Here is a 46842-nt window from a genome sequence, read left to right as displayed (position 1 = left end):
CAAAATCTTGCCGGTGGCAACAGTGCGGTATCAAGCGGCGTAGCTCAAAATCTTGCCGGTGGCAACAGTGCGGTATCGAGCGGCGTAGCTCCAAATACCGGCGAAGAGGCTTCTGACGTTTCCGACAACGACTCCGCCTCGCGCGTTGATATCGTTCCGGCCTTGTACGAGGAACCGAAAGTCATGGGTTCCGTCGAGCTGGCCGTTGATGACCTGGATGATGATCGGTTGGTGGACGCCAAAGCCGGAAATTCCGAAGCCAAGGAGAAGCAGATTGCGGCGCAAACTGATGCAGCCGCACAGCTTCCGAATGAAGTGAAGGATGCCGATGCCTTCGAAGTTTCTGCTGATTCTGGCAACAACGCTGTCAACGCTGTTGAATCCGATGACGAGGAAACGCCTGCCGTCACTTCCTCGGCGCAAAAGGTGACGGTCAGCGGACGCAAGATCCTTGATGACGTTACCTGGCTGATTGGGCCCGGCGACCGGTTCGGCATTGTCGGGGCAAACGGTGCGGGCAAGTCGACGTTGCTGAAGATCATCGACGGCACATTGACACCGACGGCCGGGCATGTGAAAATCGGCAAAACCGTGAAGTTTGCAGTGCTTTCACAGCGGCTTGACGAGCTGGAGAAGCTCAACAAGTACAAGATCAAGGAAGTGCTCAGCCGTTACAAGCCGACCTACGTCGTCGACGGCAAAGAGGTTTCCACCAGCCAATTGATGGAACGACTCGGATTTTCTGCCGCGCAGCTGATGACGCCGATCGCCGATCTTTCCGGTGGTCAGAAGCGCCGCATGCAGCTCTTGCTGATTTTGCTGGACGAGCCGAATGTCTTGATTTTGGACGAGCCCGGCAATGATCTCGATACTGATATGCTCGCCGTAATGGAGGATTTGCTTGACTCCTGGCCCGGCACGCTGATTGTCGTTTCCCATGACCGCTACTTGCTGGAACGTGTGACCGATGAACAGTTTGCGCTAATTGGCGGTAAAGTCCGTCACCTTCCTGGCGGCGTGGATGACTATCTCAATATGGTGCAGAAGATTGAAAACGGTGAAACACTGGATGAGATTATTGGCGACGGCCGCGGCGGCAAGTCGGCAGGCAAAGGCTCTTCTTCGAGCGGCAGTGCTTCTGGGGCTCAATCGTCAAACGCAAATGATGATGGTGATAATGGGAATTCCGATCCACAATCCGATGACCAGAAACTGACTGGAAAAGCGTTCCACGACGCCACCCGTCGTCTCTCGGCCATCGAACGCAAACTTGCCAAACTCGAAACCGAGAAGACAAAGATCGAGCGGACAATGGCCTCTCACGACCCCGCCGACTACGTAGGCTTAGGCAAACTCAACGAGCAACTTTCGGCCAATTCAGACGAGTCTGAGTCCTTAGAAGCCGAGTGGATGGAACTCTCCGAGCAGGTCGAATAATTTTTGGCCTAATCGTTTATTGATGAAGGTTTCCATGGTTTTGACAGTCCGCTTACTCGGACCAGTTTTCCGTTTGCGTAATCCTCAACCAGCGAACGGGCTTCCTCTTCAGCGGTTTTACCGTCAGCATGGGGCGATGTTCGTGAATTTGGCCAAGATGTCGTCATCGATATCAAGCGGCAAATCATTCGGGTCAGGTTGTTGATTGTTAGGAAGTGTCTCGGGCATGAGAGTCTCCTCTAGCTTTTTAATTTTGGTGTTCCCAAGGATTAATGATTCTTACTCCTGTGTTTTCAAAATCCTTTATGTTTTGAGTGACTACAGCCATATCGTTGGCCATGGCGATGGCTGCAATCATGGCGTCATTTGGTCCAATAGGTTGGCCCAATTTTTTCCTTTGGGCAGCGATAAATGCATAATATGGTGCTGCTTGTTCGTCGAAAGGTAGCGGACGGAACTGAAAGTCAGAAAGTGTGGATACCACACTGTCGCGTATCTCGTCTTTGCGTCGGCCTTCTGGTAAAAGTTCAATGCCATATATAAGTTCAGCCAAAGTGATGCTTGATATATATAGTGTGTCTGGCGATTGGGCGAAAAACCATGCAAGGACTTTTTCATCAGGAATTGCGCGGCTGGAAATTTCACTAACCACATTGGTGTCAAGTAGAAACATCAGTTACCTAATTTCACATGGCGAATCTCACCACTACGCGGAGGAATCAACTGTTCGTCACCTGTAAGTCCGGAATCTTTTAGCAGTCGATGTGCTTTTGCGAAGATTTCAGCTGTAGTTGCTGGTTTTTCCGTCGATCCTTTTTGTGTGACTGACCCATTCTTTTTTTTCGTAAGATGAGAGACATCGTCGTCTTTGATGGGTGTTTGTTGAGGGAGAAGATAAGTTTGCAGTTCTTTGGAAAAATCTGTGGAGCCCATTTCTTTATGCGCCATCCATGCCGCTGTCCACTCTTCCACATGAGAACGCATTTCAGCTTCCATTGAACGATTGTGTGCTTTCGCCGCCTCTTTTACAATGTCAATTTGTTCGTCGGGAACATTACGAATCGTCATTGTGCCCATCGATACCTCCACGTTTAACCTATTGATAATTAGTATGCTAGCAAAATGCTAGCATATTGTCAAAGGGTATAAGAGAAGGATCCGGAAACAAAAAGCGGATATGACCGTAAGGCCATATCCGCCCTTGATTATTGGCGATGGGAGCTATCCCATTACCTTCCGGTGATTTCGCTGCCGACCACCTTTTCGCTCAACGCATGCGGGCCGCGGGTCACCGCGACGGCACCGGAGCGGACCAGCTCGATGACGCCGTAGTCGTCCAGCAGACCAAGCAGCGCATCGATCTTGCCTTCGTCGCCGGTGGCCTCGATGGTCAGGGATTCGGGGTGCACGTCGACCACACGTACGCGGAAGAGGCGCACAATCTCCAGCACGTCTGAGCGATTCGTCTCGTTGGCTGCGACCTTGATGAGTACCAGCTCACGTTCGACGGCGTCGGTATCGTCAAGATCGACGATTTTCAGCACGTGAAGCAGTTTGTTGAGCTGCTTGATGATCTGCTCAAGCGGCACTTCCTCGACGTCAGCGGTCACGGTGACGCGCGAGATGTCGGGGCGCTCGGTGGGGGAGACGGAAAGCGAGTTGATGTTGAACGCACGGCGGGCGAAAAGGCCAGCTATACGGGCCAGTACGCCAGGGCGGTTTTCGACCAGGACGGACAGGGTGTGACGCTCGCTGTGCGGAGTGGATGCAGGATAATTTGCCATGATGTTCCTTTCGCCTTGTCCTTACTTTTCCGATTTTTCCGAAGTTCCGGCATCGGCTGTGTCGGTTTGATTGTCGTCGTCATCCGCGGCGTCGTCGGTGCCCGCTTCTGCCGTGCCATGATGCAGCAGCGGCTGTATGCCGGGCATGTAAGTAACGGTGTCGTTGGATTGCCCCGCGGCGACCATCGGCCAGACCATCGCGTCCTTGTAGACGCGGAAGTCGATCAGCACCGGCCGGTCGTTGATCTCGTTGGCGCGCTTGATCGCGGCCTTTGCCTCGTCTTTCGTAGTTGCGCGAATGCCGATGCAACCGTAGGCTTCGGCGAGCTTGACGAAATCGGGAACGTTGAGGATATCCTCGGTATTCTCGCCGTCGCGGATGCTGGTCTGCGAATAATGTTTGTCGTAGAAAAGCGTCTGCCACTGGCGGACCATGCCGTACACGGAATTGTTGAGGATTGCGATTTTGACCGGCGCATTGTCGATGAACGCGGCTGCGAGCTCCTCGGAGGTCATCTGGAAGCTGCCGTCGCCGTCAATCAACCAAACTGGCTTCTTGCCGCCGAAATCGCGGGCCGAACCCACGCGTGCGCCAATGGCCGCAGGCAGGCCGAAGCCCATGGTTCCCAGGCCTCCTGAGGAGATCCAGGAGTGCGGGTTTTCGAAATCGATGAGCTGCGAAGCCCACATCTGGTGCTGGCCCACGCCGGAAACCCAGATGGTGGAGGGTGCAGCCTGGCGTGAAAGCTCCTCCACGACCCATTGTGGGGAGAGTGTGCCGTCCGGCGTCGTTTCATCATATTTCATCGGATACTTTTCGCGCCAGGAATTGATGAGATTCCACCAAGGCTCGAGGTTCGGCTTGCCGTGGATGGCCTGCCCGCGCTTGATTTCGGCATTCAGCGCGTCGAGCACTTCCGCCACATCGCCGACGATGGGCACGTCGGGCTGGCGGCGCTTGCCGATTTCGGCGGGATCGATGTCGATGTGGATGACGCGGGCCGCAGGGGCGAAAGCCTCCATTTTGCCTGTCACGCGGTCGTCGAAACGTGCGCCGATGGCGACCAGCAGATCGCACCTCTGCGTCGCCGCCGTGGCTGCCAACGTACCGTGCATACCGAGCATTCCCAGCACTTTCGGGTCGGAATCCGGCACGATGCCGCGCGCTGGAAGCGTGGTGACGATGGGGGAGTCGGTCAGATCGGCCAGTTCCTTGACCTGCTCTCCGGCGTTGGAACGCACCGCGCCGCCGCCGACGTAGAGCACGGGGCGATACGACTGTTCAAAGAGTTTTGTGGCCTCGCGCAGGACGTGGCCGTGCGGTTTGGTCGTCGGGTTGTAGCCTGGGAGCAGCAGTTTCTGCGGCCATGAGTAATACATGTCGCCGACCTGCGCGGTTTTGGTGATGTCGACCACGACGGGGCCTGGGCGGCCGGTACGCGCGATATAGTGCGCTTCGGCGAGCACACGCGGAATGTCCTGCGCGTCGGTGACGAGGTAGGAATGTTTGACCACCGGGTATGTAATACCTACGGTATCGGCTTCCTGGAAGGCGTCGGTACCGATTGCGTCCACACCGACCTGACCGGAAATGACGACCAGCGGCACCGAATCCATATTCGCATCGGCGATCGGCGTGACCATGTTCGTCGCCCCCGGCCCGGAGGTGACGATGCAAACGCCCACGCGCCCGGTGGCCACGGCGTACCCCTCGGCCGCATGCCCTGCGCCCTGCTCATGGCGCATCAGCACGAAACGGAACTTGGTATCATCGTGAATCTGATGATAAACCGGCAGGATCGCGCCACCCGGAATACCGAAAACGTCCTGCACGCCCAGATCTTCCAGCGTGCGGATCAGCGCCTGTGCGCCGGTCATCTTCTCGCCGTTGACGAGAGTCTGCTTGTTTGTCTTTGATATTTTCGGCACCCCGCTGAATGCCTGTAAAGGCGTTGGTGACACCATCATTCCTCTATCTCTCTGTGGGTTTATAAGGATTGTCTTCTTCACCTGCGACGTATGGTGTACGTCCGCATGGTTATGACGTTCGGCGTTCGCCGGGCCGTTCGTGGCAGTCCGTGAAGCTGTACCGATGTTGTAGATATCATAGTGCATTGCGGATGTGAAAATCACTTTTGCCCAAATACTGGCGGTATTTCGGGGAATGTGTGTGCTGAGCCGGTGCTTGATGAATGAGAATCGGGTACCGGACTGTAACTTAGCCGTATAGCAATAAGGAGAAATACCGTAGGCTACGACCTCATTCAATAAAGCCTTGTTCCGCCTTCGTGTCTGGCTTGCCAGCAGCGGCTGTGGCCTCGCATCATCAATATGCGGTTTTAAGCGCTGATATTAGGATTTGTTACTTTTGTTGTGCTTTGGCGTCGCTGGGGTGATGGTGCTTTTTGGCCGGATGTTTGCTTGGATTGCTGTCTAGTTCCGTCCAGGCGGCTTTCGCGGCGGCAAGCTGGGCCTTGCGTTTGCTGGAACCGGTGCCGACACCAAGCACTTCGTCATCGTCGCCGACAACGGCGCGGGCAGTAAAGACCTGTGCGTATTCCGGGCCGGACACGGCCATGCGGTAGCGCGGATCCTCAAGTCCCATGCCGTGCGCCTTGACGGTCAACGAGGTCTTCCAATCCAGCGCAGGGCCTTCGGTGGCGACCTTCTTCAGTTCGTCATCGACCAGATGGTGCACCACTTTGCGGGCTTCGTCGATGCCATGCTCCACGAATGTCGCGCCGATCAGCGATTCCACGATGTCGCAGAGGATCGAGCTTTTTTCGGCGCCGCCGGATTCAGCCTCACCGTGTCCGAGCAGGATATACGGCCCCACTTGAAGCTTTTCGCGTGCGATCTGTGAAAGCGCCTTTTCCGAGACGGCCATCGCCCGCATCTTCGCGAGCTGGCCTTCGTTCATGTCGGGATGGACGCGATACAGCGTTTCGGTGGAAACGAACTCAAGCACCGCGTCGCCCAGGAATTCCAAGCGTTCGTAGTTCGGCGCGCCCTCGTGCTCGTGCGAGAACGAACGGTGGGTGAGTGCCTGCACCAAGAGGTCCGGCGAAAGCGTGGTGCCGAGCCGGTCAAGCAGTTCCTGCTGCGGGGTCGAAGTTTCTGAAGTGGTATCAGTATCGGTATCTTGAGGCATGTTTCCTGATTTCAGAGATGCAAAAGCCCCGCCACCCGTCGATGGCAGGGCTTTTATTTGCTAGCGTTTCACTTGCTCAGCGACTTGCTGATAGCCTCGCGATAAACGCGGCCGCGGAACGAACCGCAGCTCGGGCAAGCCATGTGCGGCAGGGTCGGCGCACCACAATTGGGGCAGGCGACGGTCTTGGCCGCGCTGGCCTTCCAGTTGGAGCGGCGCGAATGCGTGTTGGCTCGCGAAGTCTTGTACTTTGGCAGTGCCATGGTATTCCTCTATTTCGTTCGAACAGATTGAGCTTAAGCATAGACAAGTCTAACGCCATCTCGGTACAAGTGCTACTTGCCTTGTTCTTCTTCCTTTTCCAGCTCGGCCTTGAGACCGGCCAGAGCGGCGAAACGGTTGTCGACCACGTCGTGATGGTGGTCGGGATTGTCGTTCAGATTGATGCCGCACTGCGGGCACAGACCCTTGCAATCCGGCTTGCATAGTGGCTGCAGCGGAAGGTTTTCGACCAACGTGTCGCGCAGAAGTGCCTCAAGGTCGGCGAAATTGCAGTCCGCGCTCAACGGATAGGTGTCTTCCGACTCGTCCTCGCCGGCGATGATGTCGATGTCCTCGTCGTGATTGTCGTGCCCGTTGTTCGCGTTGACGGACGCCTTCGCGGAATCGTAGGGGAAGAACGCGGTGACATCCATGCCCCAATCGCGTTTGATTTCTTTGAGGCAGCGCACGCACTCGGCATGGACCGGCGCATCGAAGCGTCCGGTGAAAATCAGCCCGTCAACGATGGAGTCGAAGGAGCCGGTCACTTTGACAGGTGCCCCCTCCTTGACACCGATGACATTGTCGCCGATGCCGCTTGGCGCGGGAAACTCGGCATCAACGGTTTTGCTTTGGCCGGGACGCGAGATGATCTGCCCCACGCTGACGGCCCATTGCGAATCTTCAGGTCTACTCATTTATTCGTTTTGTTCTTTCGAATTTGTTTTGTCTAGTGGTGTTATTCGGCTTTGTCGGCTGGATTTTGCGCGTGCGCAACGGCATCCGCCTGCGACTGCGCAAGTTGCTGCGCGGCCGTGTGCTGACGCTTATCGATGACGTCGATGCCGTTTTTGATATCGCGGTCATAGGCGGCAACCTGCTCCTCAAGCGCCTTCATCACTTCGGCGCAATAGGCGTTGGCGCCTTGCACAAGCTTGGTCGACTTGATTTGGGCGTCATCCATGATCACGCGGGCTTTTTGCTGCGCCAGATCCACAACGCGTTCCTGTCCGGAAAGGATCTGCGCCTGTTCTTCGGCGTTCTGTCTGATTTGCGCGGCCTGGCTTTGCGCCTTGGTGACAATGGCTTGGGCTTGGCTCTGCGCGTTCTGCAACCGGCGTTCGGCCTCACGCATCAGCGACGAGGCGCGCTCAAGCTGTACGGGGAGCATGGTTTTGAGTTGGTTGAGCTGATCAAGGAACTCGTCGCGGTCGAGGCGCACCATACCGGGGGCGAAGAAACTGGATTTGGTGTCCTCCACGGCGGAGCTCATCTGATCGATGATGTCATAAACCGTCGTGAATTCGGCACGGCTTTTGCTCACGGCTTCGTCGCTGACGTCTGTGTGGGCATCGGGGGATTGGCCGTTCGACGCCTGATTATCGTGGGTGTCGTGTTTTTCCTGCAGGTCGGGAAGGTCTGCGGGGGAAGTGAACAGCGGTTTGGCGGCCTTTGGCGAAACCGAATCATAGGTATCGTCATCAACGTCATCGTTGGTTTCCGGGCTTTCCGTGGAATCACCCGAATTGTCGGAATCCGCATCGCCCTCGTCGTGGTTCGGCGAAAGGTCATCAATGGGAATGACCTTGGAAAGGGTGTCGTCTTCCTCGTCGCTGAGGTTTGTTTCGTTCGCCATCATTAGCTCTTTTCTTTCTGAAGTTTTTCGGCGAGCATGCCGACTACGCAATCGGGCACCATGCCGGTGACATCGCCGCCGTGACGTGCCACGTCCTTGACTACAGTGCTGGAAATATGCTCAAGTATCGGGTTCGCAGGCAGGAACATGGTCTCGACGCCGGAAAGTTTGCGATTGACCAGGGCCATCCCGAGCTCGGCCTCGTAGTCGCCGTTCTGCCGTAGGCCCTTGACGATGACCGACGCGCCGACCTTGGTGCAGTAATCGGTGATCAGCCCGTCGGTGGAAGCGACGGTCACGTTCGGATAGCCGTCCTTTACCAGGGCCCGCTTGATTACGTCCACGCGGGTTTTCTCCGAAAACATCGGGGTCTTCGAGCTGTTGACGGCCACGACGACATGTACCGTCTCGAAAATACGTGCACTGCGTTCGATAACGTCCAAATGCCCTGCTGTGACTGGATCATACGAGCCGGGGCACACTGCTATAGTCATATCCCAAGGATAACGCCTGACGCTGATTTTCAGCCGATACGCTTAACACGTCTCTGTGCAGGAATTTGAAAGCGGAATACATGCAACCACACCTAAATGTCATATATATAAGTTTGTCGATTAATAATGTATTTGTGTGGTTAAATCCAATCGTTGGCACAGAACCGGTTTGGTAATTGACTTTTGGGTAGGACGTAATGCCGAGAGATGAATGGGGAGTCAATCGTGGTTTGAGGTAAACGGCCGACGTTATGATATATGCAGTATTGGGAATGAATGACGAGTGGCCGGATTGCCGCTTAAGGAGACGATATGACTGACTTTTTTGAGAGGTTGGATGTTGCCGGAAAACAGGTCGGTGATTGGCATGACGCAGCCGGATTCGAGAATCCTTCACAGGACCCGGATTCCGGTGCGGGGACGGCGGTACTCGATCGGCCGGAAGCCGAAGAGGAGACCAAGCGCAGCGATGATGGCGATGCGGATCGCTTCGCGCACTATGTTTCGCGTGATCGCATGCGTGAGTCCCAGCTTACCGGACGACCGGTGGTGGCGCTGTGTGGCAAGATCTGGGTGCCGAAGCACGATCCCTCGCAATATCCGGTTTGCCCGGATTGCAAGCGCATCTACGAGGAAATGACCGGCAAGTAAAGTCGGGGTTTACGGCGGCGATAGTTGTTTTACCGTTTACATCATAAAGGCTGTGCATACCAGGAATCGATGGTATGCACAGCCTTTTGCTTTATTCCGTACCTCTTGGCGCGCCAAGAGAGCGTTTATTTAAAGAATTGCGTGATATTTATGGAATTTGAGGGGTCTTGGCGCGCCAAGTACCCCTCTTTTCTTAAGAATTCAGCGTAATGTGCCATTTTTGGGGATACTTGGCGCGCCAAGAGTCCTATTTTCTTAAGAATTCAACACGATTTACTGTATTTTGGGGTACTTGGCGCGCCAAGAACCCCAAAAAATGAGGGATTGTCAGCAAGGCTGCAGCTGATAAGGCTTGGACTGTTTTTTACAGCACGTCGATCTGGGTGAGGATTGACGGATCACCCTTCATCAGCGATTGCGCGGTGATCGGCAGCTCGGCCAAGGCCTGTGCATGGTATTGATGAGCGTTGGCGATGGCATCGTGGCCCTGGTACTGTGTGTTGGCCTCGCCGTGATCCATGTAACTGACCATCAAATCTTTCCAGCCGTCTTTGGGCTGGAACTTGGCGAGTTTCTCCTCGGAGCCGGAGATGATGTGTTCGCCGCTGGCAAGGCCGTATTCGTAGGAACGGAACGCCAGCTTGCGGCCAGGGACGGTGGCCTTGTTCTCGGAGTGTTTGGCGACCGGCACCATCTCGCCGTTGTCGCCTTCGCGTTCGGTGAGCTTGTAGACCATCGCACAGGTCGGTGCGCCGGAACCGGTGACCAGCATCGTGCCCACGCCATAGGAATCGACAGGAGCGGACTGCAGCGAGGCCAGCGCATATTCGTCAAGGTCATTGGTGACGGTGATCTTCGTGTTCTTGGCTCCGAGCGCGTCGAGCTGGTTGCGCACACGCTGGGCCAACGCGGCGAGGTCGCCGGAATCGATGCGGACGCAGCCAAGTTCCGGTCCGGCCACTTCGACGGCCGTCTTGATGGCTTCTTCGATGTCATACGTATCGACCAGAAGCGTGGTGTTCGGGCTCATGGCGGCGACCTGCGAGGCGAAGGCGTCGCGCTCGGAATCGTGAACGAGGGTGAAGCAGTGGGCCGAGGTGCCGATGGCCTTCAAGCCGTAAAGCTGGGCGGCGAGCAGGTTCGAGGTGCCTTGGAATCCGCCGACCACGGCTGCGCGCGCGGCGGCAACGGCGGCCCATTCGTTGGTGCGGCGTCCGCCCATGTCCATGCAGGGCCGATGGCCCGCGGCGCTGACCATGCGCGAGGCGGCGGAAGCGACGGCGGAATCATAGTTCAGAATCGAAAGCAGCAGCGTTTCGAGCAGCGTGCACTCGCCGAACGTGCCTTCGACCTCCAAAATGGGGGAGTCCGGGAAGAACATTTCGCCCTCTCGATAGCCCTTGATCGAACCGGTGAATTTGAAGTCTTTGAGCCACTTGATGGTTTCGGTGCTTACGATCTTGCGGTCGGAAAGGAATTTGAGGTCGTCGTCGTTCAGATGGAAATGTTCGAGCGCGTCGAGGATGCGGCCGCTCCCCGCGACCACGCCGTAACGGCGGCCGAGCGGCAGATGACGCGTGAACACTTCGAAAACGCACTTGCGGTTCGCGGTTCCGTCCTTGAGCGCCGCGTCCAGCATGGTGTATTCGTACATATCGGTCATCAAAGCCGGTGAATAATCCAGCATCACATGCCTCCCTGAGGTGTGTATCGCCCCGCCCTTAATCCGTCGGTATTTCCGACATGGCCGCAAGACAGGTGTTGCCTAAGTGACTATGGGGCCGTAGGGCTTTCATTACCGGTTGCCCGGCCAAGTTGCTTTTCATCTTGAGTCTAACCCGACACGGCGATTAATAGTAATAATGACTATAAGTAGACATTTCAGTGCGTCTTGTTCTGTGTTGCCTCTTGCTGGGTGCTGGGAATCATGCATGCATTCCATTGCATTCGTGATGGTAAAGTGCGGATTTCCACTTTCTGCCTCTGACTCTATCGGAAGTCTTGGTTTCCATTGCGTTAGGGGCAAGACTATCGATTTGTGCTTCTGAACCTTGTGGAAAGTTACATTCCTGCTTTGTGCCTCTAACCTAATCGGAACTCTCTGTGCCTGTTGTGTTAGGGGCAGGATGCAAAGTTTGTGCCTCTAAAAGTGTGAAAGTCATTGGTTGGGCGGCGTATGCAAGCTGGCCGAGCCTTGCCGAAGTCGGAATGTTTTCGGGTTTCGTATTTTCTCGCGTTGCTCATAAACTGATTTGCATGAAATATTTTGTCGGAATCTATCGCCTCATCGTTGCGTTTCTGTGTCTGGCATTCACGAGCGTGGCCTGGACCACGCCGAATTACTGGGTTTTCTTCACCTACCAAACCAACTTCACGCTGGGTCTGGTGATGCTGTGGGCCGGCATCGCCTGCCTTATCGACGGCAAGCAGCCGCCAGCCTGGCTCAAGGGCGTGCTCACTCTTTACATCGTGGTCACCGGCGTGGTGGCCGCCACGCTGATGCCGGCTGATGACCCGGCTACGGTCAAGTATGTGTTCGGTATCGTCACCAATGTGATTCTGCACAGGGTTGTGCCGATTATGGCGGTCATCGATTTTATCCTCTTCGATGCCCATCGCCGCTTCAAGTGGCATTACGTGCTCACTTGGCTCATCTATTTCCCGATCTATCTTGCGTTCGTACTCATTCGCGCCCAGATTTGGCCGCATTCCGGCCCTGAGACCGGCGGCGACCCGTATCCTTACGGCTTCATCGATGTCAGCCAGATCGGCTGGAGCCATATGTGGGTCACCGCTTTCCTTTGCCTCGGCGGTTTCGCCATTATCGGACTCGTCATCTTCCTTATCGACCGCATTCTGCCGAGGAAGCCGCTGATCGGCACTGTGCGCAACTGAGTGGTCGCGGGCTTGGCTTGTGGAACGTGTGCGTGGCTGAACGGGGCTGCGTGTCTGCGACGGCCCGTGCGATTTAAGCCGGAAATGCGGAATCGTGGATCAAATGCGTTGTTTCCAGCGCTCCGCACACATTTATGCTGGAAAAGTCCTAAATAGAAATTTTAAATGCGATATTTCCAGCATAAAACTGTGGGGGCTGCTGGAAATGTTGCATTTAGCGTGTTTGAGGTCGTATCGCATTCCTTTATGGGGAAATTATTGCTTCCGGGAAGGTTACGGGCTGGATTTCCATTCGGTGGCACCATTGCCGAACAGGTGGCGAGTTTCGCGCTGACGTGACCGGCTGATGGTAGGTTGGCGGTATGGCTGAAATCAAAGATTTGTTGAATAGCGATACTGTGGTGCGTCCCGACGGACGTGCCGTCGACGAGCTGCGGCCCGTCAAAATCACCCGTCACTTCACCGATGCACCTGAAGGTTCCGTGCTTATCGAATGCGGCAACACCCGCGTGATGTGCACGGCGACGTTCGCGCCCGGCGTTCCGCGCTGGCGCAAGGATTCCGGGCTCGGCTGGGTCACCGCCGAATACGCGATGCTGCCGCGTGCTACAACCGAACGCACCCCGCGCGAGTCCGTGAAGGGCAAGGTCGGCGGGCGTACGCAGGAAATCAGCCGGTTGGTCGGCCGCTGCCTGCGCGGGGTCATCGACATGAAGGCGTTGGGCGAGAACCAGGTGCAGCTTGACTGCGACGTGCTGCAGGCCGATGGTGGCACCCGCACGGCTTCGGTGACCGGCGCTTACGTCGCGCTGGTCGACGCGTTGCACTGGGCCGAGAAGCACAAGCGCATCCGTTCTGCGCAAAAGGCGATCAAGGATCAGATTTCCGCGGTTTCCGTTGGCATCATCAACGGCACCCCGATGCTTGACTTGCCATATATCGAAGACAGCCAGGCCATGACCGACATGAATGTGGCCATGACCGGTTCCGGCAAGTTCATCGAGATTCAGGGCACCGCCGAGCATCGCCCCTTCACCCGCGACGAGCTCAACGTGCTGCTCGAGCTGGCCGAAAAGGGCAACAAGGAACTCCAACGCGCGCAGAACGAGGCGCTCGCCAAGGGCTGATCGGATACTCGCGTATTTGCGGGGTGTAGAGGGCCTGGTCAATTTGTTGGGATGCGATGCTTGTTCGAGCAAGCGTCGCATTTCCTGTTGCGGAGAGTAGTGATCTCGCTTTTAAGCCGGATTTCGGGAATCGGACCAGAATGTGTGTTCAAAATCAGCTTTGAGGCGTAGCCAAAGGTAAGTGACCGGGGGCTCTCTATACCCTACGTTGGTTTCGAATGGCCTTCTGGTATTGCGGTAGCGTTTGGAAGGCTTTACACAGTACGAGGGCATACTGCGTAAAGCAGAAAAATTGCCCCAGCGCCTGGGAAGGCTTTACGGACAAATGACTTGCCTCTATCCTGGATTTTGGCTTACGAATCGTTTCGTTTTATGATCTTGCTTTTTTGGAAGCGACGAGGGCGATGACGATATTGTCATGTTTTTCTTGTTGCAAGCGAGCTGGATGCATATCGACGGATATTATGGAGGCAAACGGTCTGTAGAAAAGGAAACGCCATGAAAATCGTCGTCGCCACGCACAACGAGGGCAAGCTGCCCGAAATCCGCACCATCATCGAGGCCGAGCTGGGCAAGGCCGCGCAGCACGTTGAGTTGGTTTCGGCCGGATCGATGAACCTGCCCGACCCCGTCGAAACGGGCGTGACCTTTGAGGAGAACGCGCTGATCAAGGCACGGGACGTCGCCAAGCGAACCGGTTTGCCGGCGCTCGCCGACGACAGCGGGCTGATTGTCGATGTGCTCGGCGCGGCTCCCGGCATCCTTTCGGCGCGTTGGGCCGGTGCCCACGGCCATGACAAGGCCAACAACGCCTTGCTGCTTGCGCAGCTTGAGGATATTCCCGACGGTAAGCGGGGTGCGCGGTTCAATTGCGCGGCTGCGCTGGTGGTGCCGAAGCATTGCGGTGAGGAGCGTCCGAACGGGACGACGCCGAAGGCCGAAGAAACCGTGGAACTTGGTGAGATGCGCGGCACAGTGATTCGCGAGCCGCGTGGCGAAAACGGTTTCGGCTACGATTCCATCTTCGTGCCGAACGACCAACCCGGACGTTTGAACGATGACGGCGAGAAGCTGACCAGCGCTGAGATGAGTGCTGAGGAAAAGAACGCGATTTCCCACCGTCACAAGGCATTTGTGGCGCTCGCTCCCGCAATCAAAGAGCTCATCGGCTGCTGAAAGTCAGTATGTAGAAACGTTGACAGTGCAACGGTGCGCTGCCGAATGTTATGTGGCTCCGGTCGGGATCGATTAGGAGTGGAGAACGGCCGAATCTCGCCTCTAAACATAGCGAGAAGTTGCAGCTGGAGGCGGGTTAAGGGCAGTGGGTGTGTAATCCTGCCTCTAACCTTACGGGGAATCGTCGTTGAAGTAGGATTAGAGGTGCAAACTCAGGTTTCTGCCTCTAAAGTTATTAAAACGTTTAGTTACTCTAGGGTTAGAGGCAGGGAACACACTTCAGGGGAGATTTGGCGCGGATCGCATCGGGCCGAGCGTGTCCCCTACATGTGAATGATGAAGTGGGCGATGGTCATCATGATCGTGCCGACCACGGCGGTCAGGCAGAGGATGAAGCCGGCGAGCTTGGCGTTGCCGAGCACTTTGTCGGTGAACATCGTCGAGAAGATGGCCGTCGGTGCCAGGCAGCACATGACGACGGTTTCGCGGACAAGCGGGCTGAACGGCAGCATGAACCATGCCAACAGCGCGGCGATGATGCCGCAAGGAATACGCCAGGCCATGACTTCGCCCACGAACTTGAGATCGCGCTTGGAACCGGGCAGATCGGTGAGCATGCCGACCATCACCATCGAGCAGAAGGCATTGGCGTCGGAGAAGGGATGCGAGACCTGCGCGATCCACGTCGGGAAGTGGAAATTGCAAAGCATCAATACCAGCATCAGGATGTAGGTGTCGAACGCCGGGGAGGTGACGAAGCCTTTGACGATGTTGCGGATCAGCGCACGCCGTTGCAATCTGCGGGCGTCGTGGTCGGTCGCCTTGATGCGGGGCAGTGTGGGTGCGTCGCCGGCGTGCTGTTCGGCCAGCGTCTTGCCGGGCACAATATGCAAGAGGTTTTGCGTCATGACGTTCGTGCCGGCGGCGACCATGATGTCGTTGCCGATATCGAACATTGCTGCGGGAATCAGCGCTGCAGGGCCGAGAAATGCCTGAACCATGGGGAAGCAGAAGCAGCCGATATTGAATCCGCCGCCGTTGAGCATCAAAAATGCGCGGTCGGACACAGGGCGATGGCGCGTAGCGACGAAAATCAGCAACGGTGGAATCAGCGCTGCAAAGAGCGAGAAGACGGAAAGCAGCAGAAGGTTCAATTGGTGCGGGTTTGTCGCAAAGGAGTAGATGATGGCACCTGGCAAAACGATATCGAATTCGAGCACCTGCACCACGCGATAGTCCTTCGGGCCCAGAATGCCGGACCTCTTGAACAGGTACCCCATCAGAATAATCAGCAATAGCGTCGCAGGTTGAATGAGTGCTGACATGAATCCGTCTTCTCTTTTCCTTAGGTGTGGCGATATTGTCGAATATTGTTCTACCGTCAAATATCATAGACTTCGGCGTTGTTTTCCGGTGGCAAAATGCCGATAGTTGTTTTCAATACCGGCATGTGGAATGTGCTATGTTGCAGGGTTGTGTTTCAGCGGTTTGGTTGGGCATCCAGATTCAAGAGGCGTGATAGATCTGTCGTTTCTGTCATATCTGCCAAGATTATGGGAATCGCGCGATTGCTGGATGCTGTTGCCTTGGTGGATTGCAGAATAGTGCAGTCCTTCACAGTTGCGGGAAACCGTATTATATGAAAAGAGTGAAATGGAGTGATTGATCTGATGAAGAATTCGTCGAGTTCAAATCCGAAGGTTCCAGGCGTGATTAGGCGGTGCGGTGTCGATGATGCGGCTATGCTTCATCGACTGAGCGTCGAGACGTATGTCGATACATTTGACGGAACTAGCTCGGATGAGGATATGCGCAAATACCTTGCCGAAACTTATGCCGAACCGGTTTTGCGCCAAGAGCTGGCGAATCCTGATTCGCTGTTTTTCGTTATTTCGATGCCGTCCGGTGCGCAAACCGTGCAAACTTCGCGAACGCAAGGTGGTCAGAACACCGATAACAGCGCTGATTTTTCTGATGCTGTACGTGCAGGCAAGCCCGAAAGCCCGGTGACAGGTTCTGCTGATCCTGCACGTAACGGTAAACGCGAAAATGTTGTCATGGGCTCTTCGGATTCGGCAGGTATCGGCAGGCCTGAAAACCGCGTTTCGGAGTTGACGCGATCTGTAGCTTCTCTGGATTCCGGCCGGTTAGCTGATCCAGCCGCATGTAACGTAATACTTTCGGGCTATATGAAACTGAACTTCGGCGAGGCGCAGATAGAGGACATGGGCCCTGACACGATGGAAGTCCAGCGGCTGTATATCCAAAAGGCGTTCAAGGGCTGCGGGCTTGGCACCCAGCTGATGAACAAGGCGCTGGGCATGGCCCGCGAACGTGGGCTCAAAAAAGTCTGGCTCGGTGTCTGGGAACATAACGAGCCGGCCAAACGTTTCTACGCTGGCAAGGGTTTCGTCCGCGTCGGCCAGCACGACTTCTGGCAGGGCGATGACAAGCAGACCGATTACCTGATGGCCCGCGAGGTGTGATGGCATTCCATGGCGGCACCGTGGTAGTCGAAGATGCGAGCAAAATCAGGCTTTTGTTTCCATTTCCTTGATTTTCATCGCATGTTCATTCGAACATGTGAGAATAATCAGCATTTCTGGGTCCTTTCCTTGATTTTCCTCGCAAGTTGTTCCTGTGTTTTCACACAGGGATTGTGCGGGACGTCTGATAGATTAAATGGCGTTACGCGCGCATGGCGGAATTGGTAGACGCGCAGGATTTAGGTTCCTGTGACTTGTTCGTGAGGGTTCGAGTCCCTTTGCGCGCACTTTGGCAGGGTGGGGGATAGCGCAAAACTGTTGGGAATGCTGGAATTCTCGAAGATCTTGAACATTTCGAATATCCTTGATTGCCTAAAATTACATGTTTTGTTTCAGTCCGTACTCAAAATGGACTCAGATGATTTATCGCCAAATCTCGTTTTCTCATGTTGCGACACCGTGCATGTGACTTTGATTACATTCTTTACTAGACACGACTTACACTGTTCCTTGATGTCATTGACATTGGATGGTCAATGACATCGGAGAAAGGGGATCTTATGGCCAATAAATTACTGGTTACGTATTTTTCCATCACTGGGAACACGCGCACTGTGGCGCAAAAACTGGCGAAGGCTGCCGGTGCTGATATCAACGAGATTCAACCGTCGATACCTTATATCGGTTTTGACCTCAATGCCGAGGACGAGAAAAGCCGGGTGAATGTGGAACATGCCGTCGACGCCCGTCCGCAGATGGCCAAAGTCATCAATGTCGGCGATTATGACGCGGTATTCGTGGGCTATCCGATTTGGTTTGGTGTCGCGCCTCAGATCGTGCGCACCTTCCTGGAAAGCCAGGATTTTTCAGGCAAGACCATCGTGCCGTTCGCGACTTCCGGCGGAAGTCTGGAAGGTGCGAACGGACAGCACCTGCACGGTTGCGCGCCCAAGGCCACATGGAAGACGGGTCGTCGTTTCATGGCCGATGACAGCGAAGAAACGCTGGCGCGCTGGGTTAAGGAACTTAGCCTATAAAAGTTCAATGCAAAACGCGGACCGTTGTCACAAGATGACGATCCGCGTTTTGCATGAATTATAAGGGTTTAGTCAAAACTATTTTGTTATCATTCGCTGATTGCCTTGTTCATCGGCTAGTTGGTGGATGGTTTCGATGATTTGGAACGCGAAAGTCTTGTCGGCAGATGGCAGCATTTACTGGCAAGACCTTCGCGTTTTGCTGAGGTCCCGAACCTACTTGGTTTCCGGCGGAACGGTGGTGCCGGCCAGCGCTTTTTCGCCCGGACGGGCCAGCGGGCCGACCAATTCGTGGGCGATGTAAGGTTCCTCCAGATAATCGACCTCATCGTCGCTCAGCTTGACGTCCATCGCGGCGACCGCCTGATCGACGCGATTGGGCGAGCTGCAGCCGACAATCGGTGCGGACGGACCGTGGGTCCAATGCCAGGCCAGGGCGATCTGCGACATGCTCACGCCGCGTTTTTCGGCCAGTTCGGCCACGCGATCGACGATGGGCTGATCGATGGTGCGGCCGCGGTCGTACTTGCTGTGCTCGACCTTGTCGGTCCTGCCGCGAAGCGTTTCCGAATCCCAGGTCTTGCGCGCCAGGTGCCCGGAAGCCAGCGGGCTATACGGCGTCGGAACGGCGTTGTACTGGCGGGCCACCGGGATGAGCTCGCGTTCGTCCTCGCGGTAGATGAGATTGTAGTGGCATTGCAGCGTCGAAAGTTTCGTCCAGCCGTTTTCCTCGGCGATGACCTCAAGGTTGTGGTACTGGTAACCGAACATTTCGCTGGCGCCGATGGCACGGACTTTGCCGGCGCGCACCAGCTCGTCGAGTGCCTGCATGGTCTCCTCCATAGGCGTGGTGTAGTCGAAGCGATGCAGAATATAGAGGTCGAGGTAGTCGGTCTGCAGGCGCTTGAGACTACCTTCGACCTCGTGCTTGATGGCCTTGGCCGAGGAATGGCCCTCGTTGAAATAAACCTTGCTGGCGAGCACGACCTGATCGCGGGGAACGCCGAGGTTCTTCAATGCCTGGCCGATGTATTCCTCGCTAGTGCCGCGCGCATAGCAATTGGCGGTGTCGATGGCGTTGACGCCGAGCTCAAGCGCTCGTGCGATGACGGCCTGCGTGCCTTCCTGGTCGATGGTCCAGACGTGTTGTTCCGGGTCCGGCTTGCCGAAGGACATGCCGCCGATGAACATCGGCGATATTTCGACACCTGAATCTCCCAAAGTGATGCGTTCCATGATTGGCTTCTTTCTGCTGTATGATTAGCGACGATGTTGTGATTGATTTTTGGATTATGAATATTGAATTATGAAATTACAGGAAATAGCGAACAGGTGCGGCTAGGTTGTATCCGTCGGCGGCTCTGTCGGTTGACGGACGATTGCCAGTCGGGGATTCATTGCTGAAAAATCACTGAAATCGTTGCGTTTGACTGACGGCGAATTGGTCGAATGAATGGTTGCCGGAATTGATCGGTGACAGAATCATTGGGAGTTTTGTTCGGAATTTCCGATTGACTGGTTGGCTGTCAATCGATGTTTGTTTTGAGACGAGATTTCAGTGGGGCATCGCTTTTCCCTCGTCGATTTCGCGCTCGATGCAGCGCCGGTCAGTTTGGCCGCCGTTTCTGTTTCGCTGTCTTGATTGTCGTGCCAATGGCTGAGTTGCTTGACTTTCTGCTCGGCTTGTGCCCCAAGGCTTGTGGCTTCGGCGTCGTCACCGTGCGAAACGGCTTGCCAATACTTGATTTTGAGATTGACGTATTCCTCGCGTGCCATCAGGAACCGCCGTTCCTCGTTGAGCCGGCGTTTCTGGTCACGCAGCAAGTCGATTTCCGTTGGCGCGCCTTCGCGTCCGCGCTTGCGATTGGCCATGTACTCCTTCATTTTGGCCAATGGCATGCCGGTGGCGGAAAGACACGAAATGATAAGCAACGCCTGCAAATCATAATCGGTATAAGCGCGATGGCCACTTTCCGGGTCGCGGGCGATCGGCGCGATGATGCCGACGTCCTCGTAATAACGCAGCGTGCTTTCCGGCAGTCCGCAATACAGCGATGCCTCGCCGATCGAATGCCAAGTCTGAATGCTCATGCCTTCACTCTATTGACTTAAAGCACTTGAAGTCAAAACAGAAGATTGGGCAACATCATTTGTTGAGAATAGCGCGAGTCCGTCTCCTGCGGAATTCCGTTATTCTGTTGGTAGTATCAAGCGATTTGTCGGGGAAGTAGCGGGCTTGCGCCGCCGAACAGTTCCCGCAGTGCGCTGTAAACGGTACGGAATGAAGGGTTTGCGCCTTTTTTCAAGGATTTGTACAGGCTTGACCTCCCCACGTTGGCCCGATCGGCGATGGACGTCATCTTTTTCTGAGCTTTCGCGACTTCACCCAAAGCGGTCACGATGAGTGACGTGGCCTCATCTTCGTCTTCGATGCCGTCCGCCTCGGCGATGACTTCTCTCAGATAGTTTTCCGCATCTTCTTTCGTGTTCAAGTAATCGGATACGTTGAATTCGCTAAAGGTTTCATTTGTAGTTGCCGGCTTTTTCATTGCTGTTTCCATTCTTTCCACATTGTCTTTGCCTTGTCGATGTCTTTGGTTTGAGAGCTTTTATCTCCGCCTACTAGAAGCAAAATGAGCTGCTCGCCGTTGCGGGCAAAATAAACCCGATACCCTGGTCCGGTATTGAATCGTTGTTCATAGATGCCGTCTTTGATTGATTTGCAATCTCCAATCAATTGATTTGAAAGGCCGAGCCTTGTCAACCAGGCCAGTATTTTTCTTTGTGCAGGTTTATCGCGCAGATGGACTAACCAATCGTCGAAAGTAACTGATTTAAGTATTTTCATACTTTATTGTATCTTATGGGATACAATTTGTCAAAAAGTTACCGTGCTTATTGGCGCATGAGCATAAGCCGTAATGACAGGTGATTTTGTAATAGTCGGGAGCGGGAATTAGTGTAGCAAGCTATGGATATGGACGAGGCTAAGTTCGCCGCAACCGGAGCGAATAATTTGGGGCCGCTGATCAAGGTGGCGAATACCTTGATCGAGAAGGAACTCAACAACCGCGTCGCCTCGATGTTTGAGGGATACAGCCTCACCGGGCCGCAGATCACGTTGATGGTCTATCTGCACGACGCGCATGGTCACGCCGTCACCCAGCGCGAAATCGCGGATCGGTTCGTGCTGAGCCACCCAACGATTCGCGGCATTGTCAAGCGCCTGGAAAGTGCGGGGCTTATCGAAACCTCGCAGCTGGAAAGCGACCGGCGGCAGATCCTGCTTGAACTCACCGCCGAGGGGAAGCGGTTGATGGACGTGCATATCGACGATATTCACGCGGTAATGACACAAATCAACGGGAAAATTACCGATGGTTTGGGGAGTGCAGAGCAAGGGAAATTGGTTGCTGCGCTCAAACGTATCGTCGAGAACTTTTCGGATGGGTCGGCGCAATGAACTTGGTGCGTGAGGATGATTCTGCCGCAACGAATTCATATATGGAATTTATTGAAGTTACCGAGCTGCGGATAGTAATGGTTCAGTCTTTATAAACGAAGAGTAAATAAGTTTTTTTATTCAAACTGTAGCTTGCTATAAATAAGGAAGGTTATCAATGGTCAGTCAGGAATCGACAGAAAAGAACAGTGGGCAGCAACAGGCTGCAACCTCACAGAATGAATCTGAGCAGGAAAGTGGAGGCTTCACGTCTTCGATCACTTCTCGCCAACGTGCGCTGATGATGGCGGTGTTGCTGTTGGGTTCGTTCACGGCGCTGATGGCGGAGACATTCTTGAACAACGCGCTGCCCACGATCATGGGTGCGTTCTCGGTAAGCCAGGCTACGGCGCAATGGCTGACGACCGCCTATCTGCTGGTAGTCGGGCTGATGATTCCGATGTCCGCATGGGTGTTCGAGTCCTTCAATCTGCGTACCACGTTCGTGACCTTGATGGCCGTCTTCTTCGTCGGCTCGATCGTCTGCATTTTCGCGCCGAACTTCTGGGTGCTGCTCGCGGGCCGTATCATTGAGGCGATCGCTGCCGGCGGGCTCATGCCGTTCATCCAGAACGTCATCCTGATGATGTTCCCGCCAGAAAAGCGCGGCATGGCCATGGGCATCACCGGCCTGGTCATCGGTTTCGGACCGGCGGTCGGACCCACCATCTCGGGCCTGATCCTCAAAGTCTCCAGCTGGAAGATGCTCTTCATCATCCTTGCCGTCGCCAGTGCCATCACCGCGATTCTTGCCGTCCCGCTGGTGCGCAACCTCACCTCGCCGCACCACAGCACGACCGACGTTATCTCCTTCGCCGAATCCATTTTCGGCTTTGGACTCATTCTTTATGCGCTTTCCGAAGTCGGCAACACCGGGCGGATCACGCTGATGCTTGCGGTGCTGTTCATCATCGGTGTGGTCATTATGGCGCTTTTCTGCGTGCGCCAGCTGAAGCTCACTAAGCCGCTGCTCGACATCCACGTCTTCGGCAACGCCCGCTTCAACCTCTGCACCCTCTTGAGCACCATCAGCAACATCGCCATGGTCGGCATCGAGCTCGTCCTGCCGCTCTATCTGCAGACCACGCGTGGCGAATCGGCGCTGACCAGCGGCCTGGTGATGATGCCGGGAGCCTTGGTCATGGTGATCTGCAACCCGATTTCCGGCACACTTTACGACAAGCTCGGCATCAAGAAACTTTCGCTGTTCGGCTTCCTGATGCTCCTGATCGGCTCGGTGCCCATGCTCTGGTTCAGCGCCAAAACCAGCCTGTTCGTGATCGGCTTGTGCTACGCGCTGCGCATGGTCGGCATCTCCTTCACGATGATGACCACGTTCACCGCCGGCATCAACCTGAGCTCCGCCCGCCTCACCGCGCACGCCAACGCCGCTTCCTCCACCGTTCGTCAGGTCGGCGGTTCGCTGGGCACAGCGCTTGCGATGCTCGTCATCTCGCTGGCCGCGACTTCGCAGGCCTCCGCCGGCAAGGCCGCAGCCCAGGCCATCGGCTATAACTGGGGCTTCATCCTCATGGTCATCTTCGCCGTCATCGGCATGGTCGCCTCGTTCTTCCTCCCGAACGCTACGACCGAGCGCGAGGCCATCGCCGCCGAGAGCAAGTAAGCGCCGACTTGTGCTTTGCTGAGGTGAAAAGCACTATTTCGTGCCGATTTTGGTGCTTTTCGCCCTGGTTTGTGGTTTCGCTGCGACGAAAAGCACGTTTTAAGGCTTATTTTCGTGCTTTTCGTCGCATGTTTGCGATTTCGTTACGCTAAAGAGCCTCGTTTGACCTCAAGTGCTTGAAGTTTCTAGGCTTGGTATCGATGATGGTGTCGTAACGGATAAAACGTGAAAGGAATCGATTATGGCCAAGAAACAGACAGCGGGACACAAGCAGTTGGGCGAGTTCGCGCCGCAGTTTGCGCATTTGAACGACGATGTGCTCTTCGGCGAGGTGTGGAGCCGCGAAGACGAGCTTTCCGCCCACGACCGCTCGATGATCACCATTGCCGCAATCATCGCGATGGGCGCCACCGAGCAGATGGACGCGCATTTCAATATCGGCAAGGCCAATGGCATTACCAAGGACGAGATCGCCGCCGAAATCACGCACCTCGCCTTCTACGTCGGCTGGCCGAAAGCCTGGTCGGCGTTCAACCGGGCCAAGAAGGTGTGGGCCGATGACGAAACGTCCAAAAATTAAAAGAACAGAAGAATAAAAAATAGTTATCGAAAAACCATTGAATCTCAATGGACGGTATGTTTCGATACTGTATATATACAAAGAATCGGTGCCACGGCAGTCAGAGCCGTGGCACCGATTCTTTGTCGAATGAGATTTGATTATGTAAAGCTACCCAAGTCTCAGTCCGAACGTGCAACCGCAAGATGCGTCCGTATATTCGTTCCAATACGCAGATGTTGCCCAACCAGCGCTTTACAGCTTTACGAAATGCAGCAGGGTGCGCACCATGTTGCAGGTGAAGCCGTATTCGTTGTCGTACCAAGCGTTGACCTTCACCAACTCGCCTTGGCCTTCGCCCAGGTTGACCACCTCGGTCAGCGTCGGGTCGAAGATTGCGCCGTGGGTGTCGCCGATCACGTCGGAGGAGACCAGGCCGCTGTCGTCGTAGCCGAAGGAATCGTTGTTACGAGTGATCTCGCGGAACATCTCGTTGATTTCCTCTGCCGTCGGCGCCTTTTCAAGCACCAGCGACAGCTCGGTCAGCGAACCGGAACGAACCGGAACGCGACGGGCCTGGCCCTTGAGCTTCCCGTCTAGTTCCGGGACGACCAGGCCAATGGCCTTGGCAGCGCCAGTGGAATGGGGAATGACGTTTTCGGCGGCGGCGCGGTTGCTGCGCGCGTTCTTGCCCTTCGGGCCATCGGTCAGGCTTTGCGTGGCGGTGTAGGCGTGGATCGTGGTCATCGAGCCGGCGCGGATGCCGTAGTGGTCGTTCATCGGCTTGGCCAGAAGCGCCACGGATTGCGTGGTGCAGGAGCCGGGGGAGATGATCTTGTCGTCGGCCGTGAGCACATCCTGATTGACGCCATAGACCACAGTCGGCATATCGCCGGCCGGAGCGGAGACGAGCACCTTATTGACGTCCGCCCTCAGATGCGCGGACGACTTCTCGGTGCTGGTGTAGAAACCGGTGGATTCCACAACAACCTCAACCCCGTCGTTCGCTACCCACGGGATATTCGCGGCGTCGCGCTCGGCGTAGACGGTGTAGTGCTTGCCGTCCACGATGATGCCGGTTTCGTCACTGGAGACTTCGGCGGGGAAACAGCCTTGTACGGTGTCGTGCTGCAGCAGATAGGCGAGCATGGCCGGATTGGTCAGGTCGTTGATGGCGACCACCTCGACCTCGTCGCTTTTCATTTCAAAAAGCCTGCGGAACGTGAGCCGCCCGATACGTCCGAATCCGTTGATGCCGATTTTGACTGTCATAATGGCTCTTGCCTTTCTTTATGATCAACTTATTTCACGCTACAAGATACGACCTTGTCACTTGTTTGCATAGTATCTGAAATCGATATGGATATCATTAAATATGATATATACCGTGAACTCAATATGTACAAAATACTTGTATTTATTCGATATTTATCCTTGATTTGCTGATAGCATATCAATACAGCAGATATGTTAGTCGATTATCGTCTGTAACCTGTTAAAGGTCAATTCCATAGCGGCAACGGTGCTATGGCCATCGCAATGACGGAGGGGAGCGCGATGAATCTCAACGATCTGGAGATTTTCGAAGCGATTATCGAAACCGGTTCGCTCAACAAAGCTGCAAAGGCGCTCGGATATGCGCAATCGAATATCAGCGCCAGGCTCAAATCGTTGGAACACGAGTTTCACACAACGCTGGTGGAACGCAGCGCGAAAGGTGTGGAGCCCACAAAGATAGGCAAGCGGCTGTATCGCGCATCGCTGCGCATCACCGCCGAGCTTGACGATGTGCGGCGCGAGGCTGCGGGGGCTCCCGGCGATCTGCTGATCACCGAGGCGCTGATGCACTATATGATGACCAACGTCCCGTCGTTCCATCCGGAAAGCTACGGGACCATCGTCGTGAGGCGGCAAAGCAACATCGTACCCGAAGCCAGACGGCACCAGTACAAGTCCGTGGTGGCGTTCGTTGATCTGAACGAACTGGACAATTACCGATTGGTGAGCACCGAAGTGCTGGAAACCGCTTATCTTGTGGCGGAATCGATGGTCAAGGACCTTCCTCTGAATCGAGTGCCGCAGGCCGGGGCCAGGTACGATACCTCAGGCCCCGAGTTCTTCGGCAATTCCGCCGTCGACGCGGCGGCGCAGGGGTACGGCACTGCGAACAACAATGTTGTCCTGAAAGGCGCAGGGGCCGGCGAGAAAATGCAGCCGATGTTTACCCCGATACCTCTTGATGTGCCGCTTCTGATCAACCATGACAAGGAATGCGCCTTCCGCAGGCGTTCCTTGCACGATCACATAGCGACCAGGAATTCGCGTCGGCTGATGGAAGTCGATTCATTGGAGACCATCGTCACCATGGTCGAGCAGGGCAAGGGCATCGCGTTGCTGCCGTCCTATCTGGCCAAGCAGCGCAAGTTGTGCAAAATCAGCACGGAACCCATCCGGTTGCAATATCGCGTCTACAGCGAAGTGGAATAGTTGGAACCGGAACGGTAGAGCGGGGCATTGCCACGTTTTGAAACTGAAAAATGGGAGCCGCTTGACAGAATCGAACTGTCGACCTTCTCATTACGAGTGAGACGCTCTACCAACTGAGCTAAAGCGGCAATGCCCGGGTGGTATGCACCATCCGCGCACAAAACAATAATACTACTGGATAATATTGATTTTGTCCACGGCGGCGGCGTCCGGCCGTGTCTTGGAGGATTACGTGGCAATGACAACGGTACGCGCGACAATAGAAAGTCAGAAGCAGACTCAAAATCGCGCGAGTAGGGGATGGGCAACTTGGAAAATGCAAGGCCGGACATATCGACGCAAGGCAACGATTTCAATGATTTTTACGCCATCATCCCCGCCGGCGGCACCGGGTCGCGGCTTTGGCCATTGAGCCGCGGGGCCAGGCCCAAGTTCCTGTACGACCTGATGGGCAGCGGGCGCACGCTGATCCAGTCCACATTTGACAGGCTCGCGCGTCTCGCTGGGCCGGATCGCATCGTGGTGAGCACCGGGTGGCGGCATGTCGCCGCGGTCGAGGCGCAGCTGCCGGAACTCAAGGAATCCAACATTTTTGCGGAACCGGTGCCGAGGGATTCGACGGCGGCCATTGCGCTGGCCACGGCCATCCTCGCGCGGCGACACGGCGGAGATATCGTCGTCGGCTCGTTTGCCGCCGATCATGTCATTCGTGGCAAGGATTCGTTCGCCGAAGCGGTGCGTCAGGCGGTGGCGGCTGCGCGCGCCGGGTATGTGACGACCATCGGCATCGCGGCATCGCGTCCTTCCACGGCTTTCGGTTACATTCACCAAGGCCGGTCTCTGGCCGCTGAAATTCCCGGTGCTCCCAACGCGCGTCTTGTGGAGCGCTTTGTGGAAAAGCCGGATTCAGCCACGGCCCAGGCCTATCTTTCCACCGGCGAATATCGTTGGAACGCCGGCATGTTCGTGATGCGCGCCGACGTGTTGCTCGGCCATTTGCGCGAATACAAGCCGCAGATGTACGATGCCATCTTGCATATCGCCGACGCTTACATGGCAGTGGATGGCAGCGATGGCGGCAATGCTTCCGGGAATGCGGAAATCGCTGCTGCGAAATACGCGGCGCAAGAGGTTGCAGGCGGCGCTCGTGGCGGGCAAAAGGCCGGTAACGATAATGTCAGGAATGATGACAATATCGAAGATTTTGGCAAGTCCGACAAACCTGGCAAGTCCGGCAAGTCCGGTGAATCTGGCAATTCTGACAATTCCGGTAAGTCCGATAATTCCGGCAAGTCCGGCGAATTTGGCAAATCGCGGAATGATGGCAATCGCCGCGGCGAAACCGCAGATGGCCGGAATGGTGATGGCGCTGACGATGGAATTGACGGCGTTTGTGCGCTCGAAGACGCTGCTGATGCCGGTAGCAGAACCGATGATGACAACGATACAGTGGATGAGGCGATGGCGACCTACTGGCCGGGCATCGAAAAAATCGCCTTCGATTACGCGGTGGCCGAGCCGTTGAGCGTGGCCGGCGGCGTGGCAGTGGTTCCCGGTGATTTCGGCTGGGACGACATCGGTGATTTCAATTCCGTCGCGGCGCTTTTGCCCAGCACCGGCACCCGCAACATCAAGATTCTGGGCGATAGCGACAAGGTCGTAAGCCTCGACAGCGCCGGCGACGTCGTAATGCCGCTCACTGACCGCACCATCGCCCTGCTCGGCGTCAACGACATGGTCATCGCCGACACCCCCGACGCCCTGATGATCGCCCCGCGCGCCCGCAGCCAGGAGGTCAAGGACATGGTCGCCTACCTCGATCGCGAAGGCCGCGATGACATCCTCTAGTATCTCCGCTTCTCGGCCGGCATCTGCCAAGGGCCGGCGTCCGCGGATTTTTGCGATTGAATTGCTGCGTCTGCTTGCCATCGTCGGCATCGCGACGTTTCACACGTTCCTGTTGACCTTCGAACAGATCGCCGTCAACGGGCCACATGCGGTTTTGGCTGCCGCGCAGGCCGGTGCGACGCCGTCGTTTTTCGCTATCATCTCCTCGGCGCCCTTGGCGGTTTGGCTGATTTCGATGCTGATGTTCCTCGGGGCCTGGGGCAACCACATCTTTTTCATGATTTCGGCGTTTTTCCTCGTGCCGCGTTTGGCGCAGCGCTCGCGTCACAAAGGATTCCCACGCGAGGAATGGAAACCTACTGCGCTTCGCATCGCTAAAGTCCTTGCGGCCGTTGTGTTTTATGTCGTGGTGCTGATGGTGGTCAACCGCTGGATCGTGCCCATTCAGGCGGTCGGCGGCTTGCGTGATGTGATTTTAAGTCTTGAATTCGTCTGGCTGTATGTGCTGTTTGTATTACTTGCGCCGTTCATCGGCTGGTGCATCGAGCGCTGCCGCAAGAAGTGGTGCGTGGCGTTGTGGGTGCTTGCGCTCGCCGTGATTTATGGTCTCAACGTCTACGTGGCGATCAGCGGGCGCAACTTCTTCGATTCGCTGAGCATTCTGGACTGGCGCAAGCAGATGAGCGCCCTCACCTATTTTGCCTCCTACATTTGCGCGGGCGCATTGGGTTGCGCGTGGCAACGCTGGTACGGGCACAAGCCCACGGTTGCAGGGAATTCCGAAGATGCCGATAACGGGAATGCCGCCTTCGATTCGTCTGAAAGTAACACATATCCCGACGTGGGACGGACGGCCGCATATCCGAACAAGGTTGCTCGTGTCGACGGACGGAGGAGGGCTGATTCCGCCGGAACGCATGCGCCGATGTGGCTGACCCGTCGTTTTTGGGCGACGGCTTTGATCGCTCTGATCCTTGTGGCTGGCTGCATTGTCGCTTTTGCCGCGTTCGGCGGCCATTTCGGCCTGCTGATGGTGCTTTCGTTCAAATCGACTTCCGCCTTTTCGTTCCTGTTCGCCGTGTGCTCGTTGATGTGTGCCGCGTGCCCCAGTGCGCGAGCTCAAAAGCGTAGTTTGCTTGGTACGGAGTGGGGTTTAGAGCATTTGCCGACTGGTGACACAAAATCTGATGATACAGAGTATGGTGCGAGAATTTTGCCGGGTAACGCTACAAAATCGGTCGAAGCTTTGCAAGGCCGTGGTGGCAGTACAGAGAGGCCATTGCCGGGCATAGTCACGGAATCTGACGGAACCTTGCAAGGTCTTGGCAATAGTACAAAGAAGCCATTGTGGTCAAGCGTGAAAGCCTTCTGCCGTCGCGCTGTAGAGGCGCTCGCCTCTGGAATTCTGGGCTTCTACATCGTGCAGGCACTCACATATTATTCTTGGATTGCTCTACAGAATCGTTTTGCCGACCCCGTCGCCGCTCACGTCGCCAGCGCTTTTGCGGTCGGTGGCATGTCCGCTTCCTCTGGGTGGCTCGTCGAATGGTTCGTCGTAGAAGTCGTTTTTTCATTGGTATTCGTACTTGTGGTCTGCCTCATCGATCGTTTCATCCGTCAACCTTTGCTGCGTCTGATTAAGTTAGCGTAACCAATATAAAAATTGTCGTGATTGTGGAGATCTGTTAAGTCAAGTTTGTAATTGTGCATAGAGATGTGGGCAGTTTCATCTGATTTTCGTTTTGCGTATAATAATGTGCATATCTTGACTGATAGATGCCAGCATTGTTGATAATTTTGTTGACAATTTAACCCCTAATTCCTTGACACGCCTCAAATGTGGATAACCCCCATCATCCGACCACAGTGCCCTGTTTTGCCTCGGAAATTGGCCATTTTCATGTTCAATGGAGACATGAACGGAATCAACGAAGAACTGTCGGTGGATCCCAGAATCCATCGACGGCATCCTGACATAACAGATGCTGATGTGAGAGCAGCATGGCGGTCGCGGATACGTTTGCAACTGAGGCCGAATGGTTCTGGCCGTTGGTCTGCGATTGGTATTGACGGTCATGGTAGGTCACTTGAAATGGTGGCGACTTACAGTTTCGATAACGGATGGCTTGTGTTTCATGCACTTACACCCCCTACAAAGAGTGTGCGAAAGGAGCTTGGATTGCTATGATGGGAATCATGATGGACGATGAAGAAGAATTGTATCGTAAGTTTGGTCTTACCTCTGAGCAAGTCGAGCAATGGGTTGAAGATGCCGAAAATGATAATTGGGGAGACCCCAGTTTGTGGGGGCCGGTCATCAAAGTTCGTGAGCCTACGCCTGAAGAGCGGGAGGCGATAGATCGCTCGGTTGTATTGCGCGATCGCATCGATGCGTTGAAAGCGGCCACCGGAATGAGTGAACTCGAAGCCGAGATAAAAATGGAGGCCATCGTCAAGGCCGAAGAAGTGGCTGCCGAAAAATCTAAAATTGAGGCGAAAGGATCCGCCGTCGTGCGCTGATTGAGCTGGGCTTACTGAAAGGAGGCCGGTATGGAAATGGACGATGAAGAACGTGCGGCAATGGAAGACAAGGAACTCTGTGAGAGTCTTGGCATTACGCAGGAAACGCTTGATCGATGGACCTACGAGGCCGAGGAAGGCATTGATGATGGTGAGTGGGGACCATGGATCAAGATTCGTGATTTGACTCCAGAAGAGGAGAAAGCGTTGGATCGTGCCATTGTATTGCGCGACCGTATCGATGCACTCAAGGAAGCCACGGGAATGAGCGAGGCCGAGGCCGAGACCAAGATGGATGCCATTGTTAAGGCGGAGGAAGCCGCTGCGGCGAAGTCTGGAGCTGAAACGAAATCTAAGGTCGGAGCCGGAGCTGAAGTGAAGTTTAGGTCTGGGACGAGTGAATCCATCGCCGCACACTGAGTGATTGGTGCTTTGTTTTGTGTCCCGTTGCTGTTGCCGTGTGTTGAACTTGCCTATTGTGAATATATGGTGTTGTAAACGTGTAATGATGTGAGTGTGCTCTTTTTTTGATTAAAAATCATAAATTTAAAAAATCGTTAAGATTCGATATTTTGATGTCCAATAACGTGCTGAGTCAAGGTTGACCGGTACGAAACTTTTTGTGCTGTTGTGTCCGCTTTTGTGAGTAAATTAGAGTTTGTAGCAAGCGGCGGGAACGGCATCTTCAGATAAAGACTGACGAAGCCACGAAACCCCGCGGCACATGATGAAAGGACCTTATTATTATGGCCATCAATCCTCCTATCGACGCCACCAATACCCCAGAGTGGGCAGCGCTGCAAAGGCATTTCAGCGAATTGAACAGCGAAGGCATCGACCTGAAGAAATGGTTCGCTGAGGAGCCCAATCGTGTTGAGGAGCTGAGCTTCGACGCCGGTGACTTGCACTTCGACCTTTCCAAGAATCTTATCCAGCCTGAAACGCTCAAGCTTTTCGCCAATCTCGCCAAGGCCGTGCACCTTGAGGACCGCCGCAAGGCCATGTACGAAGGCGTTCATATCAACAACACCGAGGATCGCGCCGTACTGCACACCGCGCTGCGTCGCCCGAAGTCCGACGAGGGCAAGCTCATCGTCGACGGCCAGGACGTGGTCAAGGACGTGCATGAAACGCTCGACAAGATCTACGCTTTCGCCGACAAGGTTCGTAGCGGCGAATGGCGCGGCGTGACCGGCAAGAAGATCAAGACCGTTGTCAACATCGGCATCGGCGGCTCCGACTTGGGCCCGGTCATGGTTTACGAGGCGCTGAAGCCCTACGCGGACGCCGGCATCTCCGCCCGTTACGTCTCCAACATCGACCCCAACGACATCACCGAGAAGACGAAGGATCTCGATCCCGAGACCACGATGTTCATCATCGTCTCCAAGACCTTCACCACCCTCGAAACCCTCACCAACGCGCGCGAGGCCCGCACCTGGCTCTTGAACGGTCTCAAAGCTTCCGGCGCCATCGACGGCTCCGATGCCAAGCGTGCCGAAGCCATCCGCAAGCACTTCGTCGCCGTCTCCACCAACCTGAAGGGCGTCGAGGAATTCGGCATCGACCCGCAGAATGCCTTCGGCTTCTGGAACTGGGTCGGCGGCCGTTATTCCGTCGATTCCGCGGTCGGCACCTCGCTGGCCGTCGTCTTCGGCCCGAAGCGTTTCGATCAGTTCCTCGCCGGCTTCCATGAGATGGACGAGTACTTCGCCAACACCCCGCTTGAGAAGAACGTCATCGTGATGATGGGCATGCTCAATGTTTGGTATCGCAACTTCTTCCATGCCGCCACCCACGCCGTGTTGCCGTACGACCAGTACCTGCACCGCTTCCCGGCCTACCTGCAACAGTTGACCATGGAGTCCAACGGCAAGTCCGTGCGTTGGGACGGCAGCCCAGTGACCACCGACACCGGCGAAGTCTTCTGGGGCGAGCCCGGCACCAACGGCCAGCACGCCTTCTACCAGCTGATCCATCAGGGCACGCAGCTCATTCCGGCTGACTTCATTGCCTTCGCGAACACCCCGAACCCTGCCAAGGACGGCGACCAGGACGTGCACGAGCTCTTCCTGGGTAACTACTTGGCGCAGACCAAGGCGCTCGCGTTTGGCAAGACCGCCGACGAGGTTCGCGCCGAGGGCACACCCGAAGCCATCGTTCCGGCCCGCGTCTTCTCCGGCAACCGCCCGACCACCTCGATCTTCGGCGACGCGCTGACCCCGTTCTCGCTTGGCGAGCTCATCGCGCTTTACGAGCACATCACCTTCACCGAGGGCACTGTCTGGGGCATCGACTCCTTCGACCAGTGGGGCGTCGAGCTCGGCAAGCAGCTTGCCCGCCAGATCACCCCGGCGATCTCGCAGGACGACAACGCCCTTGCGCAGCAGGACGCTTCCACGCAGAGCCTTATCCGCTTCTATCGTGCGCATCGCAAGTAGTCGCACATAAGGTTGCAGGTTAGCTTTCTGGCTGACTGAAGGCAACGACTAAAATGGGGATCCACCGTATGATGGATCCCCATTTTCTATCTGCCACGCAGGATGCGGCGTAACCCGGTGGAAAAGCACCAAAAATGCCTTGGAAAGGTGCTTTTCGCCTCAGTGAGGGCTTAAACCAGTGGGAAAAGCGCCTTTTTGGGTCGATTTTGCTGCTTTTCCCACTGGGTCGCTCGGCTAGCGGCTTGTCGCGGGTGCCGAACGTGGACGGTCTACTTGTTGGCGTCGTCGAGGGTGAGCTGGTCGTCGTCGGCGTCGTAGTCGAAAAGCTCGCCGTAGCGACCCCAGGTCACGGCGATTTCGAACTGTCTCTGCGCCTCTTCGTCGGTGTGCTGACTGCGCAGAAGGTCGAGGATGAGCTCGCCGCGCAGGCCTTTGTCGGGATGGTTGCGTAGCGCCCGGTCGATGGTGCGCACCAGCGGCGCGTGGTCCATGATCAGCTGTGCGAAGAGTTTCTTGGCCTCGAGCACGTCGGCATGGCACCAGCGGTCGCCCTCGCGGGTGATGGTGCAGTGGCCGTTGCTGACGGTCAACAGACCGAGCATCGTGCCGGCGTCGATGAGTGGGAAGAGGTCGTCGACTTCGAAGGAAAGGTCGGCCGCGAGATCTGCCAGATCGACGCCGCCCTCATAGTTCGAGACTACGTCGAGCAGGCCGGCCAGGCCGCCGGGGGTGGCGTTCGGCAGCAGCTCGGTACGCGCGTTGTTCTCTTTTGCCTTGGTGTCGTTCTCGTGCACTGTGAGCTTTTCATTGGCTACCGTCTGCGCCTTGCTATGGTCATCGAGCACATTGAATAGGTCTGCATCATCGCTGTTGCCATTGCCTTGTGCCGAGGCTTCGTCATGTCCGTGTTCGTCGGTCAGGCTGCCTGAACCGTTCTTGCCGTTGGCCTGTGACCCGTTGGTGCCAGCAGCGTTGTCGGAACCGTTGAGCGGGGATGATTCCTTGGCTCCCGCCGTTGTCTGCTGCGTTGACGCCGAGGTGCTCTTCCTGGCACCTGCAGCCGCCTGATTGGCACGGCTGCGCTGCGATTCCTGGCCGGTCAGAATGGCATAGAGCTTGTCGACCATCGCCTCGAATTCGGGGGTGTGCTTGTCGCGCGGACGCGGCAGGTCGATCGGAACCTGCGCGATCAGATGGCCGGGGTGCGAGCCCAGGACGACCACGCGGTCGGCCATCTGCACGGCCTCTTCGATGTTGTGCGTGACGATCAAAATGGACTTGATACCGCTTTGGTTGTTGTTCCAAAGATTCAGCACTTCCTGGCGCAGGTTTTCGGCCGTCAGGACGTCCAGCGCGCTGAACGGCTCGTCCATGAAGAGGGCATCGGGCCGCAGCACGAGCGCGCGGGCGATGCCGATGCGCTGCTTCATGCCGCCGGAAAGCTCCTTGGGATAGGCGGATTCGAAGCCGTCCAGGCCGATGGCGTCGATGGCCTCAAGCGCACGCTTGTGGCGTTCCTCGCGCGGCACCCCACGTGCCTCGAGCCCGAGCTCCACGTTGTCTTCGACGGTCAGCCACGGCATGAGCGCGAAGGTCTGGAAGACGAGCGCAACGCCTGGGTTTGGCCCGTCAAGCGCCTTGCCACGGTAGGAGACCTGACCTTTGGTCGGCTGGATGAGTCCGGCCAAGATGCGCAGGAAGGTCGACTTGCCGGCACCGCTGCGTCCGAGAATGGCGACGATCTCGCCCTCGTGCAGATTGAAGGAGATGTCGTCGAGAACGGTGGTCTCGCTGCCTTTTTCGGAAGTGAAGCTCTGGCTGATGTGGCTGGCTTCGATGACGGTGCGGGTTCCGTTCGCGTCCAGGTCACCGTAGTCCCTGCGTCTACGGGTGGATGTGGCGGTGCCGGTTTGCGTGCTGCTGGCGACGGTCTTATAGAGTTTGTTGAAGTTCATGATGGTGTCCTTTAATGAAGTGTTGATCAATTCTCACTCACACCAACCATGGGTTAGTGTGAGCAGTCATGAGCTAGCCGACCACGAAACGACGCTCGGCGAGGCGCTGCAGCGGGTTCCAGAAGAGGCGGTTGACGGCGACCACGAAGATGGCCATGACAGCCACGCCGATGATGGTCTTCATGCTCGCGGCGTGGGCGGTGGCTTCGGCGATGTAGGAACCGAGGCCCTTGGCGATCAGCGTGTGACGTCCATAGCTCACGATTTCCGAGACGATGGAGGCGTTCCATGCACCGCCGGCTGCGGTGATGCCGCCGGTGACCCACGAGCCGAAGACCGCCGGCAGGATAAGTGTCTTCCACTTCATCCATCCGGTGATGTGGAAGTTCTTGCTCATTTCGACGAGGTCGTCGGGGATGGCGGACGCGCCGGCGATGACGTTGAAGAGGATGTACCACTGCGTTCCCAGCGCCATCAGCAGAATCGAACCCCAGTTGATGTCGATGCCACAGGCGACGAAGACCATGACCACGAACGGGAAGATGAAGTTGGCCGGGAAGCTCGCCAGCACCTGCACCAGCGGCTGCACGAGGCGCGAGATCTTCGGGTTCATGCCGATGATGGCCCCGAGCGGCACCCAGATCACCGAGCAGACCACAATCAAAAGTATTACGCGCAGGAAGGTGATGCAGCCCAACCCAAAGGCCGTGCCCAGCTCGCCCAAGCCGGTGGTTTTCGTGATGGTGACGATCAGTTTCACGGCGCCTGCGATGACCGCGGCGGCAATGATAATGCCGAATACCACATCACCGGCGCGGCGACGGCTGGGCTTGGCACCCCACTTCGAGCCGGTGTGGCCGAGCGGACGGGTGATCGTGTTGAGGAATTCGCCGACGGGGCGGAAGATGCGGGCGATGAAATCGTCGATATGTGACTGGCGAATAAGCGTCAAAACGGCGCTGCGTTTGGGTTCCGTGGACTCGCTTTGCGTGATGCGGAACTTTTCGGCCCATGCCGTCAGCGGCTTCCAGACCAAAATATCGATGGCGAGCACGACGATGACCATGGTCGCAATGGCCAAGCCGATCTTGCCGGGGTTCTCCTCGGAGGCCGCGGCCTCGACGTAGCTGCCGATGCCAGGCAGGGCGTAGGTCTTGTTGTTCACGGAGATCATTTCCGATGCGGTCAGGAAGAACCAGCCGCCGCCCACGCTCATCATCATGTTCCAGAGCAGCGGAATCATGGAATTCGGCACGTCGAGCACCCAGAAGCGCTGCCAGTGCGAAAGCCGCAGGTTGCGCGCCGCCTCGTCAAGCTCCTTGGGCTCGCTTTTGAGCGAATGATAGAAGGAGAAGGTCATGTTCCATGCCTGTGAGGTGAAGATGGCGAAGATCGACGCGGCCTCCACGCCCATCATCGAACCGGGGAAAAGCGCGAGCCAGATGGTCACGGTCGCCGAAAGGAAGCCCAGGATTGGCACGGATTGCAGGATGTCGAGCAGAGGGATGAGCACCTTGCTGAGCCTGCGCGAGCGGGCTGCGGCCAGTCCGTAGATGAAGGTGAACACCAGCGAGAAGAACAGGGCGATCGCCATGCGGAAGACGGAACGCAGCGCGTAATACGGCAGGTTACGCGGATCGGTCGAGACGGTGGAGGGAATGCCTTTCGGCCCCACCGGCGCATTGATGGCGGGCAGGACCCAGGCGATCAGGCCGAAGATGGCAAGGATGCCGACGGCCACCACGCAATCCGAGACCACGCGTTTGGTGAAGCTGGCGTCTCGGCCGGCCTTGGTCGTGCCCGGTACGGCACGGCCGAAATTAAAGGGGAAGTTGGTCATGTTGATTCCTCATGATTCACATGTCGGCAGATGCCGGCACGTTGGTGTGTTCAATATGGGAATCTCGAAGGCGGAGTCATCTGCCGGTTGGAAGGAATCGTTTCACGTCGTCTTACGCTTAAAGCGTGACACGCGAAAGCGAACGTATTCTATTTCCAGAGCCGAGTCATCGTGTCGAGATGAGGTTGTGCAGGGCTGCACAAATGATGCAGATCGTTGATACTACTAGGAAGATCGTCAGCCATGATCCCCACCTCCTTCGACTCGGTGTGCATGGCACAGAAATTATTACCGACCCTAAAATAAAGTCGTTTGTGGCATTTGTCAACTTGGTTTGTTTCGGGGAGGTGTCCGCCACGGGCGCAGGCTCTATTCGTCGATCTGTCCGCTGGCATGGGTGTCGTGTTGGTTGGGTAAAATATCCGATTGTTATGCCAGGAGACGGACTGCCGCATGGGTCCGTTTCTTCTTCGGGTTCAGCTACGCGTCCGCGTCCGTTTTCGGATAGGTCGGCTTTGGCGAATCGGCAACATTTCGCTGGGTTCCGGCGAAATACAACAGCGGGCGCGTTCGGCAACATTGGCCGCAAGGCATGAAAGTGCGGCGCCGCCCCCGATTTGTACGCTGATATGCGGCAGCGACAGGTGAAACAATGGTTAACGCTATTGAGGCATTTGATGCCAAGCATATGAAGCCCTCGGATTCCATCCCGGAGTTCCGTCCCGGCGACACCGTCGAGGTCAACGTCAAGATTCAGGAAGGCAACAACTCCCGTCTTCAGGCGTTCACCGGCGTGGTGATCGCACGTTCAGGCGCTGGCCTGCGTGAGACGTTCGTCGTCCGCAAGGTCAGCTTCGGCTGCGGTGTGGAGCGTCGCTTCCCGCTGCACTCCCCGGTGATCGATTCCGTCAAGGTGCTGCGTCACGGCCGCGTTCGTCGCGCCAAGCTCTACTACCTGCGCGCTTTGCGTGGCAAGGCCGCTCGTATCACCGAGCGTCAGGACAACAGCGCCAAGGCGTGAATGCAAGCCTAAAGGCTATGTGCAATACGGCAGTCGGACTTTTACGCTCCGGCCGCCGTTTTTTGTTGCATGCATGCGAATTCCCGGATTTTAACCAACTTTTTAGTCTATCACCCGAATTTCCTTGTCATATGCCGCATCTCTGTATGGTGTCACCTACTATGATAGTTTGCGGTTATGGCCTACGTTTCCGGTAGGTGCAAGAAACGACGCAAGCGGGCTTGGGAGGCGTGATGGCATTGGATGATAGGTTAAGCGAAGAGCAACGCAAAGCGGATTCGCATATCATCGAAGTCGCCAATTATGGCGTGGACCCCGGCCCTGGGCCGCGCAGCCTTCATGACAATCCGGAGCACGCCGATCCCCAATCGCCGGGGTTCAGCTTCCATGATTTGCTGAGTTTTGTGGTTCCCTTTGCCGTTTTCATTCTGATTCTCGCATTGTTGCGGGTGTTCGTCGTTGGGGTCTATGCAATTCCTTCCGGATCGATGGAAGACACTATCCAGATCGGCGACCGGCTGGTTACCAATCGTCTTTCCAAATCGGCGAGCAAACTCAAACGCGGCGATATCATTGTGTTCAAAGACCCCGCCCACTGGCTTGCCGGTACCGACAGCCATGGTTCCGATGACCTCATCAAACGGCTGATCGGCATGCCCGGTGACGTCGTGGAATGCAAAGGCGGTGGCTCCCCGGTCACTATCAATGGTGTTGCGATCGACGAGACCTCCTATATCAAATCCGGCGTCGAACCCAGCAATTTCGCGTTCAAAACCAAAGTGACGCCTGGCAATGTTTTTGTGTTGGGCGACAACCGTTCCAATTCCGAGGATTCCAGGTACCACGGTGATGACGGCAACGGCGGACTCGTGCCGATAAGCGATGTCAGAGGGGTCGCCATGCTGACTTTCTGGCCGTTCAGCCGTCTCAAGGTCTTCAAATCGCCCCACGAGGTTTTCGCCAATGTACCCGGGGCATCGCAATCGTGACGAAATGGCGAAATCTTGGCCATTTTATAATTTTTATTACGATCTGAATAATCAAGATCGCATCAAAATATTGATGACAGTATTGCCGTTGGGCGCAACGGGTCATTGCTGAAAGGCGGTGCGCATGGATGCGGAAACGGCATTGAAATCTAACGGAAAAGCAGACATCAAACAGCGCAAGACCACCCATCGCTTTGTGGCGCCAACGCTGGAGTTGGAACGCGAACTGGCCGGTCAAGGATTCGACCTGATCGTCGGCTTTGACGAGGTGGGTCGGGGCGCGCTCGCCGGTCCGGTGATGGTCGGCGCGGCCGCAGCGCGGGCCCGTGATCTGGATGGCCTTGACGTGCCGGACGGCGTGGCCGATTCCAAACTGCTGACCGAACACAAGCGCGAGGCGATGTTCGAGGATCTGCGTTCGTGGTGCGCCGCCAGTGCGGTGGGGCAGGCCAGCAACAAGGAGATCGACGAGTGGGGGATCAGCCACGCGCTGGGCATCGCGGCTTTGCGCGCACTTAACGAACTCGAACGGGAACTTGGTATTACGGGTATTGGAAGTAATCACGATGCATTTTTATCCGGGAGCACTATAGAAATATCACCGGATGACAGTTCGGTTTTGCCACGATCTTCTTCCTCGTCTACTTCCGCCGATAGGCTTTCGCACACTGCTTCAGCGGCTGCGCCATCACCGGTTACTTCATCGATCGCCGCCACTTGCGATAAGATAATCGGCAATTCCTCGACGGCAATGACCCCGCCACCCGCTTCGGTTCGTGTCGGTGCGATTCTGGACGGACCGAACGATTATATTTCCAAGGCCGCGGGAACGTTCGACGCGCCGGCGGTTCCGATCCTGCCGAACGTGACTACCAAGGTGAAGGCCGACCAAAGCTGCGCACTCGTTTCCGCAGCCTCCGTCATCGCCAAGGTCACGCGAGACCGGCTGATGGTGGCGCTCTCGCAGGGTAATCCGGAATATGCCCCTTATCAGTGGCAGCACAACAAGGGCTATGGTTCGGCCGCGCACCGCGCCGCGATTGCGAAATACGGCCCGTCGCCGCTTCATCGTGTCAGCTGGCACTTGGTCTGAAGCGATTGCGCGGCCATTGGCCCCTTGCCTTCTGGAGGTCGTCGCCATTCGGCGCGTGGTCGTTTCCTGTCCGATGAATAACGCGATGGCGGCCAAAACGTGTGATGGGATAGGTGATGAAGTGTTTTGCCATTTTCGGTGACTAAAATATTCACAAATCCATGGTCTCGATCCGTTATCCTATAAGAATCAATATAGACGAGACATGGTGAAAAGCCACTGATATGGCCGGTTGAGTAGAATTGTGAGCGTTCACTGCGAGACATGTGCCACACAGTATGCATTCCAACTGGCGAGGGAGACAAGAGATGAACGCTCAACGCAATCCGCAGAAGCGGCCGTCGATGTTCGAAGTCGCCGAGATGGCGGGGGTCAGCCATCAGACCGTCTCCCGCGTCATCAATCATTCTTCCGAAGTCTCCGACGAGACGCGCACCCGTGTTCAGCGCGCCATTGATATGCTCGGCTATCGGCCAAGCAATTCCGCCAGGACGCTCGCCTCGAAACGTTCACGCACCGTGGGGCTTATCGCCGGCGGGCTGTCCGCTCCAGGTACGGTTTCCACCATTGCCGCCGTTGAATCCGTCGTTCGAAGCCGCGGGATGTTTCTGGCGGTTTCCATGATGCACGAGGCGCGATGCACACAAAGGGAATTCGAGAACATCTGCCGCACATTCGAAGAGCAGAACGTCGATGCCTTCATCTTCCTGACCCCCACCGATATCATGTTTTCGGACGCCTGCCGTACCCGGCTATCCAAGGCGCGCGTACTGGTCACGTCCACTCACGGCAACCTTTCCATGAGCCGGGCGGGCGGGCTGATGGATGCCGAGGGACGGCGGCACACCGCGATTGTGGGCATCGACCATTGGGATGCGATGCGCGACGTGGCACGCCTGATCGCCAGATTCGGCCACCGGTCCGCACTTTATTTCGCCGGCCCCCTGCAGTGGCGCAACGCGGCGACGAGGCTGCTCGGATGGCGCAAAGGTTCGGTTGCCTTTCGCATTCAATCAAAGGAAATACAATGCAGCTCCTGGGACTCTTCGGAGGCTTACGCGCGCATGAACCATGAGCTGGAAACCCTTGGTTCGCTGGGTGCACAGAAACCGACGGTCATCGTCACCGCCAATGACGCTCAGGCGATCGGCGTGGCCCGTGCCTTGCACGAGCATGGTTTGCGCATTCCCCAAGATGTCAGCTTGGTTGGCTTCGACGATATGACCGGTGTCAATGACATGTGGCCTCCGCTGACCACGGTTCGCCCTGATTTTCAGGGGCTTGGCACCGCGGCGATGCGCGAGGCCCTGCGACTTTTGGGCGAAGGCGGTGAGACGACCTTTGTGGCCAATGCCCATGGTGCCGGCCTCATACCCGCCGAGGTCATCCAGCGTCATTCGCTGGGCCCGGTGCCGCGGTTCTAGTCGTTGACTCCGTTTTTGGCATCGCGAATCTCACCGATGGTGATGGCGGTGCGCAATACGTAGGCATCCCGCGGATCGTTGGCATCCCAGCCGGTGGCGTCGGCGGCGCGTTTGATGCGGTACCGCACGGTGTTTGGGTGTACGTTCAGCGCCTTGCCGGTGGCGTCGAGCGAACCGCCGTAAGTAAGGAACGCCGAAACGGTCTGCAGCGTCGGATCGTTTTCATTGTCGCTTTTTAGGCTTTGATAAACCGTTTGGTAAAGCTCGTCGATGGCGTCCGCGTCCCCGACCAGCGCGCGTTCCGGCAGCATGTCCGCGGCGCGTGCGGGGCGTGGCAACGGCTGGATCGCCGGCATCACGTGAAATGCCGAAAGCACGGCGCCCAACGTTCGGGCGGCTCCGGCGACATTGCGGCGGGTTGGCCCGAGGCAGACGGGTTTTATGGTATCGAACGCTTTCATCACCGCTGTGCAGGTCACTTCAGGGGTTGCGGCGCTTTGCACTACAATCAGGCCGATGGTCAGGCCGTTGCTGCGCCCGACCAGGCAATACTCGCTGCCCAGGTCGTGAGCGCCCTTGACGATGACGGATTTCGCCTTTTCGAACGTGGGTGCGCCAACGCCTCCGATGGCGAAGCAGCTGAACGTTTCCGGCCAGCCCAGCACATGCAGCAACGAGACGACCCGCTTGTCGTACAGTCCGTTGACCAGGCATTCGAAGGCGATGGCCTCGAGGTTCCCGCGATTGCCGAGCGTTTCGAACGCCTTTGCCGTGGCCGCGGTCTTTTTGTTGTCGTGGCTGTCCGCGATGACGGTGATTTGCCGCGTCCGATTCCAGCTTGGGTTTTCCGATTGCGCACGGTCGTCGCCGCTTGGCTTTTTGTCCATCGCAATACCGGCTATCGATTGCGCAAGCCCCAGAAAATCGGCGGATTTGCGGGATTCCCCTTCGTTTTTGTCGGTATCGTTCATGCTCATACTTATAATTCTAGTCCGGCGGTCTTGGCTTTGGCTGGGCAAGTGGTGTCTAATTTATTCGTGGTGTCAGTAGATTCGTGGCTCTCGGCTACTTGCGGATGATTGGTGGTCACGCCGTTTCGTAACGTCCGTGCCTTCGCGCGTTGTGCACGCGAATCCTGCCAGAAGGTGAGCAACACGAAGCCGAGAACGAATACCAACGGCAGCATGTGCCTTTCGAAATTATTGGCCGGTGCGGTGATCATAACACCCATCAGCAGCAAAAGCGGCAGATGCGTGGACAGCGTCTTCCAACGCCTGAGGATGACTTCGGCCGCGCCCAAAAGCAGGGTGATGATGACAAAGGTGTTGCCGTGAATCAGCCAGCCGATCGCGGGCTTCGAACTCCAGTTCTTAAGCCAGTCGGTGAGCTGCCTGCGCCAACCGGCGCACCAGTAGCCGATCCAATCGGTGAAGTTCGCGGTGCCCGCGTAGGCAACGTAATACGTCATGTCGATGTATGGTGGGTCCAGAATGTCGAAATACCCGTAGCTTTTTGCCAGCAGCGCGTCCAGGCAGATGCGCGGGTTGGCTTTGACGATTTCAAGCCAGGCGGCATTGAAGTTTTTCATGTCCGCTTTTGAAACCGTGCGCCACCGGTAGCTGACCCGTTTGGTCTGGATACCCGATGATTTCACCGGGTCGGCGTCCTGCTGGGAGTAGGCTTCGGCCATCTGGTCGAGGTTGAAGATCGGGGCCAGTTTGTTCTTTGCGTCCTGTGGGATGCCGTCGGGGTTGAGCACGGCGACGCGGGCGATCTGTTGGAGCTGGACGCCGTGGCTTTCGATGGGGTCACCGTTGATGATGGCGCCGTCGCGGGTGGCCAGTCCCACGGCGCCCTCGAAAAGCAGTGCCGGCAGCAGCATGCCGATAATGTAGGTTTTCCAGCGCCTGCGGTCGGCGAACAGGGCGATCGCGAATTCGAAAAGAACGATATACAACGCGTATTTCACCGAAATCATCATCACCAACGTCGAAAGAACCAACGCGATGAATGTGCGTTTGCGCAAGTGAAGAATGACCCTGTCGTAGGCAGAGTTTGCTTCGAGGTTTGCGTTCGGGCCGTTTTTGTAGTGGATCATTGCGCCGTCGACGTTGTTGGAATGTTCGGAGTCATCGGAATTGTCGGATATGCGGTGAAGAGACGTTGCTGATTGTCCATGTGTCGAATTTCGGCGCATTTTTTTGGTACACAGTATTTCATAGCCCACGCCGAACCACCAGACGAATGCGAACGCGAATAACGGCGATTTGGTGAGGCTTATCGTCGAGAACAGCACCAGCGGACAGATCAGGAAGAACAGCAGGATGAAGAAACGGGGAAGAGGACCGACAAAAGTCGCAGTGTCTATTTTTTTCGGCGTCAGTTCAGTTTTCTTATTCGTTGAGGTGTTTTCTGAAGACATCGCCGACACATGTGCAAACAGCCTGTGCCTTGGCTTGAGCCAAGGGTGGTTGAAGAACCGGTTCGCGGTGGCCGCCAGGCAGAACGCCGCGAACAGCAGCTGCCCGGAGGCGAGCACCGCGATACCCAGGTCGTTGGAGCCCGTGAAGTAGCGCGAAACCGTTCCGGCTCCGCCATAGATCAGCGTGAGCACGATGTTGTGCTGATCGGTCAGATACGTGGGTTTGGCGGGCCACAGGTAGTGGGCGGTGGGATAGATGTCCATCGGCACGAACGAGAAGAAGCCGATATAGGGTTGTTTCAGTCCCGTCCATTGGTTCCAGGCCCAGCTGAACTCGCGGAACTGGCTGCGAATATCCGCGCCGAACGCGGCCACCAGCGTTATGGGGACCCATAGCCAGCCGATGATGAGGACCAATGCGATTTTCCACCATTTGTCGGTGACGGTCATCATGCAGCGGCGCGCTCCCGAACGTAGGGACGAAGCCATGCGGCGTGTCCATTGCCATATCCTGCTGCGTAGCCAATGAGCGTTGTCGAATTTCGTGCCCCGTTTGCCGCCGGTTTGGCTATTTGATGCGGTATTTGATGATGTGTCTATCTCATTGTTGTCGCCATTTTTGGGGGCCGCCGTCGACTCATGGGTTTGGTGTCGGCGGTTGTTGCGTACTGCCGCGAATCTGGCACGCAGCCCGAAGTCGTAGGGGATAAGCAGCTGTCCTCGGCCGAAACGGACCAGTTCGATGATGACCAACATGCAGATGGCAAAGGTGATGGCAAAGATCATCGCATTGTTGAAGGAAAACGCTGTTATGGTGGCGATGCCGGGGTTGGTTTCATATTGTCGGTACAACGGCCCCAGCGAGGTACAAAGCGCAATCCACAGGCTTGCCGCCACCGCCAACGCCCAGCAAAGAAAAGTAGAAAACCTGCCGGAATGTGCGATCATCGGGGTATCGGCTTTGATTTCATCAACCGACGCGGATACATTGTCGGCCGGATTCACGGATGCATGTTTGTCCGAACCATCGCGGTTCTCCAGCCCTTGTACATCTGCCTCGCTGTCGCTGGGTTGGCGACGCGAGTGGCGCGAAGGGCTGGGATTGTTCATAACCGGCATTCTATCGTCTCATCTCAACCTCGCGGCATCCTGTTGAATGATTTGTATGAACCGACAAAGCGCACTGGGCCGGTTTGGCATACAGTGGCATGTATGAATAACGAGAGAAATTCTCCGGCTGCGCAACGCGTGGCGCAGGTCGAGAAGGAATATGCGGATCTTGCTCGCAAAGCGGGGGCACATACGCCGCAGATGCCACGAACCGACGGGGTAGTGGACAAGCTGGTGGCGCTCGCCTCCGTGGATTCCACCAATATTCTGGCGCGGAAAATGCTGGCCAATAGGGAGCTTGATGTCATTGATGCCGAGGGCAGGCCGGGCATGGTCGCGCTTTGTGCTGACGCGCAGAGCGCCGGTCACGGCCGCCTTGGGCGGCAATGGAGCGATGAGGCCGGTGGCGCCTCGTTCCTTGTTACCTATGTCACTGCCTTGCCGGAGTGGTTGGTGACCGATTCGCATTGCAACGGGTGGTTCACCATCATTGCCGGGCTCGCGGCCCTCGACGCCCTGAACGGCGCGCTGGATAAATGCGGAGCCAAGCCGATTGACCCGTCGCACGGTCTGGAGCTCAAATGGCCGAACGATATTTTTTATGATGGTCACAAACTGGGTGGTATCCTCACCGAAGTGGTTCTATTGCCCGATGGCATGGATAATCTGAAAATAGCCGAATACGGCGGAAGAGAGGCCGAAGAGTTTGCTGCCAGTGTGATGTTCGGCATCGGCATCAATCTCGGCATTGCCCGCGAAAGCCTGCCGACCCCGATTTCCAGCTCTCTGCAGCTGCTCTACTCTCCGCTACCTGATCCGGCCACGATGCGCGACATGGTGGCCGCGCGTCTGGCCACTTCGCTGAAGCGCCGTTTGGCGGCTTTTGTCGATGATCCGCAATCCGAATTGCCGAAATTGCTGGAGGAGACGCGAGGCAAGTGCTGGACGCTGGGGCGGCAGGTCGAAGCGAAATTCACCGACGGCTCGACGCTCACCGGCAAGGCTCTGTTGCTCAACGCCGATGCCTCGCTGACGGTACAAGACGAGCATGGCGCCTTCCACGTCGTCAAAACCGCGGATGTGGGCGTGCTTGCGTAGTTCTCTTGATATCTGCTTCTGACGTGACCAATCAGAATCAGATAGAATCAATCAATCCTGCACGCCCATAAGAATCGTCGCAGCGTGCTCCTGTAGCCATTGCTGCAGATAAGAGATAATGAAGTCAACGTATCCGTACGATGAGGCGTAGATGATGCCGATTTGCTACGCTGGCTCGGCATCCAGAGCTTCGATAGGTTCAATGAACGAACATCGAATGTAGTAATGCAATATCAAAGATGCCAAAATTGCTGGCGAAGGATTTTTCTTCAGTTTTAACATCATTCGTTCTTTTCTATTATTTTTGCTTTTCTATCCTTGTTTGTCTTTTCTCTGGGAGCGAAGAATGTGAACGTGCAAAAGCAATAGGCGATTTTTGTTGATTTGTGTGGTTTAGCCGGTGGTCGATTTGGAAGAACGGCATTCGTTTGTTATTATAAATTAGTATAAATAATTAAATTATAATATTTTTCAAGTATGAATTATTAGAGATTTCTTTTTGTATTGCTATGTTACTATAATCACATATTACATTGTTGTATTTGTCAGCGGCTGGCTTGTCTAGTTTGATGCTGCCGACACGGTGTTGTGTGTGAGTAAAGCGAGGGAGATCTGAGATGAAGTCAGAGTTGAGAAACGTCATAATCGGCGGTGTGGTTGCCGTCGCCATGCTTGGTGTTCCGGCTTTTTCCTCTGCTTGGCGGTTTCTAGTGGTGGTTGCAACACCGTTGTCTAGTTGTCGGGTTCAGGGTATCGGATGCCTTGGAGGAGCGG

41 protein-coding genes and 2 tRNA genes are annotated in these 46842 nt (G+C 56.1%); 22 read left to right on the top strand and 21 right to left on the bottom strand.

Features of this window, described 5'->3' with window-relative positions:
* A partial coding sequence (locus tag PT275_RS09100) for an ATP-binding cassette domain-containing protein (protein WP_277154075.1) occupies nt 1-1437 on the top strand: 1437 nt, incomplete at its 5' end.
* 247 nt (nt 1438-1684) lie between these two features.
* Here PT275_RS09100 and PT275_RS09095 read toward each other — a convergent pair.
* From PT275_RS09095 to coaD, 9 genes are all read right to left on the bottom strand, one after another.
* A complete protein-coding gene (locus tag PT275_RS09095) occupies nt 1685-2110 on the bottom strand; it encodes a type II toxin-antitoxin system VapC family toxin (RefSeq protein WP_277154074.1) in 426 nt (141 codons plus the stop codon).
* The gene (locus PT275_RS09090; protein WP_277154073.1) at nt 2110-2514 is read right to left on the bottom strand and encodes a hypothetical protein; all 405 of its coding nucleotides are present in this window, start codon (nt 2512-2514) and stop codon (nt 2110-2112) included. Before PT275_RS09090 ends, PT275_RS09095 begins: the two co-directional genes overlap by 1 nt.
* A 152-nt stretch (nt 2515-2666) precedes the next feature.
* The gene (gene ilvN / locus PT275_RS09085) at nt 2667-3221 is read right to left on the bottom strand and encodes an acetolactate synthase small subunit (protein ID WP_277154072.1); all 555 of its coding nucleotides are present in this window, start codon (nt 3219-3221) and stop codon (nt 2667-2669) included.
* A gap of 21 nt (nt 3222-3242) precedes the next feature.
* Nucleotides 3243-5186, bottom strand: coding sequence for an acetolactate synthase large subunit (locus PT275_RS09080; RefSeq protein ID WP_277154077.1), 1944 nt, complete (start codon nt 5184-5186; stop codon nt 3243-3245).
* Between the two features lie 397 nt (nt 5187-5583).
* Nucleotides 5584-6372, bottom strand: a complete 789-nt coding sequence (rnc, locus tag PT275_RS09075) for a ribonuclease III (RefSeq protein WP_277154071.1) — start codon at nt 6370-6372, stop codon at nt 5584-5586.
* A gap of 68 nt (nt 6373-6440) precedes the next feature.
* Entirely contained in the window at nt 6441-6635 is a 195-nt protein-coding gene (gene rpmF, locus PT275_RS09070) for a 50S ribosomal protein L32 (RefSeq protein WP_277142447.1), read from the bottom strand.
* Nucleotides 6636-6707: 72 nt separating this feature from the next.
* Entirely contained in the window at nt 6708-7331 is a 624-nt protein-coding gene (locus PT275_RS09065) for a DUF177 domain-containing protein (RefSeq protein ID WP_277154070.1), read from the bottom strand.
* A 41-nt stretch (nt 7332-7372) separates the two neighbouring features.
* The gene (locus PT275_RS09060; protein ID WP_277154069.1) at nt 7373-8269 is read right to left on the bottom strand and encodes a cell division protein; all 897 of its coding nucleotides are present in this window, start codon (nt 8267-8269) and stop codon (nt 7373-7375) included.
* A gap of 2 nt (nt 8270-8271) precedes the next feature.
* Complete coding sequence (gene coaD, locus PT275_RS09055) at nt 8272-8763, bottom strand: pantetheine-phosphate adenylyltransferase (protein ID WP_277154068.1); 492 nt, start codon at nt 8761-8763, stop codon at nt 8272-8274.
* A 312-nt stretch (nt 8764-9075) separates the two neighbouring features.
* On the opposite strand from coaD, the gene PT275_RS09050 reads away from it, so the two are divergent.
* Nucleotides 9076-9414: a DUF3039 domain-containing protein gene (locus PT275_RS09050; RefSeq protein ID WP_277154067.1), complete on the top strand. Its 339-nt coding sequence runs from the start codon at nt 9076-9078 to the stop codon at nt 9412-9414.
* A 364-nt stretch (nt 9415-9778) separates the two neighbouring features.
* Here PT275_RS09050 and PT275_RS09045 read toward each other — a convergent pair whose 3' ends face one another.
* On the bottom strand, nt 9779-11101 hold the full coding sequence (locus tag PT275_RS09045) for a nicotinate phosphoribosyltransferase (RefSeq protein WP_277154066.1): 1323 nt from the start codon (nt 11099-11101) through the stop codon (nt 9779-9781).
* Between the two features lie 569 nt (nt 11102-11670).
* Here PT275_RS09045 and PT275_RS09040 point away from each other — a divergent pair.
* The 3 genes from PT275_RS09040 to rdgB all read left to right on the top strand — a co-directional run bounded on the left by PT275_RS09040 (nt 11671) and on the right by rdgB (nt 14612).
* Nucleotides 11671-12309 (top strand): Pr6Pr family membrane protein, encoded by a 639-nt coding sequence (locus PT275_RS09040; protein ID WP_277154065.1) that lies wholly within the window; start codon nt 11671-11673, stop codon nt 12307-12309.
* A 362-nt stretch (nt 12310-12671) separates the two neighbouring features.
* Entirely contained in the window at nt 12672-13436 is a 765-nt protein-coding gene (gene rph, locus PT275_RS09035) for a ribonuclease PH (RefSeq protein ID WP_277154064.1), read from the top strand.
* 498 nt (nt 13437-13934) lie between these two features.
* Nucleotides 13935-14612 (top strand): RdgB/HAM1 family non-canonical purine NTP pyrophosphatase, encoded by a 678-nt coding sequence (rdgB, locus tag PT275_RS09030; protein ID WP_277154063.1) that lies wholly within the window; start codon nt 13935-13937, stop codon nt 14610-14612.
* A gap of 323 nt (nt 14613-14935) precedes the next feature.
* Here the strand turns inward: rdgB and PT275_RS09025 are convergent, their stop codons facing one another.
* Entirely contained in the window at nt 14936-15937 is a 1002-nt protein-coding gene (locus PT275_RS09025) for an AEC family transporter (RefSeq protein ID WP_277154062.1), read from the bottom strand.
* A gap of 345 nt (nt 15938-16282) precedes the next feature.
* Between PT275_RS09025 and PT275_RS09020 the strand changes: the two genes are divergently transcribed.
* The 3 genes from PT275_RS09020 (at nt 16283) to PT275_RS09010 (ending at nt 18135) form a co-directional block, all read left to right on the top strand.
* Nucleotides 16283-17098 (top strand): GNAT family N-acetyltransferase, encoded by an 816-nt coding sequence (locus PT275_RS09020; protein WP_277154061.1) that lies wholly within the window; start codon nt 16283-16285, stop codon nt 17096-17098.
* Between the two features lie 206 nt (nt 17099-17304).
* Nucleotides 17305-17385 (top strand) — tRNA-Leu (locus PT275_RS09015).
* Between the two features lie 273 nt (nt 17386-17658).
* Entirely contained in the window at nt 17659-18135 is a 477-nt protein-coding gene (locus PT275_RS09010) for a flavodoxin (RefSeq protein WP_277154060.1), read from the top strand.
* Nucleotides 18136-18351: 216 nt separating this feature from the next.
* Here PT275_RS09010 and PT275_RS09005 read toward each other — a convergent pair whose 3' ends face one another.
* The 4 genes from PT275_RS09005 to PT275_RS08990 all read right to left on the bottom strand — a co-directional run bounded on the left by PT275_RS09005 (nt 18352) and on the right by PT275_RS08990 (nt 20983).
* Nucleotides 18352-19371, bottom strand: a complete 1020-nt coding sequence (locus PT275_RS09005) for an aldo/keto reductase (protein ID WP_277154059.1) — start codon at nt 19369-19371, stop codon at nt 18352-18354.
* A 246-nt stretch (nt 19372-19617) separates the two neighbouring features.
* Entirely contained in the window at nt 19618-20226 is a 609-nt protein-coding gene (locus tag PT275_RS09000) for a MerR family transcriptional regulator (protein ID WP_277154058.1), read from the bottom strand.
* Nucleotides 20227-20342: 116 nt separating this feature from the next.
* Nucleotides 20343-20684 (bottom strand): addiction module antidote protein, encoded by a 342-nt coding sequence (locus PT275_RS08995; RefSeq protein WP_277154057.1) that lies wholly within the window; start codon nt 20682-20684, stop codon nt 20343-20345.
* Nucleotides 20681-20983, bottom strand: a complete 303-nt coding sequence (locus PT275_RS08990) for a type II toxin-antitoxin system RelE/ParE family toxin (RefSeq protein WP_277154056.1) — start codon at nt 20981-20983, stop codon at nt 20681-20683. Before PT275_RS08990 ends, PT275_RS08995 begins: the two co-directional genes overlap by 4 nt.
* Nucleotides 20984-21112: 129 nt before the next feature.
* Between PT275_RS08990 and PT275_RS08985 the strand changes: the two genes are divergently transcribed.
* From PT275_RS08985 to PT275_RS08975, 3 genes are all read left to right on the top strand, one after another.
* A complete protein-coding gene (locus tag PT275_RS08985) occupies nt 21113-21598 on the top strand; it encodes a MarR family transcriptional regulator (RefSeq protein ID WP_277154055.1) in 486 nt (161 codons plus the stop codon).
* 157 nt (nt 21599-21755) lie between these two features.
* Nucleotides 21756-23261, top strand: a complete 1506-nt coding sequence (locus tag PT275_RS08980) for an MDR family MFS transporter (RefSeq protein ID WP_277154054.1) — start codon at nt 21756-21758, stop codon at nt 23259-23261.
* A gap of 241 nt (nt 23262-23502) precedes the next feature.
* Nucleotides 23503-23841, top strand: coding sequence for a carboxymuconolactone decarboxylase family protein (locus PT275_RS08975; protein WP_277154053.1), 339 nt, complete (start codon nt 23503-23505; stop codon nt 23839-23841).
* Between the two features lie 234 nt (nt 23842-24075).
* On the opposite strand, the gene gap is transcribed toward PT275_RS08975, so the two are convergent.
* The gene (gap, locus tag PT275_RS08970) at nt 24076-25092 is read right to left on the bottom strand and encodes a type I glyceraldehyde-3-phosphate dehydrogenase (protein ID WP_277154052.1); all 1017 of its coding nucleotides are present in this window, start codon (nt 25090-25092) and stop codon (nt 24076-24078) included.
* 267 nt (nt 25093-25359) lie between these two features.
* Between gap and PT275_RS08965 the strand changes: the two genes are divergently transcribed.
* Nucleotides 25360-26307 carry a LysR family transcriptional regulator gene (locus PT275_RS08965; protein ID WP_277154051.1) on the top strand — a complete coding sequence of 316 codons (948 nt, stop codon included), beginning with the start codon at nt 25360-25362 and terminating at the stop codon, nt 26305-26307.
* Nucleotides 26308-26362: 55 nt separating this feature from the next.
* Here PT275_RS08965 and PT275_RS08960 read toward each other — a convergent pair.
* Nucleotides 26363-26435 (bottom strand) — tRNA-Thr (locus PT275_RS08960).
* 172 nt (nt 26436-26607) lie between these two features.
* Between PT275_RS08960 and PT275_RS08955 the strand changes: the two genes are divergently transcribed.
* From PT275_RS08955 to pgi, 5 genes are all read left to right on the top strand, one after another.
* Nucleotides 26608-28155, top strand: a complete 1548-nt coding sequence (locus PT275_RS08955) for a sugar phosphate nucleotidyltransferase (RefSeq protein ID WP_277154050.1) — start codon at nt 26608-26610, stop codon at nt 28153-28155.
* Complete coding sequence (locus PT275_RS08950) at nt 28142-29806, top strand: acyltransferase family protein (RefSeq protein WP_277154049.1); 1665 nt, start codon at nt 28142-28144, stop codon at nt 29804-29806. The genes PT275_RS08955 and PT275_RS08950 overlap by 14 nt, the downstream gene beginning before the upstream one ends.
* 533 nt (nt 29807-30339) lie before the next feature.
* Complete coding sequence (locus tag PT275_RS08945) at nt 30340-30675, top strand: hypothetical protein (RefSeq protein WP_277154048.1); 336 nt, start codon at nt 30340-30342, stop codon at nt 30673-30675.
* A 30-nt stretch (nt 30676-30705) separates the two neighbouring features.
* A complete protein-coding gene (locus PT275_RS08940; protein WP_277154047.1) occupies nt 30706-31095 on the top strand; it encodes a hypothetical protein in 390 nt (129 codons plus the stop codon).
* A gap of 326 nt (nt 31096-31421) precedes the next feature.
* Nucleotides 31422-33116 carry a glucose-6-phosphate isomerase gene (gene pgi / locus PT275_RS08935; protein ID WP_277154046.1) on the top strand — a complete coding sequence of 565 codons (1695 nt, stop codon included), beginning with the start codon at nt 31422-31424 and terminating at the stop codon, nt 33114-33116.
* Nucleotides 33117-33385: 269 nt separating this feature from the next.
* Here pgi and PT275_RS08930 read toward each other — a convergent pair whose 3' ends face one another.
* Together PT275_RS08930 and PT275_RS08925 are read right to left on the bottom strand one after the other, a co-directional pair.
* Nucleotides 33386-35071 (bottom strand): nitrate/sulfonate/bicarbonate ABC transporter ATP-binding protein, encoded by a 1686-nt coding sequence (locus tag PT275_RS08930; RefSeq protein ID WP_277154045.1) that lies wholly within the window; start codon nt 35069-35071, stop codon nt 33386-33388.
* A 73-nt stretch (nt 35072-35144) separates the two neighbouring features.
* Nucleotides 35145-36911, bottom strand: a complete 1767-nt coding sequence (locus PT275_RS08925; RefSeq protein ID WP_277154044.1) for an ABC transporter permease subunit — start codon at nt 36909-36911, stop codon at nt 35145-35147.
* 652 nt (nt 36912-37563) lie between these two features.
* Between PT275_RS08925 and rplS the strand changes: the two genes are divergently transcribed.
* From rplS to PT275_RS08905, 4 genes are all read left to right on the top strand, one after another.
* A complete protein-coding gene (rplS, locus tag PT275_RS08920) occupies nt 37564-37932 on the top strand; it encodes a 50S ribosomal protein L19 (protein ID WP_277154043.1) in 369 nt (122 codons plus the stop codon).
* 233 nt (nt 37933-38165) lie between these two features.
* Nucleotides 38166-38921 carry a signal peptidase I gene (gene lepB, locus PT275_RS08915; RefSeq protein ID WP_277154042.1) on the top strand — a complete coding sequence of 252 codons (756 nt, stop codon included), beginning with the start codon at nt 38166-38168 and terminating at the stop codon, nt 38919-38921.
* Between the two features lie 196 nt (nt 38922-39117).
* Nucleotides 39118-40014 carry a ribonuclease HII gene (locus tag PT275_RS08910; protein WP_277154076.1) on the top strand — a complete coding sequence of 299 codons (897 nt, stop codon included), beginning with the start codon at nt 39118-39120 and terminating at the stop codon, nt 40012-40014.
* 308 nt (nt 40015-40322) lie between these two features.
* Entirely contained in the window at nt 40323-41438 is a 1116-nt protein-coding gene (locus PT275_RS08905; RefSeq protein WP_277154041.1) for a LacI family DNA-binding transcriptional regulator, read from the top strand.
* Here PT275_RS08905 and PT275_RS08900 read toward each other — a convergent pair.
* Complete coding sequence (locus PT275_RS08900; protein WP_277154040.1) at nt 41435-42415, bottom strand: helix-turn-helix domain-containing protein; 981 nt, start codon at nt 42413-42415, stop codon at nt 41435-41437. The two genes, PT275_RS08905 and PT275_RS08900, sit on opposite strands and share 4 nt — an antisense overlap.
* A gap of 2 nt (nt 42416-42417) precedes the next feature.
* Nucleotides 42418-44970, bottom strand: a complete 2553-nt coding sequence (locus PT275_RS08895) for a DUF6020 family protein (RefSeq protein WP_277154039.1) — start codon at nt 44968-44970, stop codon at nt 42418-42420.
* Between the two features lie 102 nt (nt 44971-45072).
* Between PT275_RS08895 and PT275_RS08890 the strand changes: the two genes are divergently transcribed.
* On the top strand, nt 45073-46068 hold the full coding sequence (locus PT275_RS08890) for a biotin--[acetyl-CoA-carboxylase] ligase (RefSeq protein WP_277154038.1): 996 nt from the start codon (nt 45073-45075) through the stop codon (nt 46066-46068).
* Nucleotides 46069-46842 lie beyond the last annotated feature (774 nt).

It is taken from the genome of Bifidobacterium sp. ESL0745, assembly GCF_029433335.1.
Lineage (GTDB): Bacteria > Actinomycetota > Actinomycetes > Actinomycetales > Bifidobacteriaceae > Bifidobacterium.
The sequence above is the reverse complement of the archived record's forward strand: the minus strand, read 5'-3'. Positions and strand labels throughout refer to the sequence as shown.

Bases quoted from the DNA above. Each gene is read 5' to 3' on its own strand.
- PT275_RS09060 (WP_277154069.1), bottom strand. From the start codon at position 8,269: ATGGCGAACGAAACAAACCTCAGCGACGAGGAAGACGACACCCTTTCC.
- PT275_RS08955 (WP_277154050.1), top strand. From the start codon at position 26,608: ATGGGCAACTTGGAAAATGCAAGGCCGGACATATCGACGCAAGGCAAC.
- PT275_RS08930 (WP_277154045.1), bottom strand. From the start codon at position 35,071: ATGAACTTCAACAAACTCTATAAGACCGTCGCCAGCAGCACGCAAACC.
- PT275_RS08895 (WP_277154039.1), bottom strand. From the start codon at position 44,970: ATGAACAATCCCAGCCCTTCGCGCCACTCGCGTCGCCAACCCAGCGAC.
- rph (WP_277154064.1), top strand. From the start codon at position 12,672: ATGGCTGAAATCAAAGATTTGTTGAATAGCGATACTGTGGTGCGTCCC.
- PT275_RS09020 (WP_277154061.1), top strand. From the start codon at position 16,283: ATGAAGAATTCGTCGAGTTCAAATCCGAAGGTTCCAGGCGTGATTAGG.
- pgi (WP_277154046.1), top strand. From the start codon at position 31,422: ATGGCCATCAATCCTCCTATCGACGCCACCAATACCCCAGAGTGGGCA.
- PT275_RS09045 (WP_277154066.1), bottom strand. From the start codon at position 11,101: ATGCTGGATTATTCACCGGCTTTGATGACCGATATGTACGAATACACC.
- PT275_RS08890 (WP_277154038.1), top strand. From the start codon at position 45,073: ATGAATAACGAGAGAAATTCTCCGGCTGCGCAACGCGTGGCGCAGGTC.
- rplS (WP_277154043.1), top strand. From the start codon at position 37,564: ATGGTTAACGCTATTGAGGCATTTGATGCCAAGCATATGAAGCCCTCG.
- PT275_RS08995 (WP_277154057.1), bottom strand. From the start codon at position 20,684: ATGAAAAAGCCGGCAACTACAAATGAAACCTTTAGCGAATTCAACGTA.
- PT275_RS08950 (WP_277154049.1), top strand. From the start codon at position 28,142: ATGACATCCTCTAGTATCTCCGCTTCTCGGCCGGCATCTGCCAAGGGC.
- coaD (WP_277154068.1), bottom strand. From the start codon at position 8,763: ATGACTATAGCAGTGTGCCCCGGCTCGTATGATCCAGTCACAGCAGGG.
- PT275_RS08905 (WP_277154041.1), top strand. From the start codon at position 40,323: ATGAACGCTCAACGCAATCCGCAGAAGCGGCCGTCGATGTTCGAAGTC.
- PT275_RS09000 (WP_277154058.1), bottom strand. From the start codon at position 20,226: ATGAGCATTCAGACTTGGCATTCGATCGGCGAGGCATCGCTGTATTGC.
- PT275_RS09080 (WP_277154077.1), bottom strand. From the start codon at position 5,186: ATGGTGTCACCAACGCCTTTACAGGCATTCAGCGGGGTGCCGAAAATA.
- PT275_RS09090 (WP_277154073.1), bottom strand. From the start codon at position 2,514: ATGGGCACAATGACGATTCGTAATGTTCCCGACGAACAAATTGACATT.
- PT275_RS09050 (WP_277154067.1), top strand. From the start codon at position 9,076: ATGACTGACTTTTTTGAGAGGTTGGATGTTGCCGGAAAACAGGTCGGT.
- PT275_RS08990 (WP_277154056.1), bottom strand. From the start codon at position 20,983: ATGAAAATACTTAAATCAGTTACTTTCGACGATTGGTTAGTCCATCTG.
- PT275_RS09065 (WP_277154070.1), bottom strand. From the start codon at position 7,331: ATGAGTAGACCTGAAGATTCGCAATGGGCCGTCAGCGTGGGGCAGATC.
- PT275_RS08985 (WP_277154055.1), top strand. From the start codon at position 21,113: ATGGACGAGGCTAAGTTCGCCGCAACCGGAGCGAATAATTTGGGGCCG.
- rnc (WP_277154071.1), bottom strand. From the start codon at position 6,372: ATGCCTCAAGATACCGATACTGATACCACTTCAGAAACTTCGACCCCG.
- ilvN (WP_277154072.1), bottom strand. From the start codon at position 3,221: ATGGCAAATTATCCTGCATCCACTCCGCACAGCGAGCGTCACACCCTG.
- rdgB (WP_277154063.1), top strand. From the start codon at position 13,935: ATGAAAATCGTCGTCGCCACGCACAACGAGGGCAAGCTGCCCGAAATC.
- PT275_RS08975 (WP_277154053.1), top strand. From the start codon at position 23,503: ATGGCCAAGAAACAGACAGCGGGACACAAGCAGTTGGGCGAGTTCGCG.
- PT275_RS09025 (WP_277154062.1), bottom strand. From the start codon at position 15,937: ATGTCAGCACTCATTCAACCTGCGACGCTATTGCTGATTATTCTGATG.
- PT275_RS09040 (WP_277154065.1), top strand. From the start codon at position 11,671: ATGAAATATTTTGTCGGAATCTATCGCCTCATCGTTGCGTTTCTGTGT.
- PT275_RS09010 (WP_277154060.1), top strand. From the start codon at position 17,659: ATGGCCAATAAATTACTGGTTACGTATTTTTCCATCACTGGGAACACG.
- PT275_RS09095 (WP_277154074.1), bottom strand. From the start codon at position 2,110: ATGTTTCTACTTGACACCAATGTGGTTAGTGAAATTTCCAGCCGCGCA.
- PT275_RS08925 (WP_277154044.1), bottom strand. From the start codon at position 36,911: ATGACCAACTTCCCCTTTAATTTCGGCCGTGCCGTACCGGGCACGACC.
- PT275_RS08900 (WP_277154040.1), bottom strand. From the start codon at position 42,415: ATGAGCATGAACGATACCGACAAAAACGAAGGGGAATCCCGCAAATCC.
- PT275_RS08940 (WP_277154047.1), top strand. From the start codon at position 30,706: ATGGAAATGGACGATGAAGAACGTGCGGCAATGGAAGACAAGGAACTC.
- rpmF (WP_277142447.1), bottom strand. From the start codon at position 6,635: ATGGCACTGCCAAAGTACAAGACTTCGCGAGCCAACACGCATTCGCGC.
- lepB (WP_277154042.1), top strand. From the start codon at position 38,166: ATGGCATTGGATGATAGGTTAAGCGAAGAGCAACGCAAAGCGGATTCG.
- PT275_RS09005 (WP_277154059.1), bottom strand. From the start codon at position 19,371: ATGGAACGCATCACTTTGGGAGATTCAGGTGTCGAAATATCGCCGATG.
- PT275_RS08945 (WP_277154048.1), top strand. From the start codon at position 30,340: ATGATGGGAATCATGATGGACGATGAAGAAGAATTGTATCGTAAGTTT.
- PT275_RS08980 (WP_277154054.1), top strand. From the start codon at position 21,756: ATGGTCAGTCAGGAATCGACAGAAAAGAACAGTGGGCAGCAACAGGCT.
- PT275_RS08965 (WP_277154051.1), top strand. From the start codon at position 25,360: ATGACGGAGGGGAGCGCGATGAATCTCAACGATCTGGAGATTTTCGAA.
- gap (WP_277154052.1), bottom strand. From the start codon at position 25,092: ATGACAGTCAAAATCGGCATCAACGGATTCGGACGTATCGGGCGGCTC.